We start from the raw sequence: 56682 nt of genomic DNA, 5'->3' as shown, positions 1-56682 counted from the left end.
ACTACATCGGTGTGCTCGGCATCGCCCTGGCCTTCGGATTCACTCTTCTGGCCCTGGCGTACGCCCTGGGGCCCATATCGGGCTGTCACGTCAACCCGGCGGTCACGCTCGGTCTGCTGCTGGAGGGGCGGATCTCCCGGCGTACGGCGCTGGAGTACTGGATCGCGCAGCTGCTCGGCGGCATCGTGGGGGCCGCGCTGCTGTTCCTGCTGGCCAAGCAGGTGCCGGGGCTGCAGACGCACGGCGCCTTCGGCAGCAACGGCTTCGCCGACCGGTCGGCGGTGCACCTCAACACCGGTGGCGCGTTCCTCGCCGAGGTCGCGATGACCTTCCTGCTGGTCCTCGTCGTCCTGTCGGTGACCCACAAGGTCGCCGTCGTGGGCTTCGACGGGCTGCCCATCGGGCTGGCGCTCGCGGTGGTCCACCTGGTGGGCATCCCGCTGACCGGCACGTCCGTGAACCCGGCCCGCAGCCTCGGGCCGGCCCTCTTCGCGGGCGGCGGGGCGCTCTCCCAGCTGTGGCTGTTCCTCGTCGCCCCGCCGATCGGGGCCGCGCTCGCGGCGTTCGCGCACCGGGTCACCCATCCCCGGATGGGTCCGGCCCACCTCGCGGACGAGCTCTCCACGGAGCCCCGCCCGACGGCCTGAGACCGCCGGGACCGGGGCCGGGGGGAGGGGCTCAGCCGAAGACCGGGCCCGTGTACTGCTCGCCCGGGCCCTTGCCCGGCTCGTCCGGTACGACGGAGGCCTCACGGAAGGCCAGCTGGAGCGACTTCAGACCGTCGCGCAGCGGTCCGGCGTGGAAGTTGCTGACCTCGGTGGCGCTGGCGGTGACCAGCCCGGCGAGGGCGGTGATCAGCTTGCGGGCCTCGTCCAGGTCCTTGTGGTGCTCGCCCTCCTCGGCGAGGCCCAGGTTGACCGCCGCCGAGCTCATCAGGTGCACCGCGACCGTCGTGATCACCTCGACCGCGGGCACGTCCGCGATGTCACGGGTCATGCTGTCGAAGTCCGGCGCCTCTTCGGAGGAGGCCGACGGGGCGGTCGGGGCAGACGGGGGCGTCTCGGGGGTGGCGTCGCTCATGGTTGCTCTTCCGCTTCGGGTCCGGCCGCTCGTACGGGGTCGGTGTACGGGTCCTGGTGCCGGACGTTTCTCGTGCCGGACGATGTGTCCCGGCCGATGGGCCCAGCCTAGGGCCCGGGTCCCGCCGAGTGGGGACCGGGCCGGGTCACTGCTATGCTGGACCTCGACCGGCTGGACACTCGCGTGCCCGGCCCACAAGTGGAGGCTCCGATCTCCCACCTCGCACGGCCCCCGGGCCGGCAGGTCTCCGGTCAGGCGACGCCCATCGTTCCGTACGGACGATGTGGAATCGCTGTTGCGCCTCGCGGTTGACCGCGGCGGTGCTCCCGGTGTTTGAGGAGCCCCTGCCTGTGTCCCGTCCGGGGCGTTTTTTGCGTCACGAGTACGACGCGGGGGTCATCCCGAACAGACGTTACGCGGCTGTCCGCCAGACAACCGTGTGGTGCTACCTAGGAGGCCCCATCAGCACCGAGCCCCGCATCAACGACCGGATTCGCGTCCCCGAGGTGCGACTCGTCGGTCCGAGCGGCGAGCAGGTGGGCATTGTGCCGCTCGCCAAGGCCCTTGAGCTCGCGCAGGAGTACGACCTCGACCTCGTCGAGGTTGCCGCTTCCGCCAGGCCGCCGGTCTGCAAGCTCATGGACTACGGCAAGTTCAAGTACGAGTCGGCCATGAAGGCCCGTGAGGCGCGCAAGAACCAGGCGCACACGGTCATCAAGGAGATGAAGCTCCGGCCGAAGATCGACCCGCACGACTATGACACCAAGAAGGGTCACGTCGTCCGGTTCCTCAAGCAGGGCGACAAGGTCAAGATCACGATCATGTTCCGTGGTCGCGAGCAGTCCCGCCCCGAGCTGGGCTACCGACTGCTGCAGCGGCTGGCGGAGGACGTCCAGGACCTCGGTTTCGTCGAGTCGAACCCGAAGCAGGACGGCCGAAACATGATCATGGTTCTCGGTCCTCACAAGAAGAAGACCGAGGCGATGGCCGAAGCCCGCGAGGCGCAGGCCGCTCGCAAGGCGGAGCGCCAGGGTGCCTCCGCCGAGCAGGAGCAGCCCGCCGAGCAGGAGCAGTCCGCCGAGGAGCCTGCAGAGGCGTGATCCAGGGGCCCCGCGGCCCTGGATTACCCGGCCCGGGGCACCGCCCCGGGCACCAACCGAACCAAGCTGACGCTTCCGTGCGCCCGTTTTCCGGGCCCGGGGGAGTGCCACCGACGAGGAGATACGGCGCATGCCGAAGAACAAGACGCACTCCGGTGCCAGCAAGCGCTTCAAGATCACTGGCTCCGGCAAGGTCATGCGCGAGCGCGCCGGCAAGCGCCACCTGCTCGAGCACAAGTCGTCCAAGCTGACGCGTCGCCTCACCGGCAACGCCGAGATGGCCCCGGGCGACGCCAAGAAGATCAAGAAGCTTCTCGGCAAGTGACGTTTCGCACCCCGCTCGCCCGGGGTGCGCGTCGGACCGGGACCCAATCGAATTCGGGCCGCGTGAGAATCCACCGCGGCCCCGCTACAAGGAGTTAACAAGTGGCACGCGTCAAGCGGGCAGTCAACGCCCACAAGAAGCGCCGGGCGATCCTCGAGGCGGCCAAGGGCTACCGCGGCCAGCGGTCGCGCCTGTACCGCAAGGCCAAGGAGCAGGTCACCCACTCCCTGGTCTACAACTACAACGACCGCAAGAAGCGCAAGGGCGACTTCCGTCAGCTGTGGATCCAGCGCATCAACGCCGCTGCCCGCCAGAACGGCATGACGTACAACCGCCTCATCCAGGGTCTGAAGGCCGCCAACATCGAGGTGGACCGCAAGATCCTGGCCGAGCTCGCGGTCAACGACATGAACGCGTTCGCCGCGCTCGTCGAGGTCGCGCAGAAGGCTCTGCCGGCCGACGTCAACGCCCCGAAGGCCGCCGCCTGATCCGGCGCCCCGAGGCAGTCGATCGGACCCGCAGGCCCCGCGGCCTGCGGGTCCATCGTTTTTCCGCCGTCGAGCCGAGCCCCGTCCCCAGCCTTCTTCCCTCGTGACTACGAAGTGAGCCGCCGCCCATGGGCACCCCCGAGCTGATCTCCCCGCGCTCTCCCCGCGTCATCGCCGCCCGCCGGCTGGCCAAGCGCAATTTCCGGGTCAAGGAGCGACGGTTCATCGCCGAGGGCCCCCAGGCGGTGCGGGAGGCGATCGAGCACCGCAGCGGCGGCGAGCCCACCCTCATCGAGCTGTTCGCGACCGTCGAGGCCGCCGAGCGGCACGCCGAGATCGTCGAGGCGGCCCTGGCCGCCGGGGTCCGGGTGCACTACGCCGAGGACGACGTGATCGCCGAGCTCTCGCAGACGGTCACCCCCCAGGGCCTGGTCGGCGTCTGCCGCTTCCTCGACTCGCCCTTCGAGGAGATCCTCGCCGCCCGCCCCAAGCTGATCGCCGTCCTCGCGCACGTCCGCGACCCCGGCAACGCCGGTACGGTGCTGCGCTGCGCCGACGCCGCCGGCGCGGACGCCGTGGTGCTCACCGACGCCTCGGTGGACCTGTACAACCCCAAGTCCGTACGCGCCTCCGTGGGCTCCCTGTTCCACCTGCCGGTCGCCGTCGGGGTCCCCGTCGAGCAGGCCGCGCGCGGGCTGCGGGACGCCGGGGTGCGGGTGCTGGCCGCCGACGGCGCGGGCGTCGACCTCGACGCCGAGCTGGACCGGGGCGCGATGGGCACCCCCACCGCCTGGATCTTCGGCAACGAGGCGTGGGGGCTGCCGGAGGAGACCCGGGCGCTCGCCGACGCGGTGGTACGGGTGCCGATCCACGGCAAGGCCGAGAGCCTGAACCTCGCGACGGCCGCCGCCGTGTGCCTGTATGCCTCCGCCCGTGCGCAGCGTGCAGCCGGAGGGTGCCGCTCCGTGACCTCCAGCTAGTAGGGTTGCGGTCCGGGGGCTCGGGAGGGGGTGCGGGTGGTGAACGTCAGGACTTCCGGGAGAGTGGCCGACACCTGTCCGGACGCCTCCCACGGATCCCATGGAACGCCGGTCACCGGCGCGGGCGGGCTCGGGCTGCACCCCGACGACCTGCCGGACGGGCTGGTCGTCGCCGACGACACCGGCCGGGTCACCTGTTTCAACGCCGCCGCGGCCCGCATCACCGCCGTACGGGCCGGTGACGCGCTGGGCCGGCCGCTGGAGCGGGCCCTGCCGCTGGAGGATCTGGACGGCCGCCGCTGGTGGACCCTGACCGATCCCTACGGCGGGCTCAGCACCCGGGTCGGCCAGCCGGAGCGGAAGCTGCTGCTCCCCGGCGGCCGCGAGGTGCTCGTCTCCGCCCGGTACGTCCGCGAGCGGCCGAACGGGCCGGTGATCCGGCTCGTCGTCCAACTGCGCGGCACCGAGGCGCGGCGGCGCACCGAGCGCAGCCACGCCGAGCTGATCGCCACCGTCGCCCACGAGCTGCGCTCGCCGCTGACCTCCGTCAAGGGCTTCACCGCGACGCTGCTGGCGAAGTGGGAGCGGTTCACCGACGACCAGAAGCGGCTGATGCTGGAGACCGTCGACGCCGACGCCGACCGGGTCAACCGGCTCATCGCCGAGCTGCTCGACATCTCCCGGATCGACTCCGGGCGGCTGGAGGTGCGCCGCCAGCCCGTCGACATCGTCGGGGCCGTCCGTCGGCACGTCCAGGCCCACACCACGGCCGGACAGCGCGCCGAGCGGTTCCGGATCAGGGTCGTGGAGCCGCTGCCGGACCTCTGGGCCGATCCGGACAAGATCGACCAGGTGCTGGGCAACCTGCTGGAAAACGCGGTGCGCCACGGCGAGGGAACGGTCACCATAGAGGTCGCACCGGCCCGGATGAAGGCCCACACGGAGGGAACGGCGGTCACCGTGAGCGATGAGGGCCCCGGCATCCCCGAGGAGTCGATGGGCCGCGTCTTCACCCGCTTCTGGCGGGGCAGCAAGCGCGGCGGCACCGGCCTGGGTCTCTACATCGTCAAGGGCATCGTCGAGGCGCACGGCGGGACGATCACCGTGGGACGCACCCCGCACGGTGGCGCGCAGTTCCGATTTACCCTGCCCGTGGGCGCCCCGGCCTTTCTCACCCAGGCCTGAGCGCAGCCCGCGGGCCCACCCGACCACCCGCGCCCTTTAGACTCGACCTTTGGCACCTTTGGCACGACCTTGGCACCAACTCAGTCGGGCAAAGCCGCGCAGCGAAGCGAAGCCAGCCGATCGGAAGCACGGGAAGAGATGTCCGCACCCAATAAGTCGTACGACCCTGTCGAGGTCGAGGCACTGAAACCGGAAGAGATCGAGCGGATGCGGGGCGAAGCGCTCGCCGCCTTCGCCGCCGCCGGCGACCTCGAGGCCCTCCACGAGGCGAAGATCGCGCACACCGGTCCCACGTCGCCGCTGTCCCTCGCCAACCGCGAGATCGGCGCGCTCCCGCCGCAGGCCAAGGCCGAGGCCGGCAAGCGCGTGGGCATGGCCCGCGGTGCCGTGAGCAAGGCCCTCGCCGCCCGCCAGGTGGAGCTGGAGGCGGAGCGTGACGCCCGTGTGCTGGTCGAGGAGGCCGTCGACGTCACCCTGCCGTACGACCGCGTCCCTGCCGGTGCCCGGCACCCGCTGACCACGCTCTCCGAGCGCATCGAGGACGTCTTCGTCGCGATGGGCTACGAGGTCGCCGAGGGCCCCGAGGTCGAGGCCGAGTGGTTCAACTTCGACGCCCTGAACTTCGAGCCGGACCACCCGGCCCGCGCCATGCAGGACACCTTCTTCGTCCAGGACGGCGACGGCAAGGCCGACTCCGGCGTCGTGCTGCGCACCCACACCTCCCCGGTGCAGGTCCGCAGCATGCTCGACCGTGAGCCGCCCATCTACGTGATCTGCCCGGGCCGCGTCTACCGCACCGACGAGCTGGACGCCACGCACACCCCGGTCTTCCACCAGGTCGAGCTGCTCGCCATCGACGAGGGCCTGACCATGGCGGACCTCAAGGGCACCCTGGACCACATGGTCCAGGCGCTCTTCGGGGCCGGTGTGACCACCCGGCTGCGGCCGAACTACTTCCCGTTCACCGAGCCGTCCGCCGAGATGGACATGCGGTGCTACGTGTGCCGCGGCGAGTCGGTCGGCAACCCCGACCGCCCCTGCCGCACCTGCTCCAGCGAGGGCTGGATCGAGCTGGGCGGCTGCGGCATGGTCAACCCGCGGGTGCTGGTGGCTGCGGGCATCGACCCGGAGAAGTACAGCGGATTCGCCTTCGGGTTCGGCATCGAGCGCATGCTCATGTTCCGCCACAACGTCGAAGACATGCGAGACATGGTCGAGGGTGACGTGCGCTTCACCCGGCCGTTCGGGATGGAGATCTGATGCGGGTCCCGCTTTCTTGGCTGCGGGAATACGTCGACCTGCCGGCCGGTGAGACCGGTCGCGACGTACAGGCCAAACTCGTCGCCGCCGGCCTCGAGGTCGAGCGTGTCGAGCAGCTCGGCACCGGCCTCAAGGGCCCCCTGGTCGTCGGCAAGGTCCTCACGATCGAGGAGCTGGAGGGCTTCCGTAAGCCCATCCGCTTCTGCACGGTCGACGTCGGCCGGGCCAACGGCACGGGCGAACCGCAGGAGATCGTCTGCGGTGCGCGCAACTTCTCCGTCGGCGACAAGGTCGTCGTGGTGCTGCCCGGCGCCGTGCTGCCCGGCGACTTCGCGATCGCCGCGCGCAAGACCTACGGCCGCACCTCCCACGGCATGATCTGCTCGGGCGACGAGCTGGGCATGGGCGACGACGGCACGGGCGGCATCATCGTCCTGCCGCCGGAGCACGAGGTGGGCACCGACGCCATCGAGCTGCTCGAGCTGGTCGACGAGGTCCTCGACATCGCCGTCACCCCCGACCGGGGTTACTGCCTGTCGATGCGCGGCGTCGCCCGCGAGGCCGCGACCGCCTACGGGCTGCCGCTGCGCGACCCGGCCCTGCTGGACGTGCCCGCGCCCAACAGCTACGGCTACATGGTCAAGGTCGCCGACCCGGCCGGCTGCGCGCGCTTCACCGCCCGCACGGTCACCGGTCTCGACCCCGAGGCGCACTCGCCGATCTGGCTCCGCCGCCGGCTGCAGAAGGCGGGCATGCGCCCGGTCTCGCTGGCCGTCGACGTCACGAACTACGTGATGCTCGAGCTGGGCCAGCCGCTGCACGCCTACGACCGGTCCCGCATCGACGGGCCGATCGGGGTGCGCCGCGCCGAGCAGGGCGAGAAGCTCGTCACCCTCGACGGCACCAAGCGCGTGCTGGACGCCGAGGACCTCGTCATCACCGACAACAACGGGCCGATCGGGCTCGCGGGCGTCATGGGCGGGGCCAACACCGAGATCGCGGACGCCACCGCGGACCCCGAGACGGGCGCGGTCAGCGGCACCACCGAGATCATCATCGAGGCCGCGCACTTCGACGCCGTCTCCATCGCGCGGACGGCCCGCCGTCACAAGCTGTCCTCCGAGGCGTCCAAGCGCTTCGAGCGCGGTGTCGACCCGAACGCCGCCTCCGCGGCGGCCCAGCGGACCGTGGACCTGATGGTCCTGCTCGCGGGCGGCAGCGCCGAGGCCGGTGTCACCGAGATCGTCGCCCCCAGCGGGCCCCGCACCATCTCGATCAGCGCCGACCACCCCGACCGGGTGGCCGGTGTCGAGTACGGCCGGGAGACCGTCGTCCGCCGCCTCCAGGAGGTCGGCTGCGACGTCTACGGGCAGGACGAGCTGATCGTCACCGTGCCCAGCTGGCGGCCGGACCTCACCGACCCCAACGACCTGGCCGAAGAGGTCATCCGCCTGGAGGGCTACGAGAACCTGCCCTCCACCCTGCCGCAGCCCCCCGCCGGGCGTGGCCTGACCGAGCGGCAGCGCCTGCACCGCCGGGTCGGCCGCGCGCTCGCCGGCGCGGGCTTCGTCGAGGCGCCCAACTACCCCTTCATCGGGGAAGAGGCCCTCGACCACCTCGGCCTGGAGGCCGACGACGCGCGCCGCTCGGTGGTGCGCCTGGTCAACCCCCTCGCCGACACCGAGCCGGCGCTGCGCACCACGCTGCTGCCGGGGCTCTTCGGCGCCCTGCGCCGCAACGACGGCCGCGGTGAGCGCGACCTCGCGCTCTTCGAGACGGGCCTGGTCTTCCAGCCGACCGGTGACGAGCGTCGCTCGGTCCGACTGCCGGTCGACCGCCGCCCCACCGACGAGGAGATCGCCGGCCTCGACGCCGCGCTGCCCCGGCAGCCGCGGCACGTGGCCGCCGTCCTCGCCGGGGCGCGCGAGCTGCCCGGCTGGTGGGGCCAGGGCCGTCCGGCGGGCTGGGCGGAAGCCGTCGAGGCGGCCCGCGCGGTCGCCCGTGAGGCCGGTGCCGAGCTGCTCGTCCGCCAGGACCAGCGGGCGCCGTTCCACCCCGGCCGGTGTGCCGCCTTCTTCGTGGTGGTCGACGGCGCGGAGGTGTTCGTCGGCAGCGCCGGCGAGCTGCACCCGCGCGTGACCAAGGCGTTCGGCCTGCCGGAGCGCACCTGCGCGATGGAGCTCGAGCTCGACCTGCTGGAGCGCGCGGGCACCGGCGTCGCCCGGGCCCCGCACGTGTCCACCTTCCCGGTGGCCACCCAGGACGTCGCGCTCGTCGTGGACGCCTCGGTCCCCGCGGCCGATGTCGAGGCCGCACTGCGGTCCGGTGCGGGTGAACTCCTCGAGTCGCTGCGCCTGTTCGACGTCTTCACCGGCGAACAGCTCGGCGCGGGCAAGAAGTCGCTGGCCTACGCGCTGCGCTTCCGCGCCGCCGACCGCACGCTGACCGCCGAGGAGGCCACGGCAGCCCGCGACGCCGCGGTCGCCGCGGCCGTCGAGCGCACGGGAGCCGCCCTGCGCGGCGCGTAACACCGAGCGCACGGCCCGCCGCCTGGTACCGCCTGGCCGGCCGCCGTACGTACAGCGCAGGGGCGCATCCGGATCTCCGGGTGCGCCCCTCGCTTATTGCCGCATATGTCTGACCCACGTTCCGAATATCACTCAATAGGGTGGAAATGGGTGGTCTGGTCGTTACTTCGGCGTGAGTGCTCGCGAGAATCGAGCGCGTCATTGCTGCTAGGGGGGCCACCGGGCATGATCCTTACAGGGGCGGGGCGGTGCTGGCGGGGTCTGGTGTTCGCGCTGCCCGGACTGTGGGTGCTCGGGGTGGTGGTCTTTGAACTCCTGAGCCCGCTGGGCACCCCGTTCATCCAACTGCTCGCCGCCGCGCCCGCCATCGCCTGCGCCGGCAGCGGCCGCCGTCAGTGCGTCGTGCTCGGCGGCGGCTGCGCGCTCTTCGCGCTCGTCCCGCTCGGTTCGTCCGGCCACCCGGACCCGATGGGCCGCGCGGGCACCTGCTGCGCGATCCTCGCCGTCGTCGTGGCCGGCTACCTCACCACGGGGCGCAGGCTGCGGCTGCTGCGGGAGCTGGAGCGGCTGCGCGAGATCGCCGCCACCGCGCAGCAGGCCCTGCTGCGTCCCCTGCCGCCCCGGATCGACGGGATCACCGTCGCGGGCGGGCATCTGTCGGCGAGCGAAGGGGCCCTGGTCGGCGGCGATCTGTACGAGGCGCTGGCCACCCCGCACGGGGTGCGCATCGTGATGGGCGACGTCCGCGGCCACGGACTCGGCGCGATCGGCACCGTCGCCGCCGTGCTCGGCAGCTTCCGTGAGGCCGCCCACGACGAGGTGGAACTGCCGGGCGTGCTGCGGCGGTTGGAGCGCGCCCTGCAGCGGCACCTGGGCCAGCGGGCCGGCGCCGAGCCCCGCACGGCAGCGCCCGGCGCGCCCGTAGGGGCGCCCGCGCCGAAGCAGGAGGACGAACGGGAGAGGTCCTGCGCCGAGGAATTCGTCACGGTGCTGCTGCTGGAGCTGCGGGCCGACGGCGAGGTCGCGGTGCTCAACTGCGGCCACCCCTGGCCGTATCGGCTCCGATGCGCGGCCGACGGCGGCGCGCGGGCCGTCGTGGTGACCTCCGGGGAGCCACTGCCGCCGCTCGGGGCCTTCCCGCTGCCGGCCGAGATGCCCGTCATGCGGCTGCCCCGGCTGCTGCCCGGCGATGCGCTGGTGCTGCACACCGACGGCGCGGAGGACGCGCGGAACGCGGCGGGGGCGTTCTTCCCGCTGGAGAGCGTCCTGGCCGAGGCGGCGCACGGCACGCCCATCGTGCCCGCCACGGTCGTCGAGCACGTGCGGTGCGCGCTGCTGCGGCACACCGGGGGCCTGCTGACCGATGACATCGCCCTGTTGGCCCTGCGGGACGACCGGCAGCGCCTCCCGGTGCACACCCCCCACGCCGACCTCGCGCGCGTCGGCAGGCCCCGCTCCTGACGACTGCCGACAGCTCCCGGTGGCCGGAAAGAGCCGCCCGGCGGCCACGCACGGCGGTGACCCGTTCACACCCCGTGCGAAGGGATCTCCCTTACGCTGATCCCACCGAGCGTTTCCGGAGGGCAGGATGGAGCCCAACACTCTGCTCGACGCCATTCTCGACGAGGCGGGGATCTCCCACGCGGGCCTGGCCGCCCATGTCAACGCGGCCGGCCGCGCCCGTGGACTGGCGTTGCGCTATGAACACACCGCCGTCGCCCGCTGGTTGCGCGGCCAGCGGCCGCGTGGCCAGGTGCCGGACCTGATCTGCGAGGTCCTCGGCGAGCGGCTGCACCGCGCGCTGACCCTCGACGACATCGGCCTCGGCACCCCCGGCAGCCCCCGGGTGCCGGGCACCCCGCTCTCCGGCTTCGTCGAACGGGCCACCGCGCTGTGGCGCTCCGACGAGCAGCAGCGCGAGCACGTCGTCAGCGCCCCGGCCGTGACCGGCACCCCCGCCGTGATCCCGGTCTGGGAGTGGGAGAACCCGCCCGAGGACGCCGACGTCTCCCGGCGCGGTCTGACCCGGGTATCCATGGAGGACATCGAGATGCTGCGCGCGGCCCGCGCGCACTACGAGCAGATGTACCGCAAGGCGGGCGGCATCGCGACCCGCGCCCGGGTCGTCGGCTTCCTCAACGCCGAGGCCGCGCCCCTGCTGCGCGGCAGCTACCCCGACGAGACGGGCCGTCAGCTGCACCGCGCCACCGGGGGCCTGGTCGCGGTCGCCGGGATCTGTGCGTACGACTCCGACGCGCACGGGCTGGCCCAGCGCTATTTCCACCAGGCGCTGCGGCTCGCCAAGGCCAGCGGGGACCGCGGGCTCGGCGCGTACGTCATCGCCCTTCTCGTCAACCAGTCGCTGTTCATGGGGGAGTACCGGCAGGCGGTCGCCTTCGCCGAGTCCGCGCTGCGGGCGGCGGGCGCGCACCTCACCCCGGCGCTCGCCGCCGACCTCTACGCCATGCAGGCCAAGGCCTATGCCCGGCTCGGCGACGGCGGCGGGGCACTCGCCTGCATCCGCCGCGCCGAGACCGCCGCCGAGCGCATCCACCGCGGCCAGGAGCCCGCCGAGACCGGCTACGTACAGCCCGGACTGGTGAACGTGCAGGTCGCCGAGGCGCTGCTCAGCCTCGGTGACCTCGGACCCGCCCGTGAGCACGCGGACCGGGCGGTCGACACCCCCGCGCACGACCGGGGCCGTGTCCACCGGCTCGCCATGCTCACGCACATCGAGCTGCGTCAAGGAGACGCGGACAAGGCGGTGGCCACCGCGCGGGAGATGACCGAGCAGGCGAGAGGCATGGAATCGCAGCGGTTACGGGACCGGCTCCGAGCGGTGCGCGAGCACCTGATCGAAAGTGGGTGCGCGGCCACGGCCGAGGCCGCCGAGATGATCGACGGGGCGCTGCGCGTGCCCTTGTGAGGACAGCGCCCGGGAGGTGGCCACCTCGGCGGAAGGTGGCATACACGTGCGTTGGAAGAATCTCAGCGAGCGGAGCGTCTACGAGAACCGGTGGTTCCGGGTCAATCTCGCGGACGTCGAACTCCCCGACGGCCGCCACCTCGACCACTTCCTGATCCGGCTGCGGCCCGTCGCCGTGGCCACGGTGGTCAACGAGGCGAACGAGGTTCTGCTGCTGTGGCGGCACCGTTTCATCACCGACAACTGGGGCTGGGAGCTGGCCGCCGGGGTCGTGGAGGACGGCGAGGACATCGCCCGTGCCGCGGCCCGTGAGATGGAGGAGGAGACCGGATGGCGGCCGGGCCCCCTGCGACACCTGATGACAGTGGAACCGTCCAACGGTCTCACCGACGCCCGGCATCACATCTACTGGACGGACGAGGCCGAGTACCTCGGTGATCCGGAGGACGGCTTCGAGTCGGACCGCCGGGAGTGGGTGCCGCTCAAGCTGGTACCCGACATGATCACCCGCGGTGAGGTCCCGGCCGCCAACATGGCGGCCGCGCTACTGCTGCTGCACCATTTGCGGCTCGGCTGACCGCCGGGCCCCCACCGCGGGCCGGGAGCGTCCCGCGCTCATCGGCCGGCCGCCTGCCAGACGGCGACCCCCAGGGCGGCGAGGCCGGTGAGCGCGGCCAGTGACGGCAGCGGCCACCTGCCGTGCTCCAGGGCCCGTACCCGGCCGGTCATCTCGTTGATCTCGCGTTCCGACTGATCGCTGCGCTGGGTGAGGAGGGCGAGGTGGCCGTCGATGCGGGCGACCCCGACATCGAGGCTACGACGTAATTCCGCGAGCTCGGCCGACTTGACGGCGTGCTCGGGATGGCTGGTCACGGTCCGTTCCCCTTCCGGAAGGCTCTTCCAGGTCTGCTCGACGAGGTGAGTCAACCGCGTGGACAGGCGGGGCGGGAGCGTGTGCGGAGGGTATGTGCGAGTCACCGCCGCACACCCCGTGTGAACACGGGGTGTGCGGCGGTGACATGGCGCGAGGGTCCGGCTCAGTACGAGTAGAAGCCCGAGCCCGTCTTGCGGCCCAGCCGGCCCGCGTCGACCATGCGCTGGAGCAGCGGGGGAGCGGCGTACAGCGGCTCCTTGTATTCCTGGTACATGCTGTCGGCGACCGAGGCGACGGTGTCCAGACCGATCAGGTCGGAGAGCTTGAGCGGACCCATGGGGTGGGCACAGCCCAGCTCCATGCCGTTGTCGATGTCCTCGCGGCTGGCGATGCCGGACTCGAACATGCGGATCGCGGAGAGCAGATACGGAATCAGCAGCGCGTTCACGACGAAGCCGGAACGGTCCTGGGCGCGGATGGCGTGCTTGCCCAGGATCTTGCCGACCAGCGCCTCGGCGCGCTTGATCGTCTCCTCGCCGGTGGTCAGTGCCGGGATCAGCTCGACGAGCTGCTGCACCGGGGCCGGGTTGAAGAAGTGGATGCCGATGACCTGGTCGGGCCGCGAGGTCGCGACGGCCAGCTTCACCAGCGGGATGGAGGAGGTGTTGGAGGCCAGGATCGCGTCCGGGCGGGTGACCACCTGGTCGAGCACCTGGAAGATCTCGGTCTTGACCTGCTCGTTCTCGACGACCGCCTCGATGACCAGATCGCGGTCGGCGAACTCGCCCAGGTCGGTGGTGAAGCTCAGCCGTGCCAGGGTCGCGTCGCGCTCCTCCTCGGTGATCTTGCCGCGTTCGGCGGCCTTGCCGAGGGAGTTGGTCAGACGGGTGCGGCCGAGCTCCAGGGCCTCACCGGTGGTCTCCGCGACCTTGACGTCCAGGCCGGAACGGGCACACACCTCCGCGATGCCCGCGCCCATCTGACCGCAGCCCACCACTCCGACGCGTGTCACGTCGGCCACTGAGTCCGTCACATCGTGCCTTTCGCTGATCTTGGTCGACCGGCGGGGGCCTGTCCTCCCACCGATCGTGTCGGTGTGGAGACCCCCGGCTCCCGCCTCGGTCCAGACGTTACTCCGCGACAGGCGGTGCTGATGGGGCCGGGGCGGGCATGCTGTGCGCATACGGTGTGACCGATCCGACAAGGAGTGGCACGCATATGGGACGTATCAGCCGAAGAGGGTTCACTGTGGCGGCCGCGGGTGCGATGTCCGTCATGCTGGCGACAGGTGAGGCACGGGCGCGGAACGTGGCGGCGGACGCCGGTGACGGCGAAGCCAGGCGGAAGCGTGAGTTCCGAGGCATGTGGACCGCGACCGTCGTGAACATCGACTGGCCGTCCAGGCCGGGCCTCGAACCCGAGGCGCAGCGGGCCGAGCTGCTCGCCCTGTTCGACACGGCCGTCGCCCGGCGGCTCAATGCCGTGATCCTGCAGATCCGTCCCACCGCCGACGCCTTCTGGCCCTCCCCGTACGAGCCGTGGTCGGAGTACCTGACCGGCACTCAGGGAAAGCACCCCGGCTGGGATCCGCTCGCCTTCGCGGTGCGGGAGGCGCACCGGCGCCGGCTGGAGCTGCACGGCTGGTTCAACCCCTACCGCGTCGCCAACCACACCGACCCCACCCGGCTGGTCGCCACCCACCCGGCGCGGCAGCACCCCGACTGGGTGCTGCCCTACGGCGGAAAGCTGTACTACAACCCCGGGCTGCCCGAGGTCCGCCGCTTCGTCCAGGACGCGATCCTCGACGCGGTCACCCGCTACGACCTCGACGGCGTGCACTTCGACGACTACTTCTACCCCTACCCGGTGGCCGGGCAGGCCTTCGACGACACCGCCGCGTTCGAGCGCTACGGCGCGGGCTTCCCCGACCGGGCGGCCTGGCGGCGGGACAACATCGACCGGCTGGTGCACGAGATGGGGGTGCGCATCAAGAGGCGCAAGCGGCATGTGAAGTTCGGGATCAGCCCCTTCGCCATCTGGCGCAACCGGGCCACCGATCCGCTGGGCTCCGACACCCGCGCCGGGGTGCAGACCTACGACGATCTGTACGCCGACACCCGAAGATGGGTGCGCGAGGAGTGGATCGACTACATCGTTCCGCAGATCTACTGGCACATCGGCTTCGCCGCCGCCGACTACGCCAAGCTCGTCCCCTGGTGGGCGCAGACCGTGCGCGGCACGGACGTCCATCTCTACATCGGCGAGGCGCTGTACAAGGCGGGTGCGGCGGGCCAGCCCGCGCCCTGGCAGGACCCGGCCGAGCTCTCCCGCCACCTCGACCTCGGCCGGAGCCACCCCGAGGTGCGCGGCAACATCTACTTCTCCACGAAGCAGGTCGTCGCCGACCCCATCGGGGCGATGGCGCGCGTGGTCGCCGACCACTATCCCGACCGCGCGCGCCCGCCGCGCTGACCGTGGAAGGACTCGGTGGGGTTCGGCCGGAGGGGCGGCTAGATCTGCTCTCCGGACTTGCGGTGGTCCACGCTGGTGTCGGGGCCCGGCGACATGATCGTCTCGTGTCCGTTCGCCGCGCGGACGCGGAACGGCGGCGTGCCGTTCGGGCCCAGCACTTCCACGATCTCCACGACCCGGTCGTGCTCCCCGACTACGCGGCCGTGCGTCACCAAGCGGTCGCCCTTGCTCGCATGCATCGACGGTGCCCTTCCGTTCGAGGTCCCCGATTCGAGGTCCGACACGTGCACTGGGATGTGCCGCCAATTCTACGGTGACCGGCGGTATATGGCTCGCCCCTCGGCCGTTCGGGTCAGGGGGCGGGCGCGGCGCGGGCCGGGGCCCGGCCGGCGGCGGGCGGCCCCTCAGCTGCGGGCACGCTGGGTGACCGCGATGCAGACCAGTACGGCGACGGCGGCGGCCGGGGCGGCGGGCGTCAGCCGCTCGCCGAGCAGCGTCACCGACCACAGCAGGGTGAGCAGCGGCTGCGCCAGCTGGAACTGGCTGGCCTTCGCCACGCCGATCACGGCCATGCCGCGGTACCACACCACCATGCCCATCAGCTGGCTGCCCGCCACCAGCCAGAGGAGCCCGGCGACGGTGTGCCCGGTCAGCCGCACGGGCTCGCAGAGCAGGGCGACGGCCGCCCCGGCCAGCGCCAGGGGCAGGCACAGGACGAGCCCCCAGCCGACGACCTGCCAGCCGGGCATCTCCCGCGCCAGCCGGCCGCCCTCCGCGTAGCCCGCCGCACACACCAGCAGGGCCACGAACAGATACAGATCGCCGACGGTCGGCGTGCCACCGCTCTGCACGAGGGCGAACGTGATGACCACGGCGGCTCCCGCCAGCGCCGCCGCCCAGAACATGCGCGAGTGCCGGGCCCCGGTCCGCAGTGCCGCGTACGCGGCCGTGGTCAGCGGCAGCAGCCCGACGACGACGGCGGCGTGCGCGGTCGTGGAGGTCTGGAGGGCCAGCGTCGTCAGCAGCGGGAAGCCCACGACGACGCCCGCGGCGACGATGGCCAGCCCGCCCCAGTGGCGGCGGGCCGGCACCGGTACGCGCAGCGCGAGCAGCCCGCCGCACGCGATGAGGGCCGCCAGCGTCATCCGGCAGGTGGTCACCGACCACGGGCCGAGGCCCTCCAGGGCCCAGGCGGTGGCGGGGAAGGTCAGCGAGAAGGCGCAGACACCGAGCGCGGCGAGGAGGGTGCCGACGGTGAGGCGCGTGGAGTCGCCGCCGGGACGCTTCGGCTCGCCCGTCGGCGCGGTGGGCCGGTCGAGGCCGCTCACTGCTATCGCTGTCGGGCGGGTAGCGCTATCTTGTGCTCTCATGCAAGAGCGTAGCAGTGTCGCCGAACTGGCTGGAGTCCTCCGAGGGGAGCTGAACCGCTACTCCGAAGGTGAGAAGCTGCCGTCCAGCCGGGCCCTGGTCGACCGGTTCCGGGTCAGCCCCGTCACCGTCTCCCGGGCGCTGGCCGCCCTGGCCGCCGAAGGCCTGGTCGTCACCCGCCCGGGCGCCGGGGCCTTCCGCGCCGTCCCGCACAGTGCGGCCGTCCGCCTCGGGGACACCTCCTGGCAGCAGGTCGCCCTCAGCGTCGAGACCCCCGGCGAGTCGGTGCCCCGGTCCGTGGACGCCTCGGGCGTGCTCGCGACCCTCTCCGAGCCCCCGCCCGGCGTCATCGAGCTCAACGGCGGCTATCTCCACCCCACCCTCCAGCCCGAGCGCGCCCTGGCCGCCGCCCTCGCCCGGGCCGGCCGCAGACCGGGCGCCTGGGGCCGCCCGCCGGTCGAGGGCGTCGGGGAGCTCCGGGCCTGGTTCGCCCGCCAGATCGCCGGTCCGGCCGGCACGGTCGCCGCCTCCGACGTACTGATCACCGCCGGCGGCCAGAGCGCCCTCACCGCCGCACTGCGCGCCCTCGCCCCGCCCGGCGCGCCCGTACTCGTCGAGTCCCCCACCTACCCCGGCATGCTCGCCGCCGCCCGCGCCTCCGGGCTCCGGCCGGTGCCCGTACCCGCCGACGAGCGGGGAGTGCGCACCGATCTGCTCGCCGAGGCGTTCGCGGCCAGCGCGGCCCGGGTCTTCGTCTGCCAGCCGCTCTTCCAGAACCCGACCGGCGCGGTCCTCGCCGACGAGCGGCGCCAGGAGGTCCTCCGGGTCGCGCGGGAGGCCGGCGCCTTCGTCATCGAGGACGACTTCGCCCGCCGCCTCGCCCACGAGGACGCCCCGCCGCTGCCGCCCACGCTGGCCGCCGACGACCCCGACGGCATCGTCGTCCACGTCTGCTCACTGACCAAGGCCACCTCGCCCAGCCTGCGGGTGGGCGCCCTCGCCGCCCGGGGCCCGGTCCTCGACCGGCTGCGGGCCATCCAGGTCGTCGACAGCTTCTTCGTGCCCCGGCCCGTGCAGGAGGCCGCGCTCGAACTCGTCGGCTCACCCGCCTGGCCCCGCCACCTGCGCAACATCGCCGCCCAGCTGCGCACCCGGCGCGAGGCGCTGCTCACCGCGCTGGCCCGGGAACTCCCCGGGCTGACCGTGGAGTTCGTACCGCCCGGCGGCTACCACATGTGGCTGCGGCTCCCCGACGGCACCGACGAGAGCGCCCTGGTCGCCGCCGCCCTGCGGGCCGGGGTCGCCCTCGCCGCCGGCCGCCCCTACTTCTCCGCCGAGCCCCCGGCCCCCCACCTGCGCCTCAGCTTCGCTGCCGTCGCCGGCCCGGCGGAGCTGGCGGAGGGCGTGAGCCGGCTGCGCAGGGCCTGTGAGGAGACGCTGGGGTGAGCGCCCGGCGCGATGGCCGGGCGGGCCCGGGACTCGGCTAGCCTGAACGCACAATGAACTGTTTGACGACGTCATGGGGCGAGTTCGCACTCACCCGCTTTCCCGAGGACTCCCGCGACCGACTGCGCGCCTGGGACGCCTCCGACGCGTATCTGCTGCGGCACCTCGAGGGAATCGACGGCGAGCCCACGGACCTGTCCGGCACGGTCGTCGTGCTGGGCGACCGGTGGGGCGCCCTCACCACCGCGCTCGCCGGACACCGCCCCGTGCAGATCACCGACTCCTACCTCGGCCGCCAGGCGACCCGCGCGAACCTCGCGCGCGCCGGGGTCGAGGAGGACACGGTGCGACTGCTGTCGACCAGGGACACACCGCCGGAGCGCATCGACGTCCTGCTCGTCCGGGTGCCCAAGAGCCTCGCGCTCCTGGAGGACCAGCTGCGCCGCCTCGCGCCCGCCGTCCACGCGGGAACCGTCGTGGTCGGCACGGGCATGGTCACCGAGATCCACACCTCGACGCTCAAGCTGTTCGAACAGATCCTCGGGCCGACCCGCACCTCCCTCGCGGTGAAGAAGGCCCGGCTCATCTTCTGCACGCCCGACCCCCGGCTCGCCCGGACCGCGAGCCCCTGGCCGCGCAGCTACCCGCTGCCCACCGATGTCGGGCCGGCCTCGGGCCTGACCGTCACCAACCACGCGGGCATCTTCTGCGCCGAACGCCTCGACATCGGCACCCGCTTCTTCCTGCGCAACCTCCCGCGCCGCCGCGGCCCCGAGCGCGTCGTGGACCTCGGCTGCGGCAACGGCGTGGTCGGCACGGCCGCGGCGCTCGCCAACCCCGAGGCCGAGGTGCTCTTCGTCGACGAGTCCTACCAGGCGGTGGCCTCCGCGGAAGCCACCTTCCGCGCGAACGCCGGCGCCACCGCCCGGGCGGAGTTCTGGGTGGGCGACGGGCTGTCGGGCGTACCGGCCGAGTCGGTGGACCTGGTGCTGAACAACCCGCCGTTCCACACCCACCAGGCGATGACCGACGCGACCGCGTACCGGATGTTCGCCGGGTCGCGCGAGGCGCTGCGCCCCGGCGGCGAGCTGTGGGTCATCGGCAACCGCCACCTCGGCTACCACGTGAAGCTGCGCCGCCTCTTCGGCAACTGCGAGGTCGTCACGAGCGACCCCAAGTTCGTCATCCTGCGCGCGGTCAAACGCTGACGGAGGCGGGGCCCGGACGGCGCCGGGAAGGTTGCGGGGGCGCCCCGGCGGGCGGAGATTGGTACGGGGCCGCCACCGCGACGGCCGGGGGAGGGACCGGACCGACCACCCGAGGAGCCCTCCGTGGCGATCTTCATCCATGCCAGCCTGCCGGGCGTCACGGCGGCGCAGTACGGCGCCCTGAACAGCGCCTTGCGGGAGCTGCCCGGCGAGCCCTTCGAGGGCTGCCTCGCCCACGTCGCCGTCACCACGGAAGCGGGCCTCCAGGTCTTCGACCTGTGGGAGAGCGAGGAGGCGATGGTGAAGTTCACCGAGCGTCTGACGCCGCACGCCGAGGAGGCGGGCTTCCCCGCGGCGGCCGAACCGCCCAAGGCCCTGCCGGTGCACAACTACTGGCTGCCCGGGGCGTAGCGGGAACGGGCCGCGCCACGCGGTACGGGACGGCGCTCCCCGTCAGCCCCGCAGGAGGGCGTTGAGCCGGGCGGCCCGGCGCGTCAGGTGGTCCCGCTCGGCGAGATCGGTCGCCTTCCCGGCCGCCTCGGCGTACAGCCGTGCCGCCGTCGCCAGATCGCCGGCGTGCTCGTGGAGGTACGCCGCCACGGCGGCGTGGCGGGGCACGGGGTGGCCCCTGCCCGATGACCCCGCGGAGGCCTCGTCCAGCGCCGCGAGCGCCGCCAGGCCGGCGCGCGGCCCCCGGGCCTCGCCGACGGCCACCGCGCGGTTGAGCCGGACGACCGGACTGTCGGTCAGCGCCGCGAGCTCGTCGTACCACTCGACGATCTGCGCCCAGTCCGTCTCCCCGGCGGTGGGCGCGTCGGCGTGCAGTGCCGCGATGGCGGCCTGGGCCTGGTATTCGCCCAGCCGGTCGCGGGCGAGGGCCGTCCGGAGGATCCCGACGCCCTCGGCGATCATTTTTGTGTCCCACCGGCCGCGGTCCTGTTCGGCGAGCGGCACCAGGCTGCCGTCGGGCGCGGTCCGCGCCGCGCGCCGGGCGTGGTGGAGCAGCATGAGGGCGAGCAGTCCCGCCACCTCCGGGTGGTCGATCACGGCCGCGAGCTGCCGGGTGAGCCGGATGGCCTCGACGGCGAGGTCGACATCGCCGGAGTAGCCCTCGTTGAAGACCAGGTAGAGGACGCGCAGCACGGTGGCCACGTCGCCGGGCCGGTCGAACCGCACGCCGGAGACCGTGCGCTTGGCCCGGCTGATGCGCTGGGCCATCGTGGCCTCGGGCACCAGGTAGGCCTGGGCGATCTGCCGGGTGGTCAGCCCGCCCATGGCGCGCAGCGTGAGCGCGACCGCGGACGACGGCGTGAGCGACGGGTGCGCGCACAGGAAGTAGAGCTGGAGCGTGTCGTCGACGTCGGGCGCGGGCCCGGGCGCCGGCTCCTCGTCGAGGCGGTCCTCACGCCGGCGGCGGGCGGTGTCCGCCCGGGTCGCGTCGAGGAACTTGCGCCAGGCCACGGTGACCAGCCAGCCCTTCGCATCCCGCGGAGGGTCGGCCGGCCAGGCGCGGACCGCCTCGACCAGCGCGTCCTGCACCGCGTCCTCGGCCGCCGCGAAGTCGGCTCCGCGGCGGACGAGGATCCCGAGCACGCCCGGCGTGAGGCTCCGGAGCAGGGCCTCGTCCAGGTGGGAGGTCACTCCGTGACGGTGGGCGACGACACGCCGTAGAACGGGCGCAGCTCGAGCCACTCGTGGATCGGCTTGCCGCCCGCCCCGGGGGCGGCCGACAGCTCCCCGGCCAGCTCGACGGCGCGCTCGTAGCTGTCGACGTCGATCACCATCCAGCCGGCGATGAGGTCCTTGGTCTCGGCGAACGGGCCGTCGGTGACCGGCGGGCGCCCCTCGCCGTCGTAGCGGACCCACGTCCCCTCGGGGGCGAGCGCCTGACCGTCGACGAACTCGCCGGTCCCCTCCAGCCGGGCCGCGAAGTCGCGCATGTACTGCATGTGGGCCGAGATCTCCTCCGGGGCCCACTGGTCCATGGGTACGTCGTTCACCGCGGCCGGGGCGCCGCGGTAGTGCTTGAGCAGCAAGTACTTGGCCATCGTGATTCTCCTCGGTGCTGTGCGACCCATTCTGGTCGCGTTCACTGCGGGGACGGAGCCGGACACGGGTTCTCGACATCGTCCTCCGCATTCTTCGGCATTGCATAAAACTTCTTAGGTCCGTATAGTCATGCCATCACCGAGGAGGACCGATGGCAGTGCGTGCGGCAGTGGCGGGAGCGAGTGGATACGCGGGCGGGGAGTTGCTGCGCCTGCTGCTCGCGCACCCCGAGGTGCGGATCGGGGCGCTGACCGGGAATTCCAACGCCGGGCAGCGGCTCGGGGCCCTGCAGCCGCATCTGCCGCAGCTCGCCGAGCGGGTGCTGGAGCCCACGACCGCCGAGGTCCTCGCGGGCCATGACGTCGTCTTCCTCGCGCTGCCGCACGGGCAGTCCGCCGCCGTCGCCGAGGAGCTCGGGGACGGGGTGCTGGTCGTCGACTGCGGTGCGGACTTCCGGCTGAAGGACGCGGGGGACTGGGAGCGGTTCTACGGGTCGCCGCACGCCGGGACCTGGCCGTACGGGCTGCCGGAGCTGCCCGGCGGGCGGCAGGCGCTGCGCGGCGGGAAGCGGATCGCCGTTCCCGGCTGCTATCCGACGGCCGTTTCGCTGGCGCTCTTCCCCGCGTACGCCGCCGGGCTCGCCGAGCCCGAGGCCGTGATCGTCGCCGCGTCCGGCACGTCCGGTGCGGGCAAGGCGGCCAAGCCGCACCTGCTCGGCAGCGAGGTCATGGGGTCCATGAGCCCGTACGGCGTCGGCGGCGGCCACCGGCACACCCCCGAGATGATCCAGAACCTCTCCGCCGCCGCCGGCGAGCGGGTCACCGTCTCCTTCACCCCGACCCTGGCGCCGATGCCGCGCGGCATCCTCGCCACGTGCGGTGCGAAGGCCCGGCCGGGCGTCACGGCGGAGAGCCTGCGGGCCGCGTACGAGAAGGCGTTCCAGGACGAGCCGTTCGTACGGCTGCTGCCCGAGGGGCAGTGGCCGTCGACCGCCGCCGTCTACGGGGCGAACACCGCGCTGGTCCAGGTCGTCCTCGACGAGGCGGCCGGGCGGATCGTCGCCATCAGCGCGATCGACAACCTCACCAAGGGCACCGCGGGCGGTGCGGTGCAGAGCATGAACATCGCCCTCGGCCTCCCGGAGGAGCTGGGGCTGCCGGTCACCGGGGTCGCGCCGTGATCATCAGGCGCGTCTTCGCCACCGTGCTCGCCCGCATCGTGCCGTGCGACACCCCGGCCGCCTCCGCGGTCGGCCCGCGACAGAACACCACCAAGTCGGCCCGGTTGCTCCTCGCGTCCGGAGCAGCGAACAAGGAGATGCAGTGAGCGTCACGGCAGCAAAGGGATTCACGGCGGCGGGCATCGCCGCCGGGATCAAGGAGAGCGGTCAGCCCGACCTCGCCCTCGTGGTCAACGAGGGCCCCCGTCTGGCCGCCGCCGGCGTCTTCACCTCCAACCGTGTCAAGGCCGCCCCCGTCCGCTGGTCCGAGCAGGTGCTCAAGGGCGGGCAGGTCTCGGCCGTCGTCCTCAACTCCGGTGGTGCCAACGCCTGTACCGGTCCGCTGGGCTTCCAGGACACCCATGCCACCGCCGAGAAGGCAGCCGAGGTGCTGGGGGGCAACGCGGGGGAGATCGCCGTCGCCTCGACCGGTCTCATCGGGGTGCGGCTGCCGATGGACAAGCTGCTGCCGGGCATCGGGAAGGCCGCCGCCGAGCTCTCCGCGCACGGTGGTGAGAAGGCCGCCATCGCCATCAAGACCACCGACACCGTCCACAAGACCTCCGTGGCCCAGGGTGACGGCTGGACCGTCGGCGGCATGGCCAAGGGCGCGGGCATGCTCGCGCCGGGCCTCGCCACGATGCTCGTCGTCCTCACCACCGACGCCGATGTGGACGCGGCCGGACTGGACGCGGCCCTGCGTTCCGCCACCCGGCAGACCTTCGACCGGGTCGATTCGGACGGCTGTATGTCCACCAACGACACCGTGCTGCTCCTCGCCTCCGGTGCCTCGGGCGTCACCCCCGCCCCGGACGCCTTCGCCGAGGCCGTGCGGACCGTCTGCGACGACCTCGCCCGTCAGCTCATCGGTGACGCCGAGGGTTCCTCGAAGGACATCCGTATCGAGGTCGTCGGTGCCGCCACCGAGGACGACGCCGTCGAGGTGGGCCGCTCCATCGCCCGTAACAATCTCCTCAAGTGCGCCATCCACGGCGAGGACCCCAACTGGGGCCGGGTGCTCTCCGCCATCGGCACCACCTCGGCGGCCTTCGACCCCGACCGGATCGATGTCGCCATCAACGGCGTCTGGGTCTGCAAGAACGGTTCGGTGGGCGAGGACCGCGAGCTCGTCGACATGCGCTACCGGGAGGTGCGGATCACCGCCGATCTGTCGGCCGGCGCGGAGTCCGCCGTCATCTGGGCCAACGACCTCACCGCCGACTACGTCCACGAGAACAGCGCGTACTCCTCATGAGCGACACCTTCCCGGCGGCGGCCGCCACACCGGCCGGCACGCCGCCCACCGCCCGCAAGCACACCGCCCTGCCCAAGGCCCGCACCCTCATCGAGGCGCTGCCCTGGCTGACGCGGCATCACGGCAAGACCGTTGTCATCAAGTTCGGCGGCAACGCCATGGTCGACCAGGAGCTGAAGGCCGCCTTCGCCCAGGACGTCGTCTTCCTGCGCCACGCGGGCCTGCGCCCGGTCGTCGTGCACGGCGGCGGGCCGCAGATCAGCGCGCAGCTGGAGAAGCTGGGCATCGCCTCCGAGTTCAAGGCCGGGCTGCGGGTCACCACCCCCGAGGCGATGGACGTCGTACGGATGGTGCTCGCCGGGCAGGTGCAGCGCGAGCTGGTCGGGCTGCTCAACGAGCACGGTCCGCTCGCCGTCGGCATGACCGGCGAGGACGCCCACACCATGACCGCCACCAAGCGCTACGCCGAGATCGACGGCGAGCGGGTGGACCTCGGCCGGGTCGGCGAGATCGCCGAGATCGACACCGGGGCCGTCCAGGCGCTGCTGGACGACGGCCGGATCCCCGTCGTCTCCTCGATCGCCCGCAGCGCGGACGACGACCATGTGTACAACGTCAACGCCGACACCGCGGCGGCCGCCCTCGCCGCCGCCCTCGGCGCCGAGACGCTGATGGTCCTCACCGACGTCGAGGGCCTCTACGCGGACTGGCCGAACAGCGACGACGTCATCAGCCAGCTCACCGCGAGCGAGCTGGAGACGCTGCTGCCGGAGCTGGCCAGCGGGATGGTCCCCAAGATGGAGGGCTGTCTGCACGCTGTGCGCAACGGCGTCACCACCGCCCGCGTGATCGACGGCCGGGTCCAGCACGCGATCCTGCTGGAGATCTTCACGGACGAGGGCGTCGGCACGATGGTCGTGCCGGACCAGCCGGTCGAGGGGGCCACGCTGTGAGCAACGACGAACTGACCAAGCGCTGGCAGGGCGCCCTGATGGACAACTACGGCACGCCCAGGATCCCCCTGGTGCGCGGCGCGGGCACCGAGGTCTGGGACGCGGACGGCAAGCGCTATCTGGACTTCGTCGGCGGGATCGCCGTCAACGCCCTCGGCCACGCCCACCCCGCCGTCGTCCGGGCGGTGTCGGAGCAGATCGCCACGCTCGGGCACGTCTCCAACCTCTTCACCGCCGAGCCCCCGGTCGCGCTCGCGGAGCGCCTCCTGACGCTCGCCGGCCGCCCCGGGCGGGTCTACTTCTCCAACTCCGGCGCCGAGGCCGTCGAGGCGGCCTTCAAGATCGGGCGGCGGACGGGCCGTACGCACATGGTCGCCACCCTCGGCGGCTTCCACGGCCGCACCATGGGCGCCCTGGCGCTCACCGGCCAGCCGGCGAAGCAGGACCCGTTCCTGCCGCTGCCCGGCGAGGTCACGCACGTCCCGTACGGGGACGCCGAGGCGCTGCGCGCCGCCGTCAGCACAGACACCGCGCTGGTGGTGCTGGAGCCGGTGCAGGGCGAGAACGGCATCGTCGTGCCGCCCGCGGGCTATCTCGCCGCCGCCCGCGAGATCACCCGGGCCACCGGAACGCTCCTGGTCCTGGACGAGATCCAGACAGGTATCGGCCGCACCGGCCATTGGTTCGAGCACCGGGCGCAGGGCGTGGAGCCCGATGTCGTCACCCTCGCCAAGGGTCTCGGCGGCGGGCTGCCGATCGGCGCGACCCTGGCCTTCGGTCCCGCGGCCGACCTGCTGACGCCCGGTCAGCACGGCTCGACCTTCGGCGGCAACCCGGTCGCCTGCGCGGCCGCCCTGGCGGTCCTGGACACCCTCGCGGGCGACGGGGTACTTGACACGGTCAAGCGCACGGGGGAGTTGCTGCGTGACGGGATCACCGCCCTCGGGCACCCCCTGGTCGACCACGTCCGTGGTGCGGGCCTTCTGCTGGGTATTGTCCTTTCCGAGCCCCTCGCACCGAACGTGCAGCAGGCGGCACAGGACGCCGGACTCCTGGTGAACGCGGTCGCGCCCCATGTGGTGCGGCTGGCCCCTCCGCTGATCATCACCGAAGATGACGTGGAAACGTTCCTCCGGGCGCTGCCCGGTGTCCTGGACGCTGCCGCGGGGGCACACGAGGCCGACGGGGCCCATGGGGAACGACGATCCGGAGACTGACGAGACGATGACCGAGGCGCAGGAGCCCGAGCCGTTCCACGGCGGGCAGGCAGTACCGCAGACCCGCACCGCCCGCCACCGCCGGATCGTGGACATCCTCGGCCGGCAACCCGTACGGTCACAGAGCCAGCTGGCCAGGCTGCTCGCCGACGACGGCCTGTCCGTCACCCAGGCGACGCTCTCCCGCGACCTCGACGAGCTGGGCGCGGTCAAGATCCGTAACACCGGTGGCGAGCTGATCTACGCCGTGCCCTCCGAGGGTGGCGACCGCACCCCGCGGGCCCCGCTGGGTGAGTCCGCGACCGAGGCCCGGATGGGCCGGCTGGCGGCCGAGCTGCTGATCTCGGCGGAGGCGTCCGCCAACCTCGTGGTCCTGCGCACCCCGCCCGGGGCCGCCCAGTTCTTCGCCTCGGCCATCGACCAGGCGGGCGTCCACGAGATCATCGGCACGATCGCCGGTGACGACACCGTCATGCTCATCAGCCGCGACCCCAAGGGCGGCCAGGCCCTGGCGGACCACCTGTTGCGACTGGCCCAGAAGGAACGCTGAGCCCTGCCGCGGCCGCGCGGTCCCCGCAACGGAGGCGGCACACCGGATCCCGTTCCGCCCGCCTCCGCACCGGGTCAGGCGGCGGTGCGGGCGACGGCGTCCGCGACGACCGCCCCCAGCTCGCCCGTGCGGCGGCGGCTCGCGCGCTGCGCGCCGGCCCCGCCGCCCCCCTTCAGCAGCCGTTCCGACGACTCCCGCACCCACTGAAGATCCCCCGCGTCCGAGAGGGCTTCGCGGACATGGGTCACCAGCGCCCGTACCACCGTCTTTGCGGGGGCGGGCGTCCACGTCAGCGGATGGACCAAGCGGTCCGAGACCCCGGACTTCGCGGCCTGCCATTCCGTCAGCCGCAGCAGCCCCACCGTGGCCGGCTCCGGCGGTTCACCCGCACGCCACGCACGGGCCGCCGTCTCCACCAGCGCCCGGGCGAGCGCCGCGATCAACACCGTGTCCTCGGCGTCGAGGCACACGTCCGCCACCCGGATCTCCACGGTGGGGTAGTGGCGCGACAGGCGCGCGTCGAAATAGATCATGCCCAGGTCGAGAAGCGTCTCCGTCGCCAGAAGTGCCTCCACCCGCGCGTGGTACGCCGCGGCCGAACCGAACACCTCCACCGGGCCCGCGGACGGCCAACGACCCCACACCTGGCTGCGATAACTGGCGTAACCGCTGTCGTCGCCCTGCCAGAAAGGGGAGTTCGCGCTGAGCGCCAGCAAGGGGGCCAGCCACGGCCGGATCCGGTCCAGGACCGCGACCCCCTCCTCGTCCGACTCCACGCCCACATGGACGTGGCAACCGCAGGTGAGCTGTTCCTGGGCGGTCAGCCCGAACTCCGCCGCCAGCTTCCGGTACCGCCGCCCCGCGCTCAGCGACGGATCGACCGGCAGCGGCGACGTGGCCAGCGCCGCGACCTCCGCACCGGCACGCCGCGCCTGCTCCGCCGCCGTGCGCCGGCCCTGCCGCACCTCCGCGGCCAGGACCGTCATGTCGGTCGTCGGCGAGGTGGCGGTCTCCAGCTGTTCCCGCTGCAACTCCTTCTCCAGGCCCGCCTCGTCCCCGGCCCGCTCCAGCACCGTCCCCGCGACCGCGCGGGGACTCCCGGTGTCCGGGGCCACGAGGAGGAGCTCCTCTTCCACACCGACGCTGCGCATCGCCACCGCCCCTTTCCGCGGTCCACCGGACCCGCTGGATCCCGGACATGCTGATGCCCGCGGCCGCACGGAATACTCCGGCGGCGACCGGGCGGAGCGGCGGGACAGCGGTGCGTGCCGGGCCGGTGATGGGGGCGGCCGGTACGGGGTAGCCGTCCGCCCATGGCGAAGATTCTCGTGGGCACGTGTTCGTGGACGGACCCCTCTCTCGTGAGCAGCGGCTGGTACCCACCCGGGGCCCGGGACCCCGAGGGCCGGTTGCGGCACTACGCGGACCGCTTCCCCGTGGTGGAGGTCGACGCGACGTATTACGGCCTGCCCAGCACGCGCAACAGCCGGCTGTGGGCGGAGCGGACGCCCCGGGGGTTCACCTTCGACGTCAAGGCCTTCGCGCCACTGACCGGTCACGCCGTACGGGCCGGGGCCCTGCCCGCCGATCTCCGGCCGGCGGGCCCGGCGCAGCGCCGACTGGCGTGCGCCGACCTCCCGCCCGGGGTGACGGACGAGCTGTGGGAACGCTTCACGGGCGCACTGCGGCCCCTGCGGGAGGCCGGCCGACTGGGCAGTGTGCTCCTGCAGTTCCCGCCGTGGCTGCGGCCGGGTCCCGAGGCTCACGCGCATCTGGCCGCGTGCCGTGAGCGCGCCCCGGCACTGCCCCTCGCGGTCGAGTTCCGCCACCCCGCGTGGCTGGTCCCCGACGAGCTGCCGCGCACCCTCGGCGTACTGCGCGCCCACCGCATGGCCCTGGTGGCCGTCGACACCGCGCGGACCGTCCCCGGGGGCCTGCCGCCGACCGACGACGTCACCCACCCCGGTCTGGCGGTCGTCCGCTTCCACGGGCGCTCCGAGGCCTGGGGAACGGGCAGCAAGGAGGACCGCTTCCGCCATCGCTACACGGTCGCCGAACTGGCCCCGTGGACGGAACGGATACGACGGCTCGCCCGCCGGGCAGCAGAGGTGCACGTCCTGTTCAACAACTGCTGCGCGGACGCCGCGGTCAGCGCCGCCGCGACCATGCGGCACCTGCTCGCGGAAGCGGTCGCCCTCCCGGGCGGCCCCGCGACGTGACAGGGAAGTGACAGGGCAGACGAAAAAAGCCCCCGACGCACGGTTTCCCGTACATCGGAGGCTTCTTCAGCACCGTCGGGACGACAGGATTTGAACCTGCGACCCCTTGACCCCCAGTCAAGTGCGCTACCAAGCTGCGCCACGTCCCGGTGCACGCCCCGTCTGCGGGTTTCCCCTGAACGGGCGCGCAGAAGAAAAATACCCTGTTCCGGGTCGAATATCGAACTCGGGTCGCCGACCCCTCCGCGCACGGCCCGCGCACGGCCCTCGCGGCCCCCGTCGGCAGGCCCTTCCGAGGCGTGACCGCCCCTGTCGCAGCCCTCCCGAGCCCCTCGTTGACGAATCATACGGTGGAGTGCATACTTATGCCCATCAGCGTTTGCACCGTAAGGAGAAACCCGTGACCGAGCGCGTCGTACTCGCCTACTCCGGCGGCCTGGACACCTCCGTCGCCATCGGCTGGATCGCCGAGGAGACGGGCGCCGAGGTCATCGCCGTCGCCGTCGATGTCGGCCAGGGCGGCGAGGACCTGGACGTCATCCGCAAGCGCGCGCTCGCGTGCGGTGCGGTCGAGGCGGAGGTCGCGGACGCCAAGGACGAGTTCGCCGACGAGTACTGCCTCCCGGCGATCAAGGCCAACGCCCTCTACATGGACCGCTACCCGCTGGTCTCCGCCCTCTCCCGGCCGACGATCGTCAAGCACCTCGTCGCCGCCGCCCAGAAGCACGGCGCGACCACGGTCGCCCACGGCTGCACGGGCAAGGGCAATGACCAGGTGCGGTTCGAGGCCGGTATCTCCTCCCTCGCCCCGCAGCTCAAGTGCATCGCGCCGGTCCGCGACTACGCCATGACCCGGGACAAGGCCATCGCCTTCTGCGAGGAGAAGAACCTCCCGATCGCGACCACCAAGAAGTCCCCGTACTCCATCGACCAGAACGTCTTCGGCCGGGCCGTCGAGACCGGCTTCCTCGAGGACATCTGGAACGCGCCGATCGAGGACGTCTACGACTACACCGCCAACCCGGCCACCCCCCGGGAGGCCGACGAGGTGATCATCACCTTCGAGCAGGGCGTCCCGGTCGCCATCGACGGCAAGCCCGTCTCCGTCCTCCAGGCCATCCAGCAGCTCAACGAGCGGGCCGGTGCGCAGGGCGTCGGCCGGCTCGACATGGTCGAGGACCGGCTGGTGGGCATCAAGTCCCGCGAGATCTACGAGGCGCCCGGCGCGATCGCGCTGATCACCGCGCACCAGGAGCTGGAGAGCGTCACCGTCGAGCGCGAGCTCGCCCGGTACAAGCGGCAGGTCGAGCAGCGGTGGAGCGAGCTGGTCTACGACGGCCTGTGGTTCTCTCCGCTCAAGCGGGCCCTGGACGGCTTCATCGCCGAGGCCAACGAGCACGTCACCGGTGACATCCGGATGACGCTGCACGGCGGCCGGGCCGTGGTCACCGGCCGGAAGTCCGAGCAGTCGCTGTACGACTTCAACCTCGCCACCTACGACACGGGCGACACCTTCGACCAGTCGCTGTCCAAGGGCTTCATCGAGATCTTCGGCCTGTCGTCGAAGATCGCCGCCAAGCGTGACCTGGTCTGACCGGTCGCGTTAAGCGCCGCGACGCACCTTTCACCCTTGTCTTCGCAGTGATCCACAGCCGCCTCCCCGCCCCTGGCCGGGAGGCGGCCGCACACCACCAGCCTTGAGGAGCAGCAAGTGAGCAACGCCAGCAGCGGCGACGTACGGCTGTGGGGCGGCCGGTTCGCGGACGGACCCGCCGAGGCCCTCGCCAAGCTCTCCGCGTCCGTCCACTTCGACTGGCGTCTGGCGCCGTACGACATCGCGGGCTCCCGCGCGCACGCGCGCGTGCTGCACCAGGCCGGTCTGCTGACGGCCGACGAGCTCCAGCGGATGCTCGACGGCCTCGGGCTGCTGGAGGCCGATGTCGCGGCCGGCACCTTCGTCGGCACCATCGCCGACGAGGACGTGCACACCGCCCTCGAGCGCGGGCTGCTGGAGCGGCTCGGCCCCGACCTCGGCGGCAAGCTGCGCGCCGGCCGGTCCCGCAACGACCAGGTCGCCACGCTCTTCCGGATGTATCTGCGCGACCACGCCCGGATCATCGGCGGTCTGATCACCGACCTCCAGGAGGCCCTGGTCGGGCTGGCGGAGGCGCACGCGGACGTCGCCATGCCGGGCCGCACGCATCTCCAGCACGCCCAGCCGGTGCTCTTCGCCCACCACGTCCTCGCCCATGTCCAGGCGCTGGGCCGGGACGCCGAGCGGCTGCGGCAGTGGGACGAGCGCACGGCCGTCTCCCCGTACGGCTCGGGCGCGCTCGCCGGGTCCTCCCTCGGGCTGGACCCGGAGGCGGTCGCCGCCGACCTCGGCTTCGAGCGCGGTTCGGTGGGCAACAGCATCGACGGGACGGCCTCGCGGGACTTCGTCGCCGAGTTCGCCTTCATCACCGCGATGATCGGCATCGATCTGTCGCGGATCGCGGAGGAGATCATCATCTGGAACACGAAGGAGTTCTCCTTCGTGACCCTCCACGACGCCTTCTCCACCGGCTCCTCGATCATGCCGCAGAAGAAGAACCCGGACATCGCGGAGCTGGCCCGGGGCAAGTCGGGGCGGCTGATCGGCAATCTGACCGGTCTGCTGGCGACCCTCAAGGCCCTGCCGCTCGCCTACAACCGCGACCTCCAGGAGGACAAGGAGCCGGTCTTCGACTCCTGCGACCAGCTGGAGGTCCTGCTCCCGGCCTTCACCGGGATGATGGCGACCCTCACCGTCAACCGCGCCCGGATGGCGGAACTGGCCCCCGCGGGTTTCTCGCTGGCCACCGACATCGCCGAGTGGCTCGTCAAGCAGGGCGTGCCGTTCCGCGTGGCGCACGAGGTCGCGGGGGAGTGTGTGAAGGAGTGCGAGGCGCGGGGCATCGAGCTGGACGAGCTGACCGACGAGCAGTTCGCCGCCATCTCACCGCACCTGACCCCCGAGGTCCGCACGGTCCTCAATGTCCCCGGCGCGCTCGCCTCGCGCTCCGGCCGGGGCGGCACGGCGCCGTCGGCGGTCGCCGTCCAGCTGACCGAGGTCAAGGCCGACCTCGTGGTCCAGCGGGAATGGGCGGACGCGAAGCGGGGCTGACCTCCGCGCCGACCGGCTCCCCGAGGGCCTCATGAGACAACGATCACCCGGATGAGACATCTCTGTCTCATCCGGGTTATCGTCGTCTCATGAGTGTCGACCGTGACCATGTGCTCGCCGAGGCGGCCGCCCTGCTCACCCGCAAGCCGACCGCCTCGATGGACGAGATCGCCAAGGCGGCCGGAATCAGCCGCGCCACCCTCCACCGCCACTTCGCCGGGCGCGACGCGCTCGTGCGGGCCCTGGAGGACCTGGGCATCGAGCAGTTCGAGCGGGCCCTGGACGAGGCCCGGACCGAGGAGGGCGACGCGGCCGAGGCCCTGCGCCGGCTCATCGCGGCCACCGAACCGGTCGCCGGGATCATGGCCTTCCTCTACACCGAGAACCAGCTCTACGAGGCCGGCCTCAACGAGGGCTGGAACCGGCTCGACGCCCGCGTCACGGGCCTCTTCCAACGGGGCCAGGAGGAGGGCGCCTTCCGGCTGGAGCTGTCACCCGCCTGGCTCACCGAGGCGCTCTACGGGCTGATCGGGGCCGGGGCCTGGGCCGTACAGGACGGCCGGGTGGCCGCCAAGGACCGCACCCGCATGGTCGCCGAGCTGCTGCTCGGGGGCGCGCAGCGGAGGATGAAACAGTGACCGGCCCTACCGAGAGCCCTACCGGCAGCCCCAGCGGCGGCCCGCAGTCCGAAGCGCCGCGTCCCGGGCGCTGGCTCGCGCTCACCGTCCTCGTTCTCGCCGTCCTGCTCGTCGCCATCGACGCGACCGTCCTCGGTCTCGCGACGCCCTTCCTCAGTGAGGACCTGCGTCCGTCGGGCACCCAGCTGCTGTGGATCGGCGACATCTACTCCTTCGTCATCGCCGGGCTCCTGGTCTCCATGGGCAGCCTCGGTGACCGCATCGGGCGCAAGAAGCTGCTGCTGACCGGCTCCGTGGCGTTCGGCGCGGTGTCGGTGCTCAACGCCTACGCGACGAGCCCGGAGATGATGATCGTCGCCCGCGCCCTGCTGGGCGTGGCGGGCGCGACGCTGATGCCCTCCACCCTCGCCCTCATCCGCAATATCTTCCACGACCCCAAGGAACGCAGCTTCGCCATCGGCATCTGGGGTGCGATGGCCTCCGCGGGAGCGGCCGTGGGCCCGGTCGTGGGCGGCTTCCTGCTGCAGCACTTCTGGTGGGGGTCGGTCTTCCTGATCAACCTGCCGGTCATGGCCGTCCTCGTCCTCGTCGGCATCAAGCTGCTGCCCGAGTCGCGCGACCCCTCGCCCGGCCCGTGGGACCTGCCCAGTGTCGCCCTGTCGATGATCGGCATCGTGGCGGTCGTCTTCGCGATCAAGGAGGGGGCGGCGAACGGCCTCCACTGGTACGTCCTCCTCGCGGCTGCCGTCGGCGCGCTGGCGCTGGTGTGGTTCGTCCGCCGCCAGCTCACCCTGCCCTCTCCGCTGCTGGACATGCGGCTCTTCCACCACCGGGGCTTCTCCGGGGCGGTCCTCGCCGATCTGCTGACGATCCTCGGCCTCTCCGGGCTGGTCTTCTTCCTCTCGCAGTTCCTGCAGCTGGTCCAGGGCCGTGACCCGCTGGAGGCGGGTCTCGCGGAGCTGCCGGCGGCCGTCGGCGCGGTCACCGCGGGTCTGCTCGCGGGCAGGGTGGCCCGGCGCTACTCCGTGCGGTCCGTGGTGGCGGGCGGGCTCGGCGCCATCGGCCTCTCCCTCGCCGTGCTCGTGTGGCTGCAGGCCGACACGGCCTATCCGATCCTCGGTGCGGTGCTGCTGCTCGTCGGTGTCGGCGCGGGCTTCTCCTTCACCGTCACCGCCGACGTGATCCTCTCCAGCGTGCCCAAGGAGCAGGCGGGCGCGGCCTCGGCGGTCTCCGAGACGGCCTACGAGCTCGGCGCCGCCCTCGGTATCGCCCTCCTCGGCTCGGTCGTCACCGGCGTCTACTCGGACTTCGCCACCCCCGAGGGCGTCCCGGCCGCCGCGGCGACCGAGGCCCACGAGTCCCTGGGCGGCGCGGTCGAGGTGGCCGCCGATCTCCCGGCGGACACGGGCGGGGCTCTGCTCGCCTCGGCCCAGGACGCCTTCGTCGACGGGCTGCAGATCGCCTCCGGCGTCGGGGCGGTGGTCCTGCTGGCGACGGCGGTCGCCGCCTGGTTCCTGCTGCGCGGGCAGCGGCTGGAGGGCGGCGGGCACTGAGGCCGCCCGGCGGAGCCGGGACATCACGCGGAGCGTGACGCGAACCGTCACGCGGAACACACGCGGACCGTCACGCGGACCGGAGCAACATGCTCCGGTCCGCGTGACGTTTTCGTGAACAAAAGCGTCTTGACGGGGTCCTTATGCGCGCGGAAACATCGTGGTTACCGGTCGGTATTGCCGAACAGCGTTCGTCTGGTGTGTCCGGACGACGACGTCCGGACGAGAGTCCCGTGCCTCGAAGGAATCCCCCCATGCGTCTGCGTAGAACAGTCCGGTTCCTGATCGCCGCCGCGGCCACCGCCGCGCTCGGCCTCACCGGTCTCTCGGCCCCGGCCGCCGCGTCGGTGCTCGACACCCCGCCCGGCGGCGCCAACGACTGGACCTGCAAGCCGGATTCGGCCCACCCGCAGCCCGTCGTGCTGGTCAACGGCACGTTCAAGCTGATGGCGGAGAACTGGTCCAAGCTCTCGCCCAAGCTGAAGGAGGCGGGTTACTGCGTCTTCGCCTTCAACTACGGGCACTTCGAGACCGACCCGATCCCGCAGTCGGCCGCCGAACTGCGGGACTTCGTCGAGGCCGTGCGCGGCGCGACGGGGGCCGCGAAGGTCGACATCGTCGGCCACAGCCAGGGCGGCATGCTGCCGCGCTACTACGTGAAGTTCCTCGGCGGCGCCGACAAGGTCGACGACCTCGTCGGCATCGTCCCCTCCAACCACGGCACGAAGAACCCCCTCGCCATCCCCGCGGGCTGGACCTTCTGCCCGTCCTGCGTGGACCAGCAGGCCGGCTCCGAACTGCTGCAGAAGCTCAACGCCGGTGACGAGACCCCGGCCGGACCCGACTACACGGTCATCACCACGCGCTACGACGAGGTCGTCATCCCGTATACGAGCGCGCTGCTCAGCGGGGACAAGGAGCACCTCACCAACGTCGTGCTCCAGGACAAGTGCCCGCTCGACCTCTACATGCACGACCAGGCGACCAAGGACCCGGTCGTCGCCCAGTGGGTGCTCGCCGCCCTGGCCCGCAAGGGCCCGGCCGACCCGGGCTTCCAGCCGCGCTGCCTCGGCGGGGCGTAGAACACAAACGCCGGACGGGCTGATCGCAGCCCGTCCGGCGTTCGAGGCGCGCCCGCGCGGCGCTCGCCGCCGTCAGGCGACCTGCCGCGCCTTGGTCGCGTACATGTCGACGTACTCCTGGCCCGACAGCCGCATGACGTCGCTCATGACCTCGTCGGTGACGGCCCGCAGGACGTAGCGGTCGCGGTCCATGCCCTCGTAGCGGGAGAAGTCCAGCGGCTCGCCGAAGCGCACGGTCACCGGCGCGATCCGGGGCAGGCCCTTGCCGTTCGGCTGGACCTTCTCGGTGCCGACCATCGCGAACGGGACCACCGGCGCGCCCGTCATCAGCGCGAGGCGCGCGATACCGGTGCGACCGCGGTAGAGACGGCCGTCGGGGGAGCGGGTGCCCTCCGGGTAGATGGCGAAGACCTTGCCCTCCTGCAGGACGCGGTTGCCCGTCATCAGCGCCGCGGCGCCACCGCGGCCGCCGTCACGGTCCACCGGGATCATGCCGGACGAGGTGAAGAACCACGCCATCAGCCGGCCCTTGACGCCCTTGCCCGTGACGTACTCGTCCTTGCCGATGAAGAAGACCTGCCGCTTGAGGACCAGCGCGAGGAACAAGGAGTCCACGAAGGTGACGTGGTTTCCGGCCAGGATCACCGGACCGTTCTCGGCGATGTGCTCCACGCCCTCCACCTTCGGGCGGTACAGGACGCGCATGAGCAATCCGAGAAACGCCTTGAGCAAGATGCGGGACAACGGGCCCTCCGGTCGTGATGTTCGGTGTGGCGCATGCCTGCGCAGGTGAGGACGATACTCGCGGGTACGCCTTCCGCGCACACCGGGTTCACGGACTGGATACACAGCGTTGACGTGAGTTTCCACCCCGTTCCCGCCCCGTCTTTCCCTATGACAGTCGTACGTGTCTACGATCGGCGCGTCTGACAGGTGCCGGACAGGTGCCGGACGAATGCACAACGAGGAGTGTTCATGCAGCAGGAGCAGCGGCCGGGCAGGCGCACGCTGCTGGGGGCCGCCGCGGCCCTCGGCGCCGGAGCAGTCGTCGCGGGCGGCGGTGCGGCCCCGGCGGTGGCGGCGCCCGGCGGCACGGGCCACGAGGGCCACGCCGGCCACGGCGGCTCGTACAAGGACCTGCCGAAGCCGACCGTCATCGGTCACCGCGGCGGCAGCGGCTACCGGCCCGAGCACACCCTCGGCTCCTACCAGTTCGCCCTCGACAACGGCGCGGACGTCATCGAGCAGGACGTCGTCCCCACCAAGGACGGGCACCTCGTCTGCCGCCACGAGAACGACATCACCGGCACCACCGATGTCGCCTCCCGCCCGGAGTTCGCGTCCCGCAAGACCACCAAGACCGTCGACGGCGAGGCGCACACCGGCTGGTTCACCGAGGACTTCACCCTCGCCGAGCTGAAGACGCTGCGCGCCAAGGAGCGCATCCCCGGCACCCGCGGGCACAACACCCTCTACGACGGCCGCTGGCAGGTGCCCACCCTCGAAGAGGTCCTGAAGTGGGCCGACGAGCAGGGCCGCAAGCGCGGCCACCGGATCTGGCTGCACATAGAGACCAAGCACCCCACGTACTTCCGCAAGGCCGGCCTCGGCCTGGAGGAGCGCCTCGCCAAGCTGCTGCGCCGCTACCGGCGCTCCGGGCGCAACAGCCACACCTTCCTGCAGTCGTTCGAGCCCGGCAGCCTCCAGCGGCTGAACCGGCTCGGCGTCGACTGCCCCAAGGTGCTCCTGCTGGACGACCTGAACACCCGCCCCTGGGACTTCGTCGAGGCCAAGGACCCGCGCACGGTCGCCGACCTCATCACGCCCAAGGGCCTGAAGTGGGTCAGCGGCTTCGCCCAGGGCATCGGCCCGTGGCTGAACCTGATCATCCCCCGGGACAAGAACGACAAGCTCACCAAGCCCACCACCCTCGTCCGTGACGCGCACACCGCCGGGCTGATCCTGCACCCCTACACGATGCGCAACGAGAACAGCTTCCTGCCCGCCGACTTCCGCCGCGGCACGGACCCCAACGCCTACGGCGACGTCTTCGGCGCGTTCAAGACCTACTTCGCCACCGGTATCGACGGCATCTTCTCGGACAACTGCGACACCGCGGCCCTCGCGCGGGCCGACTTCGTCAAGGGCTGACCCCCTTCACCGGCGGGAAGTCCGCCGGGGGGGTGACCCCCGTCAACGGACGGCACCGCCCCGGTGCGGGGGCGGGCGGCGCCACGGCGTACGCCCGTCCCCGCGCCGGGCCGGGCCGCACCGGCCTCTCGCGCCGGGCGCCCGCGCCGCGAACCATTCCTTTCCCGTTCGGTAAACCCACTCGTACGAGTGGCGGCGGCCCGTCCCCGGAAACCGGCGGAAGGCGCGGCACGTCCCGCCCGGCATGACACCGAACGATCTTCTGACCTCGCTGCGCCCGCTGCTGGCGGCGGAGTGCGCGGCGGAGGCACCGGCGGCCGGGGTGGACGCGGCCGACCTCGAACAGGGCGTCTGGGTGCGGCTGCTGAGCGAGGGCCGCCGCGGCCCGTCCCTGCTCGGCCGTGGCGGGGGAGCCGCCGCGCGGTTACGCGCCGCGGTACGGGCCGAGGCCCGCGCCGCGCGCCGCCGCGCCCGGCACGAGGTGCCGTACGACCCCACCGGCGCCGATTCCCTCCTGCTCGACGCCGAGCCCGCTCCGGCCCGCGCCGGGTCCCGCGTCGAGCAGGAGGTGCTCGCCGCCGAGACGGGCCGCGAACTGCGCGCCGCCGTGCGGCGGCTGCCCGGCCGGTGCCCCCGGCTGCTGAGCGCGCTGCTGTCCGGAAACGACCCGACCTACCGGGAAATCGCAGGGGAGTTGGGTATCTCACAAGGATCTTTGGGGCCGGTGCGTTCCCGATGCCTGGGATGCCTGCGCAGAATGCTCATGGCGGAGGTTGCGGCTCCTGAACGCGGGGGAAAGGAGCGTTAGACAGCCGACGTCACGGAGGCGACGTGCACCGCGGCGGCTCCTGTCAGAGCGGACCGAACCGAAAAGGGGAGGCATGCGCACATGGGCATGAGCGTGACCATCTCTGCGGCGACCGAGCACGATGCCGAGCAGATCTTCAAACTCCAGTACCTCTGCTACCAGAGCGAAGCCGAGCTGTACGGCGACTACTCCCTCGAACCTCTGACGCAGAGCCTCGACGCGCTCCGCGCCGAACTGGGCAGCGGCTGTGTGCTGGTGGCCCGGCTGGGCGAGGAGGTCGTCGGGTCGGTGCGCGGCACGGTCGACGGACAGGGCACGGCCGTGATCACGGGGCTCATCGTGCATCCGCGGATGCGGCGGCACGGCCTGGGCGGCCGGCTGCTCGGCGCGCTCGAGGAGCGGCTGGCGGGGGAGTGCTCGGCACGTCTGTACCGCCTCGCCACCGGTCAGCGCAGCGAGGGAAACCTGCGTCTGTACCGCAAGTGGGGCTACGCCCAGACCGGCACCGAGCAGATCACCCGGAAACTCACCCTGGTGACTCTCGAGAAGACCGTTCGCGCGGCGGACGTACCGGAATCCGTCTACGTTCCGAGCGCGTAAGCCGCATCCGGGGCGGCGGGCGCCCTGCGGGCGCGTCCTCAATCGCCGGACGGGCTTGATGCGGCTGGGCTCAGCGGCTGACAGCCGTCCGACGCAGCCAGATCATCGCCGTCACGGGCAGGATCACCGGGATGAAGAGATAGCCCATGCCGTAGTCCGACCAGACCGTCGCGTCGGGGAAGGCGGACGGTTCGGCGAGCGTCCAGGTGCCGACGACGAGGACACCGGCCAGCTCGGCGGCGCAGCACACCAGCGCCGCCCTGCGGGCCGTCTCGCCGCCGCGCACCAGGGAGTACGTGATGAAGGCGTACACCACCGCGGCGATGGCGGACAGGACGTAGGCGAGCGGCGCCCGGCCGAAGTCCAGGATCATCTGCACGACGGAGCGGGACGCCGCCGCGACGGTGAACACCCCGTAGAGCCAGACGAGCAGCCGGCCCGGGCCGCTGCCGAGGTCGAAGCCGGGCTTGTCACCGGACGCGCCGGCGGCGCCTTCGCGCACCTTCACGGGTTCGGACACGGTCAGCCTCCCCAGATGTCGTACAGCCGTACTTCCAGCACCGCGAGGATCACGGCACCCGCCGAGACGGTCGCCGAGCCCCAGCGGGTCCGCTCGGCCAGCGACATGAAGCCCGCGGCCGGTACGGCGGCCGCCGAGCCGAGCAGATAGGCGAGGAAGATCGCCGTGCCCTGTTCGGGCTCGTCGCCACCGGCCAGCCGCACCACGCCGACGACGAGCTGGACGAGCGCCAGGAGGGACACCACGGCCATGCCGATGAAGTGCCAGTCCTTGGTGGACTGATCGCGGGAGAACGCGAAGCCGCACCAGGCGGCCAGTGCGAGGGCGGCCAGGCCGACCGCGAGCGTCAGCGCGTCGATCACCGGGGCCTCCGGGCTGCGGCGCGGACGGGCGGAGGGGGCTGGACAAGCATGGGACGACTTTAATCGGCGGACGCGGGGCCACCGCGCGCGGCCCCGGGCCGACGCGCGCCCGAGGCCGCCGCCGCGACGCCGCGAGGGCCCGCACGGCGGCGCGGAGTACCGTGGCCTGTGCCACACCCCAAGGGCCCGCAGCCGCCGGTGGACGGCTTTCCGACAAGGCCTTACCGGCGGTATTCGCGCAGGCCACAGCCGTTGGACGGACGACCGCCGAAGATCGTGGCGAAGGTGGGGAACAAATCCCGGATCCGTCCGCCCCTCGAACAATCCCGTCCAGTATTCGGACAAGCTTGTTCGACTCGCACGTCCTTCTGTTTTACTGGCCCGCATGACCACGACGAGCAGCCGCACCCTTGCGACCGAGGCGATGACCACGCCCGGTGCTGCTTGCATGTGTCGAATGTGTGACCGCTGAGGGCCCCCGTTCTGTGCCTCGCGCCCCGAAGCGAGACCCTGTGAGCCCCGCGACCGGCACCGCCGCCGGACCGGACCGCTCCGCCCCGCGTCACCAGGAATCCCGAAGCCGCGCCCGACCGCGCCCGCCGGGTACTTCCCATGCCGCGTTCCGCAATGAATGCCCGTGCCCGGTGGCACCGCCACCGCGCACTCGACAGTGACGGAATCCCCTGTGATCACCACTACGGGCCTGACAAAGGTCTACCGCTCACGCGGCCGCGAGGTCACCGCCCTCGACGGCGTCGATCTGCATGTGCGCGAGGGCGAGGTATACGGCGTCGTCGGCCAGAGCGGCGCCGGAAAGTCGACCCTCATCCGCTGCGTCAACCTCCTGGAGCGCCCCAGCTCCGGCACGGTCACCGTCGACGGCCAGGACCTCACGGCCCTCGCCGGCCGCGGTCCCCGCGCGGGGAAGGCACTGCGCCAGGCGCGCAGCCACATCGGCATGGTCTTCCAGCACTTCAATCTGCTCTCCTCGCGGACCGTGCAGGCCAACATCGAGCTGCCGCTCGAGATCCTCGGCCTCTCCGGCAAGGAGCGCAGCCGCAAGGCCCTCGAACTCCTCGACCTCGTCGGCCTCGCCGACAAGGCCAAGGCCTACCCCGGCCAGCTCTCCGGTGGCCAGAAGCAGCGCGTCGGCATCGCCCGCGCCCTCGCCGGCGACCCCAAGGTGCTGCTCTCCGACGAGTCGACCTCCGCGCTCGACCCGGAGACCACCCGCTCCATCCTCCAACTGCTGCGCGACCTCAATGAGCATCTCGGTCTGACCGTCCTCCTCATCACCCACGAGATGGACGTCGTCAAGACCATCTGCGACTCCGCGGCCCTGATGAAGGGCGGCCGCGTCGTGGAGTCCGGCACCGTCTCCGAGCTGCTCGCCACCCCCGGCTCCGAGCTCGCCGCGGAACTCTTCCCCGTCGGCGGCGAGCCCTCCGGCCCCGACCGTACCGTCGTGGACGTCACCTTCCACGGCGACGCCGCGACCCAGCCGGTCATCTCCCAGCTGTCCCGCACGTACAACATCGACATCTCGATCCTGGGCGCCGCGATGGACACCGTCGCCGGCAAGCAGGTCGGCCGGATGCGCATCGAGCTGCCCGGCCGCTTCGAGGAGAACGTCGTCCCGATCGGCTTCCTGCGCGAGCAGGGCCTCCAGGTCGAGGTCGCCCCCCACGGGGACACCGCCTCCGCCACCGTCCCCTCGCCGGCCCCGGCCGACGCGCTCCTCAAGGAAGGTGCCAAGTGACCTGGTCCGAGATGCAGCCCCTGCTGCACGACGCGTGTCTGGACACCCTCTTCATGGTGTGGTGGTCCACGGTCTACTCCGTCATCGGCGGCCTGCCGCTGGGCCTGCTGCTCGTCCTCACCGACCGAGGCGCTCTGCTCCAGAACGTCGTGGTGAACAAGGTCATCGGCGTGGTCGTCAACCTCGGCCGCTCGCTGCCCTTCATCATCCTCCTGGTTTGGCTGATCCCCTTCAGCCGCCTGATCGTCGGCACCTCCATCGGCCCCAGCGCCGCCGTGGTCGCCCTCGCTGTCGGCGCCGTCCCCTTCTTCGCCCGCCTGGTGGAAACCGCGGTCCGCGAGGTCGACAAGGGCCTGGTGGAAGCCGTGCAGTCGATGGGCGGCGGCACCTGGACCGTCGTCCTCAAGGTGCTGCTGCCGCAGGCCCTGCCCTCGCTCATCGCGGGCCTGACCACCACGGTCATCGCCCTTATCGGCTACTCCGCGATGGCCGGCGCGGTCGGCGGCGGCGGCCTGGGCAACCTCGCCATCGCCTACGGCTTCCAACGCCACGAGACCGATCTGATGAACATCACCATCGTGCTGCTCATCGTCATCGTGACCGTCGTGCAGCTCGCCGGTGACCTGGCCGTACGCCGCCTCGCCCGACGCGGTGGCGCCCAGCCGTCGGCCGTCGGCCTGCGCAGGCTGTGGGCCCCCTCCGTCAAGCCCGCCGCACCGGCCCCCACGCCGGAGCCCGCCACCGCCGAAGCGGCCGCTCTCACCAAGACCCGCTGACCGCCGGGGCCGATACCCCCCACCGAACCCACGAGCCCGGACCCTTTGCCGGGCGGCAACACCTCGTGAACCCGAGAAACACCAGATAGGGGCACTCTTCGTGCGTACCACCATCAAGCTCACCGCCGGCGTCGCCGCAGCAGCCGCACTCACCCTCGGCCTCAGCGCCTGCAGCGCCCCCTCCGACACCTCCTCCAGCGGATCGGGGAAGAAGGGGAAGGACGCCGACCCCAAGGCCACCCTCGTGGTCGCGGCCAGCCCGACGCCACACGCCGACATCCTCAACTACGTCAGAGACAACCTGGCGGAGAAGGCCGGTCTGAAGCTGGAGGTGAAGGAGTTCAACGACTACGTGCTCCCCAACACCGCCACCCAGAACGGCGAGGTCGACGCCAACTTCTTCCAGCACAAGCCCTACCTCGACGACTTCAACAAGAAGAACAAGACCGACATCGTGCCGGTCGTCAACGTCGAGATCGAGCCGCTCGGCCTCTACTCCAAGAAGATCGACAAGGTCGCCGACATCACGTCCGGCAACACCGTCGCCGTGCCCAACGACGCCACCAACGAGGGCCGCGCCCTCAAGCTCCTCGCCGACAACGGCGTGATCGAGCTGAAGGACGGCGTCGGCAGCAACGCCAAGCTCTCCGACATTAAGGACAAGAAGGGCGTCAAGTTCACCGAGCTGGCGGCCGATCAGGTCCCGTCCCGCCTGGCCGACGTCGACGCCGCCGTCATCAACGGCAACTTCGCCATCGGCGCCAAGCTCAACCCGGCCAAGGACGCCCTGGCCCTGGAGAAGGCCGAGGGCAACCCCTACGCCAACTTCCTGGCCGTGAAGAAGGGCAACGAGGCCGACCCGCGCATCGCGAAGCTCTCCAAGCTCCTCAACTCCGACGACGTCAAGAAGTTCATCGAGAAGAAGTTCTCCAACGGCGCCGTCCTCCCCGCCTTCGGCAAGGCACAGAGCTGACGCTCCGTAACCTCCGCCGACCGCTGACCTCCGGCCCCGCGTACGCTCACGGCGTGCGCGGGGCCGAGGCGCTTGGCGCACCACGGTGCACATGCTGCATGCTGGTGCACTCAAGACGGTCCTGAGCCCACCCGCCCCCGGCGTTGGAGCAGCGCATGACATCCATCTTTCCGGACATCTCCCTCAGTACCGACCGGCTGGTGCTGCGCCCCTTCGACGCCGCGGACATCCCCGCCCTCGCCGAGATGATGAACGACGAGCTCATCACCGCGTGGACGTCCGTGCCCCACCCCTACACCACCGCCGACGCCCGCGACTGGGCCCTGGTGCGCGCCCCCGCCGAGCGCACCGAAGGACGCGGGATCGTCTTCGCGGTCACCGAATTCCTCACCCACCGCCTCGTCGGCGTCGTGCACCTGCGCCACACCGACTGGCGCACCCTGGCCGCCGAGGTCGCCTACGCCGTCGCCCCCTGGGCCCGCGGCGAGGGCTACGCCTGCGAATCGGTCGTCGCCGTCGCCCAGTGGCTCTTCCGCGACCAGAAGTTCGAACGCCTCGAACTGCGCACCGCCGCCGACAACACCGCCTCCCAGCAGGTGGCCCAGAAGGTCGGCTGCATCAGCGAGGGCGTCCTGCGCAACGCCTGCATAGCGCGCAGCCGCACCGAGGACGGCGGCTGGACCGACATCCGCACCGACCTCATCGTCTGGAGCCTCCTCCCCGAGGACCTGGACGAGATGGAGGAGCAGTACAGCGGCGGCACCGACTACGCCGCCGCCTTCCCCGACTGGCGCTGAGCCGACTCCCTTCTTCTCCCCCCTCTGCCTCCCTTTTTCTGACCCCGCCGTACCCCTTGGGTCCGCGCCGGCCGGGGTACTCTCACCGTGCCCGCGCAACCACGGGCCCCTGCGACGAGTACCGCGACGAGCACCGCGACACACCCCCGAGACAAGCCCAGGAGACTGACGACGATGGCCGACCGGGTCACGGTGATCGGGTGGGACGGCTCCCCCCTGTCCGACGCGGCCCGCTCCGCCCTGGCCGCCGCCACCCTCGTGGCCGGTGCCGCCCACCACCTGGCCCTGCCCGAGCTGCCGCCCACCGCCGAGCGCGTCCGGCTCGGCAGCGTCGACCTCGCCGCCCGCCGCATCGCCCAGCACCGCGGCTCCGCCGTGGTCCTCGCCGACGGCGACCCCGGCTTCTTCGGCGTCGTACGGACCCTGCGCGCACCCGAACACGGCCTCGAGGTCGAGGTGGTACCCGCCGTCTCCTCCGTCGCCACCGCCTTCGCCCGGGCCGGCATGCCCTGGGACGACGCCCAGATCGTCGTCGCCCACGCCCGTGACCTGCGGCGCGCCGTCAATGTCTGCCGCGCCCACCCCAAGGTCGCCGTGCTCACCTCACCCGGCGCCGGGCCCGCCGAACTCGCCCTGCTGCTCGGCGACGTCCACCGCACCTTCGTCATCTGCGAGGAACTGGGCACCGCGCGGGAGCGGGTCACCGTCCTCACCTCCGACAAGGCCGCCGACCACGCCTGGCGCGATCCCAACGTCGTCATCGTCATCGGCGGCTCCGGTGCCGCCCCGAGCCCCCCGCAGGGCGCCGTCCAGGGCAGCGGACACCCCCGGCCGAGGACCCCGGGCGGCTGGATCGCCGGACGCGACCCCGGCTACCCCCCGGCCCTGCGCGGCTGGGCGCTGCCCACCGACGCGTACGGCGGCGGCCGGTGCGAGGGCGAGAGCACCGAACTGCGCGCCGCTCAACTCGCCCGGCTCGGCCCGCGCGTCGGTGACCTGGTCTGGGACATCGGCTCCGGCAGCGGCGCCCTGTCCGTCGAGGCCGCCCGCTTCGGTGCCGCCGTCCTCGCCGTGGACCGCGACGCCGACGCCTGCGGCCGCACCACCGCGGCCGCCCGCCGTTACGGCGTCCAACTCCAGGTCGTCCACGGCACCGCGCCCCAGGTCCTGGAGGACCTGCCCGAGCCCGACGTCGTCCGCATCGGCGGCGGCGGGGCCCCCGTCGTCAGGGCCTGCGCCGCCCGCCGCCCCGAGCGCATCGTGACGCACGCGGCGACCCGCGACGAGGCCGAGGCCGTCGGCCGGGCGCTCGCCGAGGGCGGCTACGCGGTGGAGTGCGCGCTGCTCCAATCCGTGGAGTTGGACACAACCGCCTGGGTGGAGCGCGAGCGCGCCGTAGCCTTTCTGCTGAGTGGTCGTCGAACACACCCGTGACCTCGGACGACTGTGCGGAGGGTAGGCTGGCGGATCGTTGTGCCGCCGCCCGGTGTCCGACGCCACAGTCACCAATGTCCCGAACGCACCCCCTTCTTGGCGGAGCGCACGGCAGGGTGGGTGCGGGCGACGTACAACGTGCCGCGAGGCACCGACGCTCGTTCTTGACTATGGGCGTGAGCGGTTGGAAGGAGCACTACCGATGGGCGAGGGGTACGCATGACCGACACCGGCCAGTTCCCGGGCGAGGGACAGCCGGAGAACGCAGGCGCACTGACCGGCCAGCCGCACCCCGCGGAGGCCGCAGCCCCTGCCGACACCGGTAACCCCTCCTACACCTTCCTCGACGCCGCCGACGGCACCGAGGAGGACGACCTGCTGCTGATGCCGGGCGCCCAGGGCGCCTGGATGGAGCAGCCGGCGGTCCAGGGCGGTACGCACGAGTCCGGCGGCCGGGACACCGGCTCCGTCGACTACGGCGACGTCCGCGTCCCGCCGCCCGCGACGCCCTCGCGGCGCCCGCTGCACATGGGTCCGCCCGTGCCGGACCCCACCGGCGGCGTCGTGCGCTCCCTCGCCGACCGCGGCCCGGCGGCACCCCAGCCGGTCCAGCCCGCGCCCGTCCCGGTCCAGCAGCCGGGCCCCGAGTACCTCGACGTTCCGCGTGCGGAGGCGGCCGCCGGGCAGCCGCAGCCGGGCCCTTGGGACGCTCAGCCCCAGCATCAAACCCAGCCGCAGCCCCAGCAGCCCGCGCCCGCCCCGGCGGCCCCGGCTGCCCCGTCGGTGTCCGCGGTTCCCACCGTTCCTTCCGTGCCGTCGGCACCGGTTGCCCCGCAGGCCGCCTTCGTTCCGCAGCAGGCCACGGGCGGGCCCTCCGAGCAGCCCCCGAGCGCGCCGGCCCCGAGCGCGCCGGTGTCGGTGCCCGGTCAGTCGATAGTCGCCGATGAGCCGTCACCGGCCGCCGCGCAGCCCGTAGCCCCGGCCCCGGCCGTCGAGGCCGCCGCGCCGGTCGCGCCTGCCGTGCCCGCCGAGGCTGTGGCACCCGCCGAGACTGTGGCGCCCGTCGAGCCCGTTGGCGGCGAGGGAGCCGCCCCCGTGGGCCCGCAGGACGCTGCCGTGGCCCCTGTGGCACCCGTGGCCGCCGCGCCCGCCGACGAGCAGCAGGAGCCGGTGCCGCCGGCCGCGCCCGACGTGGTGCCGCCGGCCACCGATGCCGTCCAGCCCGCGGCCGCGCCGGCCACCCCCGACGCCCCGCCCGTCGCCGCCGATCCGCAGCCGGTCACGGCCGTCGCGGACCCCGCGCAGCCCGCCTCGGTGCCGGCGCCTGACGCTGTCTCCGTACCGGCGCAGGCCGCCGCCCCCGGAGCTGACGTCGTCTCACCCCCCGCCGAGGCCCCTGACGCCGCAGTCGCCGCACAGCCGGTGGCCGAGGCGGCAGCCGCCGCGGAAGCGGAGCCGACTGCGCCGGTCGTTCCGGCGACGGCAGCCGAAGCATCCGCACCCGTCGCGGGCGCCCCGGTCCCCGAGGCGCAGACCACCGCGCCGGTCGCCGCCGATGGCGCAGTCGCCGTCGCAGCCGAGCCGCAGGCCCCGGCCGTGACGCCCGCCCCGCCCGTCACCGCCGAAGCCGCGCCCGAGGCCGCCCCCGCGCAGCCCGAGCAGAGCGCCCCGGCCGAGGCACCCGTCGCTGCCCCTCCCGTTGACGCCGCTGTCGTCGACGCCGCTCCCCAGGAGCCCGCCCCGGCCGCCGAGCCGGTCGTCGCCGAGGCCGCCCCGCAGGAGCAGCCGGCCGCCCCGGCCGCCGCCCCGCAGCCGGCCGCCCCCGTGGCGCCGGTCGCCGACGCCACGCCGGCCACGCCGGAGGAGACGACGGACGTCCACCAGCGGGCCGCCGAGAGCGAGCCGTCGGCGCAGCCGGTCCAGGCCGTCACCGACGCCACGCCCCAGGGCCCGGTCGTGACGCCCCCCGCCGAGACCGCCCCGGCCGCGCCCGTTCAGCAGGACACGGCCCCCGTCGCCCCGGCACCCGCCGAGCCCGTACAGCAGGCCGCCCCGGCGGCGGCCGTCCCGCCGGTCACCGCCGAGACCGCGCCCGAGACCGCGCCCGAGGCCGCCCCCGCGCAGCCCGAGCCGCAGGCCCCGGCCGACGCTCCCGTCCCTGACGCCGCCGAGGCCGCCGCCCCGGCCGAGCCTCCGCACGCCGCTCCCGAAGGCGCCCCCGCGGCAGCGCCCGCCACCACCGGACAGCAGGACTCGGCCGCCGTGCACCTCCCGACCGCCCCGGAGACCGTCCCGGCCCCGGCCGCCCCCGCAGAGGCCCCCGAGGCCCCCGACGCCGTGCACCTCGAACTCGTACGGACGGAGGCCGCCCCGCAGGAGCAGGCCGCCGCCCCCGCCGAGGAGAGCACCCCCGCCGGGGAAAGCACCCCGGCCGGGGAGAGCACCGAGGACACCGTCCCCGCCGAGGAGGCCCCGCCCGCCGAGGAGCCCCCCGCCGAGCCGGCCGGGCCCGCCGCCGTCGGGTACGGCGACGCCGAGCGCGCCGCCGTGCACCGCGTGATGCGGGAGCGCCGCGACATCCGCAAGGGCTTCCGTACCGACCCCATCCCGCACGAGGTGCTGCTGCGCGTCCTGGAGGCCGCGCACACCGCGCCCAGCGTCGGGCACTCGCAGCCCTGGGACTTCGTCGTCATCCGCTCCGCCGAGACCCGGCAGACGATGCACGAGCTGGCGGCCCGGCAGCGCGACGCGTACGCGAAGTCGCTCCCGAAGGGGCGCGCCAAGCAGTTCAAGGAACTGAAGATCGAGGCCATCCTCGACACGCCCGTCAACATCGTCGTCACCGCCGACCCCACCCGCGGCGGCCGGCACACCCTCGGCCGGCACACCCAGCCGCAGATGGCCCCGTACTCCTCCGCGCTGGCCGTCGAGAACCTCTGGCTCGCCGCCCGCGCCGAAGGCCTCGGCGTCGGCTGGGTCAGCTTCTTCGACGAGCGCGAGATGGTGCGCGAACTCGGCCTGCCCGAGCACCTGGAGGTCGTCGCCTACCTCTGCGTCGGCTACGTCGACGAGTTCCCCGACGAGCCCGAGCTGATGCAGGCCGGCTGGTCCAAGCGACGGCCGCTGTCGTGGGTCGTGCACGAGGAGGAGTACGGGCGCCGCGCGCTGCCCGGCGAGGACCCGCACGACCTGCTCGCCGACACCCTGCGCGGCATCCGCCCGCTGGACGCCAAGGCGCTCGGCGAGGCGTGGGAGCGGCAGAAGCGCATGACCAAGCCCTCCGGCGCGCTCGGCATGCTGGAGATCATCTCCGCGCAGCTGTGCGGGCTGTCCCGCAAGTGCCCCCCGCCCATCCCGGAGCCCGCGGCCGTCGCGATCTTCGCGGGTGACCACGGGGTGCACGCCCAGGGCGTCACCGCGTGGCCGCAGGAGGTCACCTCGCAGATGGTCGCCAACTTCCTGGGCGGCGGCGCCGTGTGCAACGCCTTCGCCAACCAGGTCGGCGCCGAGGTCTGCGTCGTCGACGTCGGTGTCGCGGGCGAACTGCCCAGCACCCCCGGTCTGCTGCCCCGTAAGATCCGCCCCGGCACCAACGACTTCACCACCGGCCCCGCGATGTCCCGCGAAGAGGCGCTGCGCGCCGTCGAGGTGGGCATCGAGACGGCCCGAGACCTGGTCGCCGCCGGCAACAAGGCCCTGCTGACGGGCGAGATGGGCATCGCCAACACCACCGTGTCGGCCGCCCTCATCTCCATCTACACCGAGGCCGACCCGGGCGAGATCACCGGCCGCGGCACCGGCATCAACGACGAGATGCACGCCCGCAAGATCGACGTCGTGCGGCGCGCCCTGGAACTCCACCAGCCGGACCCCAAGGACCCGATCGGCGTCCTCGCGGCGGTCGGCGGGCTGGAGCACGCCGCGCTCGTCGGACTGATCCTGGGCGGCGCGTCGCTGCGCACCCCCGTGATCCTGGACGGTGTGAGCGCCGGAGCGGCCGCTCTCGTCGCCCGCGCCATCGCCCCGGAGGCGCTCGCCGCGTGCATCGCGGGCCACCGCAGCGCCGAGCCCGGCCATGTCGCGGCGCTCACCAAGCTGGGCCTGCGCCCCCTGGTCGACCTCGATCTGCGCCTCGGCGAGGGCACGGGCGCCCTGCTGGCCCTCCCGGTGGTGCAGAGCGCCGCCCGCGCCATGCACGAGGTGGCGACGTTCGACTCGGCCGGGGTCGCCGAGAAGAGCTGACGCGCGGGGGCAGGCCGCTGCCCCCCCCCGCGCGTACGCTCGCGGAACCGGGGTGCTGTCGCCCCCTCCTGCCGGGCGGGCCCGATGGGGCCCACCCGGGCGGGAGGGGGCGTGACGCGTGATCTGCGGCGGCTTGCCGGGTTCCCTCGACGCAAGAGCGCACCCGCCGTACCTCAGGGAGCCCAGGAAGGGCCCGTCCCGCCCTGCCCCTGAGCCTCCGCCGCACCGTAGGGTGTCCCCACCAGCGCATTCGCCCACGAGGAGACCGTCACCCCCCATGGCCGAGCACACCGAAGCCGCCGCTTACCCCGTCGGACTGCGCCTCGCCGGGCGTCGCGTCGTCGTCCTCGGCGCCGGACAGGTCGCCCAGCGCCGACTGCCCGCGCTGATCGCGGCGGGCGCCGACGTCCTGCTGATCTCCCCGTCCGCCACCCCGTCCGTCGAGGCGATGGCGGAGGCCGGGGAACTGCGCTGGGAGCGCCGCCGCTACCGCGACGGCGACTTCGAGGGCGCCTGGTACGCCCTGATCTCCACCGACGACCCCGCCGCCAACGCGGCCGCCTCCGCCGAGGCCGAGGCCCGCCGGGTGTGGGCCGTGCGCAGCGACGACGCCGCGGCGGCCTCCGCCTGGACCCCCGCCACCGGCCGCAGCGAGGGCGTGACGGTCGCCGTGCTGACCGGAGCGGACCCGCGCCGCTCGGCGGCCGTGCGCGACGCCGTCGTCGAGGGCCTGCGCGACGGCTCGCTCGCCGCGCCGCACTACCGCAGCCGCGCCGCCCGGCCCGCCGTCGCCCTCGTCGGCGGCGGCCCCGGCGACCCCGACCTCATCACCGTGCGCGGCCGCCGGCTGCTCGCCGAGGCCGACGTGGTCATCGCCGACCGGCTCGGCCCCCGCGACCTGCTCGACGAACTCCCGCCGCACGTCGAGGTGATCGACGCGGCGAAGATCCCGTACGGCCGCTTCATGGCCCAGGAGGCCATCAACAACGCCCTCATCGAGCACGCCAAGGCCGGCAAGTCCGTCGTTCGCCTCAAGGGCGGCGACCCGTACGTCTTCGGCCGCGGCATGGAAGAGGTCCAGGCGCTCGCCGAGCACGGCATCACCTGCACCGTCGTGCCCGGCATCTCCAGCTCGATCAGCGTCCCCGCCGCGGCCGGGATCCCCGTCACCCACCGTGGCGTGGCCCACGAGTTCACGGTCGTCAGCGGGCACGTCAGGCCCGACGACCCGCGGTCGCTGGTCGACTGGGAGGCACTCGCCCGGCTGCGCGGCACCCTCGTCCTGCTGATGGCGGTGGAGAACATCGCAGCGATCGCCGAGACCCTCATCGGGCACGGACGGTCCCCCGAGACCCCCGTCGCCGTGGTGCAGGAAGGCACGACCGCCGCCCAGCGCCGCGTCGACGCGACGCTCGCCACGGCGGGGGAGCGGGTCAAGGCCGAGGGGATACGTCCCCCCGCCGTCATCGTCATCGGCGACGTGGTGGCGGCCGGCCTGTCCGCCGACCGGTAGACCGGCCCCGCTTTCCCCGTACGCCCCACCAGGACAAGGCAGTATCACCCCGTGGCTGAACTCATCACCATCGACGACCCCGACGACCCGCGCCTGCACGACTACACCGGCCTGACCGACGTCGAGCTGCGCCGCCGCCGCGAACCGGCCGAGGGGCTCTTCATCGCCGAGGGCGAGAAGGTGATCCGCCGGGCCCGCGACGCGGGGTACGAGATGCGCTCGATGCTGCTGTCCGCCAAGTGGGTCGACGTCATGCGTGACGTCATCGAGGAGTCCACCGCCCCCGTCTACGCCGTGACCCCGGCCCTCGCCGAGCAGGTGACGGGCTATCACGTCCACCGGGGGGCGCTGGCCTCCCTGGAGCGCAAGCAGCTGCCCCCGGCCGGGGAGCTGCTGCGCGGCGCGCGCCGCGTCGCCGTCCTGGAGTCGCTCGTCGACCACACGAACATCGGCGCGATCTTCCGTAGTGCCGCGGCCCTGGGCATGGACGCGGTGCTGCTCTCCCCGGACTGCGCCGACCCCCTCTACCGGCGGTCCGTGAAGGTCTCCATGGGCGCCGTCTTCTCCGTGCCCTACGCGCGTCTGGACAGCTGGCCCCGCGATCTGGAGACCGTCCGCGAGGCGGGCTTCCGGCTCCTGGCCCTCACCCCGGACGAGAAGGCCACCCCCCTCGACACGGTCGCCCCGCACCGCATGGACCGGGTCGCGCTGATGCTCGGCGCGGAGGGCGACGGCCTCTCCGCCCGCGCGCTGCGGGCCGCCGACGAATGGGTCCGCATCCCCATGGCCCACGGTGTCGACTCGCTCAACGTCGGCGCCGCGGCGGCCGTGTCCTTCTACGCCGTGGCCACCGGCCGACCGCAGGACTGACCCCCGCGTCCGCCCCGGGGTCTCAGCCGGTGGACGGCCCGGAAACCTCCGTCACCGCCGGGACGGGGGGCACGACACCCTGGCTCTTCGCCGGGCCCTGGCAGCCCTGGGCCGCCGCGATCCCCAGCGCGACCAGCAACGTCACCACGACGAAGACGATCAGCCGCTGCCGGAGCAACCGGGGGTCGGCCGGCCGCCGGGCACCCGGCCCCGTACGGCTGCCACCCGGTCGCGAACCGCTGCGAGGAGTCCGCGCCGCGCCGCCCGTCCGCCGGACACCGCCCGGGCGGGCCGCGCCCGGCCGAGGCGCCTGCGGACGGCTCGCCTCGGCGGGCCGGGACGGCGCCTGCGGCCGCGGCGGCGGGGTGCTGCCGGGACGCCGCAGGGTGCGCTGCTCCGCGTACTCCGCGGCGCGCTGCCCGGACGGCCGCTCCGGCTCACGGCGCGGCGCCGGCGGACGACCGTCCGACAGCCCCTGCGCCTCGCGCGCCGCGATCTCCTTGAGCCGCAGCGACAGCTGAAGCGTGCTCGGCCGGTCCTCGGGGTCCTTGGCCAGACAGGCGTGCACCAACGGCGCCAGCGCGTCCGGCACGCCCATGAGCTGCGGTTCCTCGTGCACGACGCGGTAGAGCATGACCTCCGAACTGCCCTGGCCGAAGGGGGAGTCCGCGGTCGAGGCGTAGGCCAGGGTCGCGCCGAGGGCGAAGACGTCCGTCGCGGGCGTCACCGCCGCGCCCCGCACCTGCTCGGGCGCGAGGAAGCCGGGCGAGCCGACCGCCGTGCCGACGTGCGTCAGCGTGCTCGCCCCGGTCGCCCAGGCGATGCCGAAGTCGATGATCCGGGGGCCCTTGGGGGAGAGCAGGATGTTCGACGGCTTCAGATCGCGGTGCACCACCCCCGCGTCGTGCACCGCGAGCAGCCCCTCGGCCAACGCCGCTCCGATGGAAGCGGCCTGAGCCGCCGACAGCGGCCCCTCCTCGTTGACCTTGTCGTGCAGGGAGGGGCCCGGTACGTACTGCGTGGCGAACCACGGACGGTCCGCCTCGAGGTCCGCGGCGACCAGCCGCGCCGTGCAGCCGCCGCGGATCCGCCGCGCGGCCGACACCTCCCGCGCGAACCGCGAACGGAACTCCTGGTCCTCGGCCAGATCCGGCCGGATCACCTTCAGGGCCACCCGCTGCCCGCGCCGGTCGGAGCCGAGGTACACCACACCCATGCCGCCCGCGCCCAGCCGCCGGTGGAGCCGGAACGAGCCGACGACACGCGGGTCCTCGCGCCGGAGCCGCATCATCGTCATCTTCATCCCCGCTGCCCGGTCCCGTCTGACGTGGCACAGCTTACGGATTGACGGGCGGGCGCGCTGATAGGCCGCGCATGCGTCGGCGACCGGATTGTCAGTGCCCGGTGGGATCCTGACGGAGTGACCACGGGGCGCCGGCGGCGGAGCCCCGGCCCGGGTGCGCGGTCCCAAGGGGCCGTCGCGGAAGGGGGATTGAAGCCGTGGGGGGTGGCCGGGCGGCGACGGTCGTGGACGCGGGGGACACGGCACGGATGTACGAAGTGGTGGCCGGCGGGGCCGGCCGGAGGGTGGAGACGACGGTGCGCCGGGGCGTGGTCGAAGTGAGCGAAGTCACCCGGGGAGGGTCGCCTCGTGCGTACGGCGCGCTTCCGGGCGGGCCGGGTGCCCGCCCTGGTGGGAGCACCCCGTGTCCAGGGCCGGCGGAGCCCCTGGCCCCTGGGGGAAGACCCCAAGGCCCGGGCCCCGGTCTCCACCCAGGGGAGTACCTCGGCGCGGTCCGGGTCATCCTCGGGGAGGCCCGTCAATGGGTACGAGGGCATGACGCCGGGCCGCCGCCCGACGCCTAGATTGGAATCGAGCGGCGGGCGGCAGCACTCGTCCCCCGAGGTCAGGCGCCCGCCGCTCTCGCAGACGAACAGGAGAGGGACGATGGCGGACAGCGCAGGACGCGCGGCCGAGCGGTCGCAGGGGCACCGACTCGCGGGCGTCTTCGGCGATCGTCCGTCCGGCACCCGCCATCCCCTGGTCGCGGCGGCGATGGTGCTGCCGCTGGCGACCCTCCTCGCCGTGGTCTTCGGCGGCTGGGACGCCGTCGTCATCCAAGCGTCGTCCGTGGCCGGAATGCTGGGGCACTGAGAACGTGCTCCAGGCCCGGGAGAGCGGCCCGGGCCGGGGGCAGGCCGGCCGATAACCCCGTGGGGACGGGGGTGCGGCGGACGGCACGAATGGCCGGGTACCTGGGGAGGTACCCGGCCATCGCGCGTCCACGGGAACGGCGGCGGCCACGCGCACGGCATACGACAAAGGGCCGGGGCTCGAAAGCCCCGGCCCTCGGCCGATTCCTGTGCGCGATACTGGGATTGAACCAGTGACCTCTTCCGTGTCAGGGAAGCGCTCTCCCGCTGAGCTAATCGCGCGGGAGGGTCCGTGAAGACCCTGGTGGACGATACTGGGATTGAACCAGTGACCTCTTCCGTGTCAGGGAAGCGCTCTCCCGCTGAGCTAATCGTCCGGGATGCACTGCGTTTCCGCAGGTAGCGTGCGCGATACTGGGATTGAACCAGTGACCTCTTCCGTGTCAGGGAAGCGCTCTCCCGCTGAGCTAATCGCGCGGGAAGGTCGATGAAGACCCTGGTGGACGATACTGGGATTGAACCAGTGACCTCTTCCGTGTCAGGGAAGCGCTCTCCCGCTGAGCTAATCGTCCTTGGAGGTGGAGACGGGATTTGAACCCGTGTAGACGGCTTTGCAGGCCGTTGCCTCGCCTCTCGGCCACTCCACCAGGAGTGTGGGGGCCGGGAAGACCCCCATACATCGAGCGGACGACGAGACTCGAACTCGCGACATCCACCTTGGCAAGGTGGTGCTCTACCAGCTGAGCTACGTCCGCAGTGTCTGCCCGGTCCGCTTGCGCGTCCCGGCGACGTGTTGAACTCTAGCGGATTCCAGCGCCAGCTCAAATTCCGTTTCCCCAGCTTGCTGCGCTTTTCTTTCCCCCTTCCGGTCACCGGCGGCCCCCGGACGTTCACATCGGCCGCCCCGGGCGACCTCGCCATAGACTCGTTGACGTGCACGACCTCCCTCCCCTGGCCCGCTTCGGCGGCCTCCTCGCCACCGACCTGCGCGACGTCACCAGCGATCCGGCCGCCCTGGACTCCACGGGCTGGTGGGCGGTGGTCGCGGACTTCGAGGGACGCCTGACCTGCGCCCGCTTCGGCGACGTACGGCCCGCCCCCGCCCCCGCGGTGGTCCCCGGCCGCTGGCACGGCCCCGCCCCCCACACCTGGACCAGCTCCCTGGACCGCGCCGCCTACACCGCGGGCGTACGGCGCATCCGCGAGCACATCGCGGCCGGCGAGGTCTACCAGGCCAACCTCTGCCGCGTCATGAGCGCACCGCTGCCCGAACCGGCGGCGGCCGACGTCGACGCCCTGACCGCGCTGCTCGCCCACGGCAATCCCGCCCCCTACGCGGGAACGGTCCGCCTGCCCGCCCACGGCGTGGAGGTCGCCACGGCCTCGCCCGAGCTGTACCTGCGCCGCACCGGCCGCACCGTGACGTCCGGGCCGATCAAGGGAACCGGCCGCACCGCCGAGGACCTGCTGGAGAAGGACCACGCAGAGAACGTCATGATCGTGGACCTGGTCCGCAACGACCTCGGACGGGTCTGCGCCACCGGCTCGGTGACCGTCCCCGAACTCTGCGCGATCGAAGCCCACCCCGGGCTCGTCCACCTCGTCTCCACCGTGCGCGGGGAACTGCCCGCGGACCCCGGCGGCGCGCGCGGCCGGGCCGGCTGGGCCGGCTGGGCGGAGCTGCTCGCCGCCACCTTCCCGCCCGGGTCCGTCACCGGCGCCCCCAAGGCCAGCGCCCTGCGCATCATCGAGGCTCTGGAGACCGCGCCCCGCGGCCCGTACTGCGGCGGCATCGGCTGGGTCGACGCCGCCCGCGGCACCGGCGAGCTCGCCGTCGGCATCCGCACCTTCTGGATCGACCGGCAGGCCACCGGCGGCCCGGCCCTGCGCTTCGGCACCGGCGCCGGCATCACCTGGGGCTCCGACCCCGAGCGCGAGTGGGCCGAGACGGAGCTCAAGGCCGCCCGGTTGCTCGCGATAGCGTCGGGAACCCATCAGCCGCTCGGAGGGACACCACGGTGACGATCTGGCTCGACGGAGCGCTGCGCGACGCCGACAGCGCCCACGTCTCGGTATTCGACCACGGGCTCACGGTCGGCGACGGCGTCTTCGAGACGATCAAGGCCGTTCACGGCCGGCCCTTCGCCCTCACCCGGCACCTCACCCGGCTCGCCACCTCCGCCCGCGGCCTCGGCCTGCCCGAGCCGGACCCGGAGGAGGTCCGCCGGGCCTGCGCGGAGGTCCTCGGCGCCAACCCCATGCCGCTCGGCCGGCTGCGCATCACCTACACCGGCGGCCTCTCCCCGCTCGGCTCGGACCGCGGCACCACCGCGCCCACGCTCGTCGTCGCCCTCGGCGCGACCACCCGGCGCCCCGACACCACGGGCGCCGTCACCGTGCCCTGGACCCGCAACGAACGCGGCGCCCTCGCCGGACTCAAGTCCACCTCCTACGCCGAGAACGTCGTCGCCCTCGCCCGGGCCCGCGAACACGGCGCCTCCGAGGCGCTGTTCGCCAACACCGTCGGGGCGCTCTGCGAGGGCACCGGCTCCAACGTCTTCGTCGTCCTCGACGGACAGCTGCACACCCCGCCCGTCACCTCC

Annotated in this window: 53 protein-coding genes, 7 tRNA genes and 1 pseudogene (2 of these 61 only partly in view); 42 read left to right on the top strand and 19 right to left on the bottom strand. The window is 72.8% G+C overall.

Going from position 1 to position 56682, the window contains the following annotated elements; genetic code table 11:
- Window positions 1-647, top strand: partial view of an MIP family channel protein gene (locus JO379_RS07315; RefSeq protein ID WP_130877081.1) — the 3' portion only. 85 nt of this gene lie to the left of the window's left edge; the window shows 647 of its 732 coding nt (coding positions 86-732); the start codon falls outside the window, past its left edge; the stop codon is at window positions 645-647.
- A 31-nt stretch (window positions 648-678) separates the two neighbouring features.
- Here JO379_RS07315 and JO379_RS07310 read toward each other — a convergent pair whose 3' ends face one another.
- Entirely contained in the window at window positions 679-1080 is a 402-nt protein-coding gene (locus JO379_RS07310; RefSeq protein WP_209514380.1) for a DUF1844 domain-containing protein, read from the bottom strand.
- Between the two features lie 437 nt (window positions 1081-1517).
- Between JO379_RS07310 and infC the strand changes: the two genes are divergently transcribed.
- From infC to JO379_RS07260, 10 genes are all read left to right on the top strand, one after another.
- Window positions 1518-2180 carry a translation initiation factor IF-3 gene (infC, locus tag JO379_RS07305; protein ID WP_130877080.1) on the top strand — a complete coding sequence of 221 codons (663 nt, stop codon included), beginning with the start codon at window positions 1518-1520 and terminating at the stop codon, window positions 2178-2180.
- 130 nt (window positions 2181-2310) lie between these two features.
- Window positions 2311-2505: a 50S ribosomal protein L35 gene (gene rpmI, locus JO379_RS07300; protein WP_071964711.1), complete on the top strand. Its 195-nt coding sequence runs from the start codon at window positions 2311-2313 to the stop codon at window positions 2503-2505.
- Window positions 2506-2606: 101 nt separating this feature from the next.
- Complete coding sequence (gene rplT, locus JO379_RS07295) at window positions 2607-2993, top strand: 50S ribosomal protein L20 (protein WP_102921913.1); 387 nt, start codon at window positions 2607-2609, stop codon at window positions 2991-2993.
- 128 nt (window positions 2994-3121) lie between these two features.
- Complete coding sequence (locus tag JO379_RS07290) at window positions 3122-3973, top strand: TrmH family RNA methyltransferase (protein ID WP_130876953.1); 852 nt, start codon at window positions 3122-3124, stop codon at window positions 3971-3973.
- Window positions 3974-4108: 135 nt separating this feature from the next.
- Entirely contained in the window at window positions 4109-5158 is a 1050-nt protein-coding gene (locus JO379_RS07285; protein WP_242625973.1) for a sensor histidine kinase, read from the top strand.
- A 138-nt stretch (window positions 5159-5296) separates the two neighbouring features.
- Window positions 5297-6418 (top strand): phenylalanine--tRNA ligase subunit alpha, encoded by a 1122-nt coding sequence (pheS, locus tag JO379_RS07280; RefSeq protein ID WP_209514379.1) that lies wholly within the window; start codon window positions 5297-5299, stop codon window positions 6416-6418.
- Window positions 6418-8946, top strand: coding sequence for a phenylalanine--tRNA ligase subunit beta (gene pheT, locus JO379_RS07275; protein ID WP_130876950.1), 2529 nt, complete (start codon window positions 6418-6420; stop codon window positions 8944-8946). Before pheS ends, pheT begins: the two co-directional genes overlap by 1 nt.
- A gap of 225 nt (window positions 8947-9171) precedes the next feature.
- Window positions 9172-10407: a PP2C family protein-serine/threonine phosphatase gene (locus JO379_RS07270; protein WP_209514378.1), complete on the top strand. Its 1236-nt coding sequence runs from the start codon at window positions 9172-9174 to the stop codon at window positions 10405-10407.
- A 127-nt stretch (window positions 10408-10534) separates the two neighbouring features.
- Window positions 10535-11872, top strand: a complete 1338-nt coding sequence (locus tag JO379_RS07265; protein ID WP_130876948.1) for a tetratricopeptide repeat protein — start codon at window positions 10535-10537, stop codon at window positions 11870-11872.
- Window positions 11873-11918: 46 nt separating this feature from the next.
- A complete protein-coding gene (locus JO379_RS07260; protein WP_130876947.1) occupies window positions 11919-12449 on the top strand; it encodes an NUDIX hydrolase in 531 nt (176 codons plus the stop codon).
- A gap of 38 nt (window positions 12450-12487) precedes the next feature.
- On the opposite strand, the gene JO379_RS07255 is transcribed toward JO379_RS07260, so the two are convergent.
- Both JO379_RS07255 and JO379_RS07250 read right to left on the bottom strand, forming a co-directional pair.
- Window positions 12488-12745 (bottom strand): hypothetical protein, encoded by a 258-nt coding sequence (locus tag JO379_RS07255; RefSeq protein WP_130876946.1) that lies wholly within the window; start codon window positions 12743-12745, stop codon window positions 12488-12490.
- A gap of 164 nt (window positions 12746-12909) precedes the next feature.
- Complete coding sequence (locus JO379_RS07250; protein WP_130876945.1) at window positions 12910-13767, bottom strand: 3-hydroxybutyryl-CoA dehydrogenase; 858 nt, start codon at window positions 13765-13767, stop codon at window positions 12910-12912.
- A gap of 245 nt (window positions 13768-14012) precedes the next feature.
- Between JO379_RS07250 and JO379_RS07245 the strand changes: the two genes are divergently transcribed.
- Window positions 14013-15218 (top strand): glycoside hydrolase family 10-like protein, encoded by a 1206-nt coding sequence (locus tag JO379_RS07245; protein ID WP_443742807.1) that lies wholly within the window; start codon window positions 14013-14015, stop codon window positions 15216-15218.
- 38 nt (window positions 15219-15256) lie between these two features.
- Here JO379_RS07245 and JO379_RS07240 read toward each other — a convergent pair whose 3' ends face one another.
- Both JO379_RS07240 and JO379_RS07235 read right to left on the bottom strand, forming a co-directional pair.
- Window positions 15257-15457, bottom strand: a complete 201-nt coding sequence (locus JO379_RS07240) for a DUF1918 domain-containing protein (RefSeq protein ID WP_130876943.1) — start codon at window positions 15455-15457, stop codon at window positions 15257-15259.
- 165 nt (window positions 15458-15622) lie between these two features.
- A complete protein-coding gene (locus tag JO379_RS07235; RefSeq protein ID WP_209514376.1) occupies window positions 15623-16588 on the bottom strand; it encodes a DMT family transporter in 966 nt (321 codons plus the stop codon).
- Between JO379_RS07235 and JO379_RS07230 the strand changes: the two genes are divergently transcribed.
- From JO379_RS07230 to JO379_RS07220, 3 genes are all read left to right on the top strand, one after another.
- Window positions 16587-18032: an aminotransferase-like domain-containing protein gene (locus JO379_RS07230; RefSeq protein WP_209514375.1), complete on the top strand. Its 1446-nt coding sequence runs from the start codon at window positions 16587-16589 to the stop codon at window positions 18030-18032. The two genes, JO379_RS07235 and JO379_RS07230, sit on opposite strands and share 2 nt — an antisense overlap.
- A 53-nt stretch (window positions 18033-18085) precedes the next feature.
- Window positions 18086-19240 carry a methyltransferase gene (locus JO379_RS07225; protein WP_209514374.1) on the top strand — a complete coding sequence of 385 codons (1155 nt, stop codon included), beginning with the start codon at window positions 18086-18088 and terminating at the stop codon, window positions 19238-19240.
- A 123-nt stretch (window positions 19241-19363) separates the two neighbouring features.
- On the top strand, window positions 19364-19651 hold the full coding sequence (locus JO379_RS07220) for a hypothetical protein (RefSeq protein ID WP_130876939.1): 288 nt from the start codon (window positions 19364-19366) through the stop codon (window positions 19649-19651).
- Window positions 19652-19693: 42 nt separating this feature from the next.
- Here JO379_RS07220 and JO379_RS07215 read toward each other — a convergent pair whose 3' ends face one another.
- Window positions 19694-20869 carry an RNA polymerase sigma factor gene (locus tag JO379_RS07215; RefSeq protein ID WP_209518567.1) on the bottom strand — a complete coding sequence of 392 codons (1176 nt, stop codon included), beginning with the start codon at window positions 20867-20869 and terminating at the stop codon, window positions 19694-19696.
- Between the two features lie 8 nt (window positions 20870-20877).
- Window positions 20878-21288, bottom strand: coding sequence for a YciI family protein (locus JO379_RS07210; protein ID WP_130876938.1), 411 nt, complete (start codon window positions 21286-21288; stop codon window positions 20878-20880).
- 152 nt (window positions 21289-21440) lie between these two features.
- Here JO379_RS07210 and argC point away from each other — a divergent pair, with 152 nt between their 5' ends.
- The 6 genes from argC to JO379_RS07180 are packed head-to-tail and all read left to right on the top strand — an operon-like array spanning window position 21441 to window position 26483.
- Window positions 21441-22469 carry an N-acetyl-gamma-glutamyl-phosphate reductase gene (gene argC, locus JO379_RS07205; protein ID WP_130876937.1) on the top strand — a complete coding sequence of 343 codons (1029 nt, stop codon included), beginning with the start codon at window positions 21441-21443 and terminating at the stop codon, window positions 22467-22469.
- Window positions 22466-22615, top strand: a complete 150-nt coding sequence (locus tag JO379_RS07200; protein ID WP_165451504.1) for a hypothetical protein — start codon at window positions 22466-22468, stop codon at window positions 22613-22615. Before argC ends, JO379_RS07200 begins: the two co-directional genes overlap by 4 nt.
- Window positions 22612-23763, top strand: coding sequence for a bifunctional glutamate N-acetyltransferase/amino-acid acetyltransferase ArgJ (gene argJ, locus JO379_RS07195; protein WP_209514372.1), 1152 nt, complete (start codon window positions 22612-22614; stop codon window positions 23761-23763). Before JO379_RS07200 ends, argJ begins: the two co-directional genes overlap by 4 nt.
- Window positions 23760-24716, top strand: coding sequence for an acetylglutamate kinase (gene argB / locus JO379_RS07190; RefSeq protein ID WP_130876935.1), 957 nt, complete (start codon window positions 23760-23762; stop codon window positions 24714-24716). The genes argJ and argB overlap by 4 nt, the downstream gene beginning before the upstream one ends.
- Window positions 24713-25933, top strand: a complete 1221-nt coding sequence (locus tag JO379_RS07185; protein WP_130876934.1) for an acetylornithine transaminase — start codon at window positions 24713-24715, stop codon at window positions 25931-25933. The genes argB and JO379_RS07185 overlap by 4 nt, the downstream gene beginning before the upstream one ends.
- Window positions 25934-25940: 7 nt before the next feature.
- Entirely contained in the window at window positions 25941-26483 is a 543-nt protein-coding gene (locus JO379_RS07180; protein WP_130877078.1) for an arginine repressor, read from the top strand.
- A 74-nt stretch (window positions 26484-26557) separates the two neighbouring features.
- Here JO379_RS07180 and JO379_RS07175 read toward each other — a convergent pair whose 3' ends face one another.
- Window positions 26558-27634: a glutamate--cysteine ligase gene (locus JO379_RS07175; protein ID WP_209514370.1), complete on the bottom strand. Its 1077-nt coding sequence runs from the start codon at window positions 27632-27634 to the stop codon at window positions 26558-26560.
- A gap of 162 nt (window positions 27635-27796) precedes the next feature.
- Here JO379_RS07175 and JO379_RS07170 point away from each other — a divergent pair, with 162 nt between their 5' ends.
- The gene (locus JO379_RS07170; RefSeq protein ID WP_130876932.1) at window positions 27797-28702 is read left to right on the top strand and encodes a DUF72 domain-containing protein; all 906 of its coding nucleotides are present in this window, start codon (window positions 27797-27799) and stop codon (window positions 28700-28702) included.
- A gap of 75 nt (window positions 28703-28777) precedes the next feature.
- On the opposite strand, the gene JO379_RS07165 is transcribed toward JO379_RS07170, so the two are convergent.
- Window positions 28778-28851, bottom strand: a tRNA-Pro gene (locus JO379_RS07165).
- Between the two features lie 251 nt (window positions 28852-29102).
- Here JO379_RS07165 and JO379_RS07160 point away from each other — a divergent pair.
- The 5 genes from JO379_RS07160 (at window position 29103) to JO379_RS07140 (ending at window position 35120) form a co-directional block, all read left to right on the top strand.
- Window positions 29103-30296, top strand: a complete 1194-nt coding sequence (locus JO379_RS07160) for an argininosuccinate synthase (protein ID WP_209514368.1) — start codon at window positions 29103-29105, stop codon at window positions 30294-30296.
- Between the two features lie 117 nt (window positions 30297-30413).
- A complete protein-coding gene (gene argH, locus JO379_RS07155; RefSeq protein ID WP_209514365.1) occupies window positions 30414-31847 on the top strand; it encodes an argininosuccinate lyase in 1434 nt (477 codons plus the stop codon).
- A gap of 89 nt (window positions 31848-31936) precedes the next feature.
- Window positions 31937-32485, top strand: a complete 549-nt coding sequence (locus JO379_RS07150) for a TetR/AcrR family transcriptional regulator (RefSeq protein ID WP_130876929.1) — start codon at window positions 31937-31939, stop codon at window positions 32483-32485.
- Window positions 32482-34038 (top strand): MFS transporter, encoded by a 1557-nt coding sequence (locus JO379_RS07145; protein ID WP_130876928.1) that lies wholly within the window; start codon window positions 32482-32484, stop codon window positions 34036-34038. The genes JO379_RS07150 and JO379_RS07145 overlap by 4 nt, the downstream gene beginning before the upstream one ends.
- Window positions 34039-34292: 254 nt before the next feature.
- Window positions 34293-35120 (top strand): lipase family protein, encoded by an 828-nt coding sequence (locus tag JO379_RS07140; RefSeq protein ID WP_130876927.1) that lies wholly within the window; start codon window positions 34293-34295, stop codon window positions 35118-35120.
- Between the two features lie 72 nt (window positions 35121-35192).
- Here the strand turns inward: JO379_RS07140 and JO379_RS07135 are convergent, their stop codons facing one another.
- A complete protein-coding gene (locus JO379_RS07135; protein ID WP_130876926.1) occupies window positions 35193-35864 on the bottom strand; it encodes a lysophospholipid acyltransferase family protein in 672 nt (223 codons plus the stop codon).
- A gap of 231 nt (window positions 35865-36095) precedes the next feature.
- On the opposite strand from JO379_RS07135, the gene JO379_RS07130 reads away from it, so the two are divergent.
- From JO379_RS07130 to JO379_RS07120, 3 genes are all read left to right on the top strand, one after another.
- Window positions 36096-37271: a glycerophosphodiester phosphodiesterase gene (locus tag JO379_RS07130; protein ID WP_130876925.1), complete on the top strand. Its 1176-nt coding sequence runs from the start codon at window positions 36096-36098 to the stop codon at window positions 37269-37271.
- Between the two features lie 244 nt (window positions 37272-37515).
- On the top strand, window positions 37516-38079 hold the full coding sequence (locus tag JO379_RS07125) for a sigma-70 RNA polymerase sigma factor region 4 domain-containing protein (protein ID WP_130876924.1): 564 nt from the start codon (window positions 37516-37518) through the stop codon (window positions 38077-38079).
- 81 nt (window positions 38080-38160) lie between these two features.
- Window positions 38161-38679, top strand: coding sequence for a GNAT family N-acetyltransferase (locus tag JO379_RS07120; protein ID WP_130876923.1), 519 nt, complete (start codon window positions 38161-38163; stop codon window positions 38677-38679).
- Window positions 38680-38749: 70 nt separating this feature from the next.
- On the opposite strand, the gene JO379_RS07115 is transcribed toward JO379_RS07120, so the two are convergent.
- Complete coding sequence (locus JO379_RS07115; protein WP_372449054.1) at window positions 38750-39199, bottom strand: hypothetical protein; 450 nt, start codon at window positions 39197-39199, stop codon at window positions 38750-38752.
- Window positions 39200-39201: 2 nt separating this feature from the next.
- Window positions 39202-39561 carry a hypothetical protein gene (locus JO379_RS07110; RefSeq protein WP_130876922.1) on the bottom strand — a complete coding sequence of 120 codons (360 nt, stop codon included), beginning with the start codon at window positions 39559-39561 and terminating at the stop codon, window positions 39202-39204.
- 685 nt (window positions 39562-40246) lie between these two features.
- Between JO379_RS07110 and JO379_RS07105 the strand changes: the two genes are divergently transcribed.
- From JO379_RS07105 to JO379_RS07070, 8 genes are all read left to right on the top strand, one after another.
- Window positions 40247-41320, top strand: coding sequence for a methionine ABC transporter ATP-binding protein (locus JO379_RS07105; protein WP_209514364.1), 1074 nt, complete (start codon window positions 40247-40249; stop codon window positions 41318-41320).
- Window positions 41317-42096 carry a methionine ABC transporter permease gene (locus tag JO379_RS07100; RefSeq protein ID WP_307841915.1) on the top strand — a complete coding sequence of 260 codons (780 nt, stop codon included), beginning with the start codon at window positions 41317-41319 and terminating at the stop codon, window positions 42094-42096. Before JO379_RS07105 ends, JO379_RS07100 begins: the two co-directional genes overlap by 4 nt.
- Window positions 42097-42196: 100 nt before the next feature.
- Window positions 42197-43069, top strand: a complete 873-nt coding sequence (locus JO379_RS07095; protein WP_209514362.1) for a MetQ/NlpA family ABC transporter substrate-binding protein — start codon at window positions 42197-42199, stop codon at window positions 43067-43069.
- 155 nt (window positions 43070-43224) lie between these two features.
- On the top strand, window positions 43225-43866 hold the full coding sequence (locus tag JO379_RS07090) for a GNAT family N-acetyltransferase (protein ID WP_130876918.1): 642 nt from the start codon (window positions 43225-43227) through the stop codon (window positions 43864-43866).
- 174 nt (window positions 43867-44040) lie between these two features.
- Window positions 44041-45300, top strand: a complete 1260-nt coding sequence (cbiE, locus tag JO379_RS07085) for a precorrin-6y C5,15-methyltransferase (decarboxylating) subunit CbiE (protein ID WP_130876917.1) — start codon at window positions 44041-44043, stop codon at window positions 45298-45300.
- Window positions 45301-45519: 219 nt separating this feature from the next.
- A complete protein-coding gene (gene cobT / locus JO379_RS07080; RefSeq protein ID WP_209514360.1) occupies window positions 45520-49542 on the top strand; it encodes a nicotinate-nucleotide--dimethylbenzimidazole phosphoribosyltransferase in 4023 nt (1340 codons plus the stop codon).
- 277 nt (window positions 49543-49819) lie between these two features.
- A complete protein-coding gene (gene cobA, locus JO379_RS07075) occupies window positions 49820-51055 on the top strand; it encodes a uroporphyrinogen-III C-methyltransferase (protein WP_209514358.1) in 1236 nt (411 codons plus the stop codon).
- A gap of 51 nt (window positions 51056-51106) precedes the next feature.
- On the top strand, window positions 51107-51925 hold the full coding sequence (locus tag JO379_RS07070) for a TrmH family RNA methyltransferase (protein ID WP_130876914.1): 819 nt from the start codon (window positions 51107-51109) through the stop codon (window positions 51923-51925).
- 22 nt (window positions 51926-51947) lie between these two features.
- On the opposite strand, the gene JO379_RS07065 is transcribed toward JO379_RS07070, so the two are convergent.
- Window positions 51948-53222: a serine/threonine-protein kinase gene (locus tag JO379_RS07065; RefSeq protein WP_207303864.1), complete on the bottom strand. Its 1275-nt coding sequence runs from the start codon at window positions 53220-53222 to the stop codon at window positions 51948-51950.
- Window positions 53223-53425: 203 nt separating this feature from the next.
- Here JO379_RS07065 and JO379_RS34080 point away from each other — a divergent pair.
- Together JO379_RS34080 and JO379_RS07060 are read left to right on the top strand one after the other, a co-directional pair.
- Window positions 53426-53681: pseudogene (locus JO379_RS34080) on the top strand (DUF8836 family protein); the annotation flags it as partial.
- Window positions 53682-53873: 192 nt separating this feature from the next.
- Window positions 53874-54080, top strand: a complete 207-nt coding sequence (locus JO379_RS07060; RefSeq protein ID WP_130877076.1) for a hypothetical protein — start codon at window positions 53874-53876, stop codon at window positions 54078-54080.
- A 209-nt stretch (window positions 54081-54289) separates the two neighbouring features.
- Here JO379_RS07060 and JO379_RS07055 read toward each other — a convergent pair.
- The 6 genes from JO379_RS07055 to JO379_RS07030 form a co-directional block, all read right to left on the bottom strand.
- A tRNA-Val gene (locus JO379_RS07055) sits at window positions 54290-54361 on the bottom strand.
- Between the two features lie 20 nt (window positions 54362-54381).
- Window positions 54382-54456 (bottom strand) — tRNA-Val (locus tag JO379_RS07050).
- Window positions 54457-54484: 28 nt separating this feature from the next.
- A tRNA-Val gene (locus JO379_RS07045) sits at window positions 54485-54556 on the bottom strand.
- A 20-nt stretch (window positions 54557-54576) separates the two neighbouring features.
- A tRNA-Val gene (locus JO379_RS07040) sits at window positions 54577-54651 on the bottom strand.
- A 1-nt stretch (window position 54652) separates the two neighbouring features.
- Window positions 54653-54726, bottom strand: a tRNA-Cys gene (locus JO379_RS07035).
- Between the two features lie 35 nt (window positions 54727-54761).
- Window positions 54762-54834, bottom strand: a tRNA-Gly gene (locus JO379_RS07030).
- 178 nt (window positions 54835-55012) lie between these two features.
- Here JO379_RS07030 and JO379_RS07025 point away from each other — a divergent pair.
- Window positions 55013-56101: a chorismate-binding protein gene (locus JO379_RS07025; protein ID WP_209514356.1), complete on the top strand. Its 1089-nt coding sequence runs from the start codon at window positions 55013-55015 to the stop codon at window positions 56099-56101.
- Window positions 56098-56682 carry the 5' portion of an aminotransferase class IV gene (locus tag JO379_RS07020; protein ID WP_130876911.1) on the top strand. 237 nt of this gene lie beyond the right edge of the window, so only the first 585 of its 822 coding nucleotides appear in the window; it begins with the start codon at window positions 56098-56100; its stop codon lies off the right edge, out of view. The genes JO379_RS07025 and JO379_RS07020 overlap by 4 nt, the downstream gene beginning before the upstream one ends.

Origin of the sequence: Streptomyces syringium (assembly GCF_017876625.1) — a bacterium.
GTDB lineage: Bacteria > Actinomycetota > Actinomycetes > Streptomycetales > Streptomycetaceae > Streptomyces > Streptomyces syringius.
Note: the sequence above shows the minus strand (reverse complement) of the source record. Positions and strands in the feature narration are given on the sequence as shown.

Bases quoted from the DNA above. Each gene is read 5' to 3' on its own strand.
- JO379_RS07150 (WP_130876929.1), top strand. From the start codon at position 31,937: ATGAGTGTCGACCGTGACCATGTGCTCGCCGAGGCGGCCGCCCTGCTC.
- cobT (WP_209514360.1), top strand. From the start codon at position 45,520: ATGACCGACACCGGCCAGTTCCCGGGCGAGGGACAGCCGGAGAACGCA.
- JO379_RS07265 (WP_130876948.1), top strand. From the start codon at position 10,535: ATGGAGCCCAACACTCTGCTCGACGCCATTCTCGACGAGGCGGGGATC.
- JO379_RS07140 (WP_130876927.1), top strand. From the start codon at position 34,293: ATGCGTCTGCGTAGAACAGTCCGGTTCCTGATCGCCGCCGCGGCCACC.
- JO379_RS07240 (WP_130876943.1), bottom strand. From the start codon at position 15,457: ATGCATGCGAGCAAGGGCGACCGCTTGGTGACGCACGGCCGCGTAGTC.
- rpmI (WP_071964711.1), top strand. From the start codon at position 2,311: ATGCCGAAGAACAAGACGCACTCCGGTGCCAGCAAGCGCTTCAAGATC.
- JO379_RS07230 (WP_209514375.1), top strand. From the start codon at position 16,587: ATGCAAGAGCGTAGCAGTGTCGCCGAACTGGCTGGAGTCCTCCGAGGG.
- JO379_RS07235 (WP_209514376.1), bottom strand. From the start codon at position 16,588: ATGAGAGCACAAGATAGCGCTACCCGCCCGACAGCGATAGCAGTGAGC.
- JO379_RS07060 (WP_130877076.1), top strand. From the start codon at position 53,874: ATGGCGGACAGCGCAGGACGCGCGGCCGAGCGGTCGCAGGGGCACCGA.
- cbiE (WP_130876917.1), top strand. From the start codon at position 44,041: ATGGCCGACCGGGTCACGGTGATCGGGTGGGACGGCTCCCCCCTGTCC.
- JO379_RS07270 (WP_209514378.1), top strand. From the start codon at position 9,172: ATGATCCTTACAGGGGCGGGGCGGTGCTGGCGGGGTCTGGTGTTCGCG.
- JO379_RS07120 (WP_130876923.1), top strand. From the start codon at position 38,161: ATGGGCATGAGCGTGACCATCTCTGCGGCGACCGAGCACGATGCCGAG.
- JO379_RS07065 (WP_207303864.1), bottom strand. From the start codon at position 53,222: ATGACGATGATGCGGCTCCGGCGCGAGGACCCGCGTGTCGTCGGCTCG.
- JO379_RS07225 (WP_209514374.1), top strand. From the start codon at position 18,086: ATGAACTGTTTGACGACGTCATGGGGCGAGTTCGCACTCACCCGCTTT.
- JO379_RS07170 (WP_130876932.1), top strand. From the start codon at position 27,797: ATGGCGAAGATTCTCGTGGGCACGTGTTCGTGGACGGACCCCTCTCTC.
- argC (WP_130876937.1), top strand. From the start codon at position 21,441: ATGGCAGTGCGTGCGGCAGTGGCGGGAGCGAGTGGATACGCGGGCGGG.
- JO379_RS07175 (WP_209514370.1), bottom strand. From the start codon at position 27,634: ATGCGCAGCGTCGGTGTGGAAGAGGAGCTCCTCCTCGTGGCCCCGGAC.
- JO379_RS07290 (WP_130876953.1), top strand. From the start codon at position 3,122: ATGGGCACCCCCGAGCTGATCTCCCCGCGCTCTCCCCGCGTCATCGCC.
- cobA (WP_209514358.1), top strand. From the start codon at position 49,820: ATGGCCGAGCACACCGAAGCCGCCGCTTACCCCGTCGGACTGCGCCTC.
- JO379_RS07125 (WP_130876924.1), top strand. From the start codon at position 37,516: ATGACACCGAACGATCTTCTGACCTCGCTGCGCCCGCTGCTGGCGGCG.
- JO379_RS07180 (WP_130877078.1), top strand. From the start codon at position 25,941: ATGACCGAGGCGCAGGAGCCCGAGCCGTTCCACGGCGGGCAGGCAGTA.
- JO379_RS07310 (WP_209514380.1), bottom strand. From the start codon at position 1,080: ATGAGCGACGCCACCCCCGAGACGCCCCCGTCTGCCCCGACCGCCCCG.
- JO379_RS07130 (WP_130876925.1), top strand. From the start codon at position 36,096: ATGCAGCAGGAGCAGCGGCCGGGCAGGCGCACGCTGCTGGGGGCCGCC.
- pheT (WP_130876950.1), top strand. From the start codon at position 6,418: ATGCGGGTCCCGCTTTCTTGGCTGCGGGAATACGTCGACCTGCCGGCC.
- JO379_RS07245 (WP_443742807.1), top strand. From the start codon at position 14,013: ATGTCCGTCATGCTGGCGACAGGTGAGGCACGGGCGCGGAACGTGGCG.
- argB (WP_130876935.1), top strand. From the start codon at position 23,760: ATGAGCGACACCTTCCCGGCGGCGGCCGCCACACCGGCCGGCACGCCG.
- JO379_RS07090 (WP_130876918.1), top strand. From the start codon at position 43,225: ATGACATCCATCTTTCCGGACATCTCCCTCAGTACCGACCGGCTGGTG.
- pheS (WP_209514379.1), top strand. From the start codon at position 5,297: ATGTCCGCACCCAATAAGTCGTACGACCCTGTCGAGGTCGAGGCACTG.
- JO379_RS07210 (WP_130876938.1), bottom strand. From the start codon at position 21,288: ATGGCCAAGTACTTGCTGCTCAAGCACTACCGCGGCGCCCCGGCCGCG.